Origin of the sequence: Pseudomonas sp. Yb2C2, from assembly GCF_052112325.1 — a bacterium.
Classification (GTDB): Bacteria; Pseudomonadota; Gammaproteobacteria; order Pseudomonadales; family Pseudomonadaceae; genus Aquipseudomonas; species Aquipseudomonas marginalis.
The window spans coordinates 226,583-273,950 of the sequence record NZ_JAVAJK010000008.1 but is presented as its reverse complement, the minus strand read 5'-3'; the positions used below and the strand labels follow the sequence as shown (position 1 = coordinate 273,950).

Genomic DNA, 47,368 nt, shown 5'->3' with positions numbered 1-47,368 from the left:
CATGTGAGAGTAGGTCATCGTCAAGATTAAATTCCGAAACCCCATTTGCGAAAGCAGATGGGGTTTTGTTTTGGGCGGTCGAAAAGTGCGAAGAGGCGCCTCGGGAGGGGCTTCAGTGCTAAAGTCCGGCCTTTCTATGCAATGACCCTGCGCATGGCTATCATGCGTGCCTCATTGTGAGGCGATACTTGCATGCTGACGTTGTTAGAACTTCTAAAAGATGGCCGATTCCATTCCGGAGAAGCACTTGGCGCAGCCCTGGGCGTTAGTCGCAGTGCAGTCTGGAAGCAGCTCCAGCATCTTGAGGCCGAATTGAATCTGCCGGTCCACAAGGTTCGTGGGAGGGGATATCAATTAGCTTCGCCGCTGGTTTTCTTGAGTTCCGAGCAGATTGCACTGCATACGTCTTCCCTCGCGTGGCCTATCCATATCTACGACTCCATCGACTCGACAAATGCCGAGGCTCTGCGCCTTGTTGAGGTTGAGCGTGCGACGCCGTACCTGGTGCTTGCGGAGCAGCAAACGGCGGGAAGAGGGCGACGTGGTCGAAAGTGGGTCAGCCCATTCGCTCAGAATGTGTATTACAGCCTCTTATTGCGTATCGAGAATGGTCCGCGACAGCTGGAAGGCCTGAGCCTTGTGGTTGGCTTGGCGGTAATGCAGGCGCTGCGTGAGTCTGGAGTGCGGGGGGCGGCTCTGAAGTGGCCAAACGACGTCCTGGTGGGGCAGAAGAAGATTGCCGGGATTTTACTGGAGCTCGTAGGGGATCCTGCGGATATTTGCCACGTTGTCCTCGGCATCGGTATTAACGTGAATATGCAGAAGGCTGAAGAGGTTGATCAGCAATGGACGTCAGTGCAGTTGGAGACGGGGTCTCCAGTTGATCGTAACTCTCTGGTGGCACGCCTGTGCTTGCAGCTGCAAAGCTACTTGGATCGACACAGGGCGCAAGGTTTTTCATCGCTTCGGGATGAGTGGGAAAAAGGTCATGCCTGGCAGGGAAAGGCAGTGTCACTCATAGCGGGTGCCAACCGTGTCGATGGGGTGGTGCTGGGTATCGACGGTCAGGGGGCATTACGTTTAAGTGTCGGTGGTGTTGAGAAAACATACAGTGGTGGTGAGTTAAGCCTGAGGTTGCGTGATGATTCTTGAGCTCGACTGTGGGAATAGCTTCATCAAGTGGCGCGTACTTGATTCGGATCGGGCGACGGCATCTGCAGAAGGTGTCGCTAGTTCGGATGTTGCATTGATTGAAAGCCTGTCAGTGCTGCCTGGTGTGTTATTGACACATTGCCGGTTGGTGAGTGTTCGTGCTCTGGACGAAACAAAAAATCTGGTTGAGGCGCTGGTGGAGGCCTTTGGCGTTGCGGTTTCCTGCGCTGTTTCTGCGCGAGAAATGGCTGGGGTGCGCAACGGTTACGAAGATTTCGAGCGTCTTGGCCTTGATCGCTGGTTAGCAATGCTGGGCGGCTTCAAATTGGCGTCGGGCGCATGCCTGGTGCTTGATTTCGGTACGGCTGCTACTGCAGATTTTGTTGCTGGCGATGGTGAGCATTTAGGTGGCTTCATCTGTCCTGGTATGCCCCTCATGCGTAATCAGCTGCGCACGCATACGCGCAAGATACGTTACGACGATGCAGCTGCTGAAAGAGCCTTGGAGCGTCTATCGCCAGGGCATACGACCGTAGAGGCTGTAGAGCGTGGCTGTACGTTGATGCTCAGAGGGTTTGTGCTGACCCAGCTTGAGCTGGCCCGAAGTTATTGGGGTGATAACTTCACTGTATTCCTGACGGGTGGCGATGCTGATTTGGTGAGGGATGCCGTGCCTCAGGCTCGACTCGTTCCTGATTTGATTTTCGTAGGTCTGGCAATGGCGTGCCCTTTATCTTGAGGTGTTTATGCGTTGGCTGTTTTTGCTTTTATTGATCCTGAACGCCTTCTACTACATATGGCATCAGCAAGAGGCGCCGTTGCGTGCTAAAGACGTGACCCCTCTGAGCCTCTATCGGAATACGCAGCAGGATATTCGCCTGCTGAGCGAGTCTTCCGACGCTGTGGTGCGCAAGGATCGGGCTAAGGCATCTGATGCGCAAAATACTTGCTTATACATTGGTGGCTTTGCCGACCAGCGACAGGCGCAATTCCTTGAGCAGCGCCTCACTAGCCTGGATATAAAGGTTAAGGTACAGCTGCTGAGTGCTCCTGATGCGCAAGGTTACTGGCTTCGAGTTGCCCCGGAAAGCCGACGCCTGGCTGACGACCTACCCTTTGAAAACCTTGCTAAGGAATTCAATGAGTTAAAACATAAAATAATGCTGTGCGAAGGCATTGCAACTCTCGAATAGTTTGCATAGAATGGCGCCCGCTTCGCAGTGAAGACCTTTAAGGTCTAAGGTGCGAAGCGAAGGTCAATGCAGCTAACCTCATATTTTTAATGAGAAAATGCTTGACAGAAGGCCGGCGTGATGTAGAATGCCGGCTCGCTTAGGAGGGGTTCCCGAGCGGCCAAAGGGATCAGACTGTAAATCTGACGTCTACGACTTCGAAGGTTCGAATCCTTCCCCCTCCACCATTTTAGCGTGAGCTGCAAGCTCCGCGGGTATAGTTTAGTGGTAGAACCTCAGCCTTCCAAGCTGATGATGCGGGTTCGATTCCCGCTACCCGCTCCAAGTTTGCAGGTTGTGCATTGTGTTTCGCTCTTGTAGCTCAGTTGGTAGAGCACACCCTTGGTAAGGGTGAGGTCAGCGGTTCAAATCCGCTCAAGAGCTCCATATAACAAGGCAGATATGAAAATATCTGCCTTTGTTTTAACGGCTGGCTCGGCTTGATGGTGTTTAGATTGCTTGTTGTTGAGTGATTTCAAGTCTTTGGGGGTTGGTTGTTGTAAAGTCTTTTTCGGGTCTGCATAATGGTCGGCCTGATTTTGTTTTAGGTCAGTAGCTCAATTGGCAGAGCGACGGTCTCCAAAACCGTAGGTTGGGGGTTCGATTCCCTCCTGACCTGCCAGATTCGCATGGTGTGTCTGGCTTTCTTTTCACAGGATCTTCATAGATGACTCCTAAGGCTGAAGCTCAAAGCTCTCGTTTCGATCTCGTCAAGTGGCTCGCTGTGGTCGCTTTGGTGGTCGTGGGCGTTGTTGGCAACCAGTACTATTCTGCTTCGCCGATCCTGTACCGCGTTCTCGTTTTGCTCGCCCTTGCTGCTGTAGCTGCCTTTGTAGGCCTGCAGACTGCCAAAGGCAAGTCTTTCGCGGTCCTGGTGAAGGAAGCTCGCACCGAAATTCGTAAAGTCGTTTGGCCAACTCGCCAAGAAACCACGCAGACCACGTTGATTGTTGTGGCTGTTGTTCTGGTTATGGCGTTGCTGTTGTGGGGTCTTGATTCCCTGCTCGGCTGGCTTGTTTCCTTGATTGTTGGCTAAGGGTGTCCCGTGGCTAAGCGTTGGTACGTTGTGCATGCTTACTCGGGTTACGAGAAGCATGTTATGCGCTCTTTGCTGGAGCGCGTAAAGCTGGCAGGCATGGAAGATGGCTTCGGCGAAATTCTGGTTCCCACTGAAGAAGTGGTTGAAATGCGGAATGGTCAGAAGCGCAAGAGTGAGCGCAAGTTCTTTCCTGGCTACGTGCTGGTGCAGATGGACATGAATGAGGGTACTTGGCACTTGGTCAAGGACACTCCTCGTGTTATGGGCTTCATCGGCGGTACTGCTGATAAGCCTGCTCCGATCACTGACAAAGAGGCAGAAGCAATTCTGCGTCGTGTCGCCGACGGTAGCGACAAGCCCAAGCCGAAGACGTTGTTCGAGCCGGGTGAGGTTGTTCGTGTCACGGATGGTCCGTTTGCTGATTTCAACGGGACTGTCGAAGAGGTTAACTACGAAAAGAGCCGGATCCAGGTCGCGGTGCTCATTTTCGGTCGCTCTACTCCGGTAGAGTTGGAATTCAGCCAGGTCGAGAAGGTCTAGCTGAGTAAGCATCCCAACCCCGCAGCCTTAGGCTGTGGGGTTTTGTCGTCACTGGGATAAACGCGCAAGTAACCGGGGAGCCTTTCGAGGCGCTTGAACCCGTAATTGGAGTGCCTCATGGCCAAGAAGATTACCGCTTACATCAAGCTGCAAGTGAAGGCCGCTCAGGCCAACCCAAGCCCACCTGTTGGTCCAGCCCTGGGTCAGCATGGCGTGAACATCATGGAATTCTGCAAGGCTTTCAACGCCCGTACTCAGGGTCTTGAGCCAGGTCTGCCGACTCCAGTGATCATCACTGTATACAGCGACCGTAGCTTCACTTTCGAAACCAAGTCGACCCCGGCTTCGGTTTTGCTGAAGAAGGCTGCTGGTCTGACTAGCGGTTCCGCTCGTCCTAATACCGTTAAGGTTGGCACCGTAACTCGTGCTCAGCTGGAAGAAATCGCGAAAACCAAAAACGCGGATCTGACTGCAGCTGATATGGATGCAGCCGTGCGTACCATCGCCGGTTCTGCTCGTAGCATGGGCCTTAACGTGGAGGGTGTGTAATGGCTAAGCTGACCAAGCGCCAAAAGGCTATCGCCGGCAAAATCGAAGCGGGCAAGTCCTACAATTTTGTAGACGCTGCTGCTCTGCTGACCGAGCTGTCGACTGTCAAGTTCAGCGAGTCCGTTGACGTTGCTGTAAACCTGGGTGTAGACCCACGTAAATCTGACCAGGTCGTTCGTAGCGCTACTGTGCTGCCACACGGTACTGGTAAGACTGTTCGTGTAGCTGTCTTTACTCAAGGCCCTGCAGCTGAAGCTGCTCTGGCCGCCGGCGCTGACCGCGTTGGTATGGACGACCTGGCTGCCGAAATGAAAGGCGGCGACCTGAACTACGACGTAGTTATTGCTTCCCCGGACGCAATGCGTGTTGTGGGTCAATTGGGTCAGATCCTGGGTCCACGTGGCCTGATGCCTAACCCTAAGGTCGGCACCGTAACGCCAGACGTAGCTACCGCGGTTAAAAACGCCAAGGCTGGTCAGGTTCGTTATCGTACCGACAAAAACGGCATCATTCACACCTCCGTTGGCAAGGTCGGCTTCGACGCCGTCAAGCTGAAGGAAAACGTTGAAGCCCTGATCGCCGATCTGAAGCGTATCAAGCCAGCTTCCTCGAAAGGTATCTACGTCAAGCGCGTTACCCTGAGCACCACCATGGGCCCAGGTCTGGTCATCGACCAAGGCTCGCTGGACGTATAAGACACAAATTGGCGTAAGCGATTGCGCCAATTGAAAGATTGGGGTCCCTGCCTGGCGGGGGCTATCCAAGACCGTAGGCGACGCAAGTCTTAAACCAACAAGCCTACGCAGATGGTGCTCCCGGTTCCTTACCGAATCAGACACCAAAACGACATCCGGCTCCGGCCAGATGAAACGGTAACAAGCAGGAGTTAAACCCGTGGCAATTAATCTCGAAGACAAGAAGGCCATCGTCGCTGAAGTCAACGAGGCTGCCAAAGCTGCTCTGTCCGCTGTCGTGGCTGATGCCCGTGGTGTGACAGTAGGCGCTATGACCGGACTCCGTAAAGAGGCTCGTGAAGCTGGCGTGTACGTACGTGTTGTACGTAACACCCTGCTCAAGCGCGCTGTTGCTGACACTGAATACAGTGTCCTCAATGACGTGTTCACCGGCCCGACTCTGATTGCGTTCTCCAAGGATCATCCAGGCGCTGCTGCCCGTTTGTTCAAAGAGTTCGCTAAGAGTCAGGATAAGTTCGAGATCAAGGCAGCTGCGTTCGAGGGCAAGTTCCTCGCAGCTAACCAAATCGACGTACTGGCAACACTGCCGACCCGTAACGAAGCCATTTCGCAGCTGATGAGCGTGATTCAAGGCGCTACCAGCAAGCTGGCTCGTACTCTGGCTGCAGTTCGCGAGCAAAAAGAAGCTGCCGCAGCCTAAGGCTGAGCAACTTCTCTCGCGTATTTTTGTTTATTTCGATGGCCGCGTAGGCCGTCCCCCAATTCAGGAAATACAGCAATGTCTATCTCCCAAGACGATATCCTCAACGCCGTAGCTGAAATGTCGGTTCTGCAGGTTGTTGAGCTGATCAAAGCTTTCGAAGAAAAATTCGGCGTTTCCGCTGCCGCTGCTTCCGCTGGCCCAGCTGCTGCTGCTGCCGTTGTTGAAGAGCAAACCGAATTCAACGTCATGCTGCTGGAAGCTGGCGAGAAGAAAGTTAACGTCATCAAGGCAGTACGTGAACTGACCGGCCTGGGCCTGAAAGAAGCCAAGGCTGTAGTTGACGGCGCTCCTGCTATGGTTCTGGAAGCAGTGACCAAAGACGCAGGCGACAAAGCTAAAGCAACTCTGGAAGAAGCAGGCGCTAAAGTCGAGCTGAAGTAAGCATCGACCTTGCGTCTCCAGCCCAAGCGTTAAGCTGAAGGCTGATGGCTGGTGGCTCTTGCCACCGGCCTTTTTCCGTTCTTGGCTGTCGACTCGGTCGCCGCCATTAACGTGCTGTAGCCACCCGATGCGGTGGTGCAAACCATGGGGTTTGCAAGATTTTCTGGCTGCTCCCGTCGGGAGGGCCAAACAAGCAGGTGACCAAGCTGGGGAACGCTGATGGCTTACTCATATACTGAGAAAAAACGTATCCGCAAGGACTTTAGCAAGTTGCCGGACGTCATGGATGTCCCGTACCTTCTGGCTATCCAGCTGGATTCGTATCGTGAATTCTTGCAGGCGGGAGCGACCAAAGATCAGTTCCGCGACGTGGGCCTGCATGCGGCCTTCAAATCCGTTTTCCCGATCATCAGCTACTCCGGCAATGCTGCGCTGGAGTACGTCGGTTATCGCCTGGGCGAACCGGCATTTGATGTCAAAGAATGCGTGTTGCGCGGTGTTACGTACGCCGTACCTTTGCGGGTAAAAGTCCGTCTGATCATTTTCGACAAAGAGTCGTCGAACAAAGCGATCAAGGACATCAAAGAGCAAGAAGTCTACATGGGCGAAATCCCATTGATGACTGAGAACGGTACCTTCGTTATCAATGGTACCGAGCGTGTTATCGTTTCCCAGCTGCACCGTTCCCCGGGCGTGTTCTTCGATCACGACCGCGGCAAGACGCACAGCTCCGGCAAGCTCCTGTACTCCGCGCGGATCATTCCGTACCGCGGTTCGTGGTTGGACTTCGAGTTCGATCCGAAAGACTGCGTGTTCGTGCGTATCGACCGTCGTCGCAAGCTGCCGGCCTCGGTACTGCTGCGCGCGCTCGGTTACACCACTGAGCAAGTCCTGGATGCGTTCTACACCACCAACGTATTCAGCCTGAAGGATGAAACCCTCAAGCTGGAGCTGATCGCTTCGCGTCTGCGTGGTGAAATTGCTGTCCTGGACATTCAGGATGAAAAGGGCAAAGTCATCGTTGAGGCTGGTCGTCGTATCACTGCGCGCCACATCAACCAGATCGAAAAAGCGGGTATCAAAGAGCTGGAAGTTCCCCTGGACTATGTCCTGGGCCGTACTACCGCGAAGGTCATCGTTCACCCGGCTACAGGCGAAATCCTGGCTGAGTGCAACACCGAGCTGAACACCGAGATCCTGGCCAAAATTGCCAAGGCGCAGGTTGTTCGCATCGAGACCCTGTACACCAACGATATCGACTGTGGTCCGTTCGTCTCCGACACCCTGAAGATCGACTCCACCAGCAACCAATTGGAAGCGCTGGTAGAAATCTATCGCATGATGCGTCCTGGCGAGCCACCAACCAAAGACGCCGCAGAAACCCTGTTCAACAACCTGTTCTTCAGCCCTGAGCGCTACGACCTGTCTGCGGTCGGCCGGATGAAGTTCAACCGTCGTATCGGTCGCACCGAGATCGAAGGTTCGGGTGTGCTGTGCAAGGAAGACATCGTTGCGGTCTTGAAGACTCTGGTCGACATCCGTAACGGCAAAGGCATCGTCGATGACATCGACCACCTGGGTAACCGTCGTGTTCGCTGCGTAGGCGAAATGGCCGAGAACCAGTTCCGCGTTGGCCTGGTGCGTGTTGAGCGTGCGGTCAAAGAGCGTCTGTCGATGGCTGAAAGCGAAGGCCTGATGCCGCAAGACCTGATCAACGCCAAGCCAGTGGCTGCGGCGGTGAAAGAGTTCTTCGGTTCCAGCCAGCTCTCGCAGTTCATGGACCAGAACAACCCGCTTTCCGAGATCACCCACAAGCGCCGTGTTTCCGCACTGGGCCCGGGCGGTCTGACCCGTGAGCGTGCTGGCTTTGAAGTGCGTGACGTACACCCGACTCACTACGGTCGTGTATGCCCAATCGAAACGCCGGAAGGCCCGAACATCGGTTTGATCAACTCCCTGGCCGCCTATGCGCGCACCAACCAGTACGGCTTCCTTGAGAGCCCGTACCGTGTGGTGAAAGACGCCCTGGTCACCGATGAGATCGTGTTCCTGTCCGCCATCGAAGAAGCTGATCACGTGATCGCTCAGGCTTCGGCCACGATGAACGACAAGAAGGTCCTGATCGACGAGCTGGTGGCTGTTCGTCACCTGAACGAGTTCACCGTCAAGGCGCCGGAAGACGTCACCTTGATGGACGTATCGCCGAAGCAGGTAGTTTCGGTCGCAGCGTCGCTGATCCCGTTCCTGGAACACGATGACGCCAACCGTGCGTTGATGGGTTCCAACATGCAGCGTCAAGCTGTACCGACCCTGCGTGCCGACAAGCCGCTGGTAGGTACCGGCATGGAGCGTAACGTAGCCCGTGACTCCGGCGTTTGTGTCGTGGCTCGTCGTGGCGGCGTGATCGATTCCGTTGATGCCAGCCGTATCGTGGTTCGTGTTGCTGATGACGAAGTTGAAACGGGTGAAGCCGGTGTCGACATCTACAACCTGACCAAATACACCCGCTCGAACCAGAACACTTGCATCAACCAGCGTCCGCTGGTGCGCAAGGGTGATCGCGTTCAGCGTAGCGACATCATGGCTGACGGTCCGTCCACCGATATGGGTGAATTGGCTCTGGGTCAGAACATGCGCATCGCGTTCATGGCATGGAACGGCTTCAACTTCGAAGACTCCATCTGCCTGTCCGAGCGTGTGGTTCAAGAAGATCGCTTCACCACGATCCACATTCAGGAACTGACCTGTGTGGCGCGTGACACCAAGCTTGGGCCAGAGGAAATCACTGCAGACATCCCGAACGTGGGTGAAGCTGCACTGAACAAGCTGGACGAAGCCGGTATCGTTTACGTAGGTGCTGAAGTGGGTGCGGGCGACATCCTGGTTGGTAAGGTCACTCCGAAAGGCGAGACCCAACTGACTCCGGAAGAGAAGCTGCTGCGTGCCATTTTCGGTGAAAAAGCCAGCGACGTTAAAGACACCTCCCTGCGTGTACCTACCGGTACCAAGGGTACTGTCATCGACGTGCAGGTCTTCACCCGTGACGGCGTCGAGCGTGATGCTCGTGCACTGTCCATCGAGAAGACCCAGCTCGACGAGATCCGCAAGGACCTCAACGAAGAGTTCCGTATCGTTGAAGGCGCGACCTTCGAACGTCTGCGTTCCGCCCTGGTAGGCCACAAGGCTGAAGGCGGCGCAGGTCTGAAGAAAGGTCAGGACATCACCGACGAAATCCTCGACGGTCTTGAGCACGGCCAGTGGTTCAAACTGCGCATGGCTGAAGATGCTCTTAACGAGCAGCTCGAGAAGGCCCAGGCCTATATCGTTGATCGTCGCCGTCTGCTGGACGACAAGTTCGAAGACAAGAAGCGCAAACTGCAGCAGGGCGATGACCTGGCTCCAGGCGTGCTGAAAATCGTCAAGGTTTACCTGGCAATCCGTCGCCGCATCCAGCCGGGCGACAAGATGGCCGGTCGTCACGGTAACAAAGGTGTGGTCTCCGTGATCATGCCGGTTGAAGACATGCCGCACGATGCCAATGGCACCCCGGTCGACGTCGTCCTCAACCCGTTGGGCGTACCTTCGCGTATGAACGTTGGTCAGATCCTTGAAACCCACCTTGGCCTAGCGGCTAAAGGTCTGGGCGAGAAGATCAATCGTATGATCGAAGAGCAGCGCAAGGTTGCTGACCTGCGTAAGTTCCTGCACGAGATCTACAACGAGATCGGCGGTCGCAAGGAAGAGCTGGATACCTTCTCCGACCAGGAAATCCTGGATCTGGCGAAGAACCTGCGCGGTGGCGTTCCAATGGCTACCCCGGTGTTCGACGGTGCCAAGGAAAGCGAAATCAAGGCCATGCTGAAACTGGCAGACCTGCCAGAAAGCGGCCAGATGCAGCTGTTCGACGGCCGTACCGGCAACAAGTTCGAGCGCCCGGTTACTGTTGGCTACATGTACATGCTGAAGCTGAACCACTTGGTAGACGACAAGATGCACGCTCGTTCTACCGGTTCGTACAGCCTGGTTACCCAGCAGCCGCTGGGTGGTAAGGCTCAGTTCGGTGGTCAGCGTTTCGGGGAGATGGAGGTCTGGGCACTGGAAGCATACGGTGCCGCTTACACTCTGCAAGAAATGCTCACAGTGAAGTCGGACGATGTGAACGGTCGTACCAAGATGTACAAAAACATCGTGGATGGCGATCACCGTATGGAGCCGGGCATGCCCGAGTCCTTCAACGTGTTGATCAAAGAAATTCGTTCCCTCGGCATCGATATCGATCTGGAAACCGAATAACACGTGACGCGAATCGAGAGCGGGGCTGTTTAGCCCGCTCTCTGCTCCGCCAGGAGGAAAGGCCTTGAAAGACCTACTGAATTTGCTGAAAAACCAGGGTCAAGTCGAAGAGTTCGACGCCATCCGTATTGGATTGGCATCGCCTGAGATGATCCGTTCGTGGTCGTTCGGTGAAGTTAAAAAGCCGGAAACCATCAACTACCGTACGTTCAAACCTGAGCGTGACGGCCTGTTCTGCGCCAAGATCTTTGGCCCGGTAAAGGATTACGAGTGCCTGTGCGGTAAGTACAAGCGCTTGAAGCACCGTGGTGTGATCTGCGAGAAGTGTGGCGTTGAAGTTGCACTGGCCAAGGTTCGTCGTGAGCGCATGGCGCACATCGAGCTGGCTTCGCCGGTTGCCCACATCTGGTTCCTGAAATCGCTGCCGTCCCGTATCGGCTTGCTGATGGACATGACCCTGCGTGATATCGAACGCGTTCTCTACTTCGAGAGCTATGTCGTTATCGATCCAGGCATGACTACCCTTGAAAAAGGTCAGCTGCTGAACGACGAGCAGTACTTCGAGGCGTTGGAAGAGTTCGGTGATGATTTCGATGCCCGCATGGGTGCCGAAGCTGTCCGCGAACTGCTGCACGCTATCGACCTGGAGCACGAGATTGGTCGTCTGCGCGAAGAGATTCCGCAAACCAACTCCGAAACCAAGATCAAGAAGCTGTCCAAGCGTCTGAAGTTGATGGAAGCCTTCCAGGGTTCCGGCAACCTGCCAGAGTGGATGGTGCTGACCGTTCTGCCGGTTCTGCCGCCGGATCTGCGTCCGCTGGTGCCGTTGGATGGTGGTCGTTTCGCGACTTCCGACCTCAACGACCTGTACCGCCGTGTGATCAACCGTAACAACCGCTTGAAGCGCCTGCTCGATCTGTCCGCTCCGGACATCATCGTGCGCAACGAAAAGCGTATGTTGCAGGAAGCTGTCGATGCCCTGCTCGACAACGGTCGTCGTGGCCGCGCTATCACCGGTTCCAACAAGCGTCCTCTGAAATCCTTGGCTGACATGATCAAGGGTAAGCAAGGTCGTTTCCGTCAGAACTTGCTCGGTAAGCGTGTTGACTACTCTGGTCGTTCGGTAATTACCGTAGGCCCGACCCTGCGTCTGCACCAGTGCGGTCTGCCTAAGAAGATGGCACTTGAGCTGTTCAAGCCATTCATCTTCGGCAAGCTGGAAATGCGCGGTCTCGCGACCACCATCAAAGCGGCCAAGAAAATGGTCGAGCGCGAGCTGCCAGAGGTTTGGGACGTTCTCGCTGAAGTGATTCGCGAACACCCGGTTCTCCTCAACCGTGCACCGACCCTTCACCGTCTGGGTATCCAGGCGTTTGAACCGGTACTGATCGAAGGTAAGGCTATCCAGCTGCACCCTCTGGTCTGTGCTGCGTACAACGCCGACTTCGACGGCGACCAAATGGCCGTGCACGTACCGCTGACACTGGAAGCCCAGTTGGAAGCGCGTGCGTTGATGATGTCGACCAACAACATTCTGTCGCCAGCCAACGGTGAGCCAATCATCGTTCCGTCGCAGGACGTTGTATTGGGTCTGTACTACATGACCCGTGAGGCGATCAACGCCAAAGGCGAAGGTCGTGTGTTCGCTGACCTGCAGGAAGTTGACCGGGTGTTCCGTGCCGGCGAAGCCGCACTGCACGCCAAGGTCAAAGTGCGCATCAACGAAACTGTCAACGACCGTGATGGCGGCAGCGTGAGCGGCACCCGTATTGTCGACACCACCGTTGGCCGTGCGCTGTTGTACCAGGTTGTGCCAAAAGGCCTGTCGTACGACGTCGTCAACCTGCCGATGAAGAAAAAGGCGATCTCCAAGCTGATCAACCAATGCTATCGCGTGGTTGGTCTGAAAGAGACCGTGATCTTCGCTGACCAGTTGATGTACACCGGTTTTGCCTATTCGACCATTTCCGGCGTTTCCATCGGTGTTAACGACTTCGTTATTCCTGATGAAAAAGCCCGCATCATCAGTGCTGCTACTGATGAAGTGAAAGAGATCGAAAGCCAGTACGCCTCGGGCCTGGTAACACAGGGCGAGAAGTACAACAAAGTGATCGACCTTTGGTCCAAGGCCAACGACGAAGTGTCCAAGGCGATGATGGCCAACCTCTCGAAAGAGAAGGTCATCGACCGTCACGGCGACGAAGTTGACCAAGAGTCCTTCAACTCGATGTACATGATGGCCGACTCGGGCGCACGGGGTTCTGCTGCGCAGATCCGTCAGCTCGCCGGTATGCGTGGCCTGATGGCCAAGCCGGACGGCTCCATCATCGAAACGCCGATTACTGCGAACTTCCGTGAAGGTTTGAGCGTACTCCAGTACTTCATCTCTACTCACGGTGCTCGGAAAGGTCTGGCGGATACCGCGTTGAAAACCGCTAACTCCGGTTACCTGACGCGTCGTCTGGTAGACGTTGCGCAAGATCTGGTTGTCACCGAGATCGACTGCGGCACCGAGCACGGCCTGCTGATGACTCCGCACATTGAAGGCGGTGACGTTGTAGAGCCGCTGGGTGAGCGCGTACTGGGTCGTGTTATTGCCCGTGACGTATTCAAGCCAGGTACCGAGGAAGTTATCGTTCCTGCCGGCACTCTGGTTGACGAGAAGTGGGTCGAGTTCATCGAACTCAACAGCATCGACGAAGTAATCGTTCGCTCGCCGATCAGCTGCGAAACCCGCTACGGCATTTGCGCCAAGTGCTACGGCCGTGACTTGGCTCGTGGTCACCAGGTGAACATCGGTGAAGCGGTCGGCGTTATTGCTGCCCAGTCCATCGGTGAGCCGGGTACCCAGCTGACCATGCGTACGTTCCACATTGGTGGTGCGGCAAGCCGGACCTCCGCAGCCGACAGCGTTCAGGTGAAGAATGGCGGTACTGTCCGCCTGCACAACCTGAAGCACGTTGAGCGAGTGGATGGTCACCTGGTTGCTGTGTCGCGTTCCGGTGAGCTGGCAATCGCTGATGACTACGGTCGTGAGCGTGAGCGCTACAAGCTGCCGTACGGTGCTGTGATTTCGGTTAAAGAAGGTGACAAGGTCGACGCTGGCGCAATCGTGGCCAAGTGGGATCCGCACACTCACCCAATCGTTACCGAAATGAAAGGTACCGTGACCTACGTGGGCATGGAAGAAGGCATCACGATCAAGCGTCAGACTGACGAATTGACCGGTATGACCAACATTGAAGTACTCGACGCGAAAGATCGTCCAGCTGCCGGTAAAGACATCCGTCCTGCCGTGAAGATGGTCGATGACAACGGCAAGGATCTGTTGCTGCCAGGCACTGACGTAATCGCTCAGTACTTCCTGCCAGCCAACGCCCTGGTCGGTGTAGCGGATGGTGCGAAGATCGCGATCGGTGATGTTATCGCGCGTATCCCGCAAGAAACTTCGAAGACCCGTGACATCACCGGTGGTTTGCCGCGTGTTGCCGACTTGTTCGAAGCTCGTCGTCCGAAAGAAGCGTCGATTCTGGCTGAAGTCAGCGGCACTATCGCGTTCGGTAAAGAAACCAAGGGCAAGCGCCGTCTGGTTATTACCCCGAACGACGGTACCGATCCGTACGAAGAGCTGATTCCAAAGTGGCGTCACCTGAACGTGTTCGAAGGCGAACAGGTAAACCGCGGCGAAGTGATCTCCGACGGCCCGAGCGATCCACACGACATCCTGCGTCTGCTGGGTGTGAGTGCGCTGGCCAAGTACATCGTTAACGAGATCCAGGACGTTTACCGCCTGCAAGGCGTGAAGATCAACGATAAGCACATCGAGACCATCCTGCGTCAGATGCTGCGTAAAGTTGAGATCGCTGAATCCGGCGATTCCAGTTTCATCAAGGGCGACCAGATGGAACTGACTCACGTGCTGGTGGAAAACGAGCGTCTGGCTGGCGACGAGAAATTCGTTTCCAAGTTCACTCGCGTACTGCTGGGTATCACCAAGGCGTCGTTGTCCACTGAGTCGTTCATCTCGGCGGCCTCCTTCCAGGAGACCACTCGCGTACTGACCGAAGCAGCGGTAACCGGCAAGCGCGATTACCTGCGCGGCCTGAAAGAGAACGTGGTCGTGGGTCGTCTGATCCCGGCTGGTACCGGTTTGGCCTATCACAGCGAGCGTAAGCGTCGCCGTGATGCTGACAAGCCGTTGCGCGTAAGCGCCAGTGAAGTGGAAGCCGCACTGACCGAAGCGCTGAACTCAAGCGGTAACTGAGTTCTGCGGTAAATAAGTCTGGGCCCTGGCAGCCCCCATTCGTCGGATCAAGGCAAATTTGCCCGGCTTCGACGGGAGGGGAGGTCGGGGCCTTGCCTTGACTGGGGGCAAGATCCTCTTTAGACTCTTGTACCCCTAAATTTGGCGGGAATTCGTTCCTGCCATTTTGCTTTTCTTGCAAGACAATAGCGTCGCAAGACAACAGTGGAGCTAGTAGATGGCAACTATCAACCAGCTGGTACGTCAGCCGCGTAAGCGTATCGTCGAGAAATCCGACGTGCCTGCGCTGCAGAACTGCCCGCAACGTCGTGGCGTATGCACCCGTGTGTATACCACCACGCCGAAAAAACCTAACTCGGCACTGCGTAAAGTATGCCGTGTGCGCCTGACCAACGGTTTCGAGGTTTCCTCGTACATCGGCGGTGAAGGCCACAACCTGCAAGAGCACAGCGTGGTACTGATCCGTGGCGGTCGTGTAAAAGACTTGCCAGGTGTTCGTTATCACACCGTACGCGGCTCCTTGGATACTTCCGGCGTTAAAGGTCGTAACCAGGGTCGTTCGAAGTACGGTACCAAGAAGCCTAAGTAGTAGCGGCTTTTTGTAAAACTGAATCATCTTATTTTCTGAGTCGATAAGAGTAAGGTCGGAGGCGTCCCGAAAGGGCACCGATTCCGAGCGAACCTGAAGACCGTTTGAGGGCTTATCCATGCCAAGAAGACGCGTAGCAGCCAAGCGCGAAGTGCTTGACGATCCAAAATACGGAAGCCAAATTCTGGCCAAGTTCATGAACCACGTGATGGAAAGCGGCAAGAAAGCCGTTGCCGAGCGTATCGTTTATGGCGCGCTGGAAAAGGTTAAAGAACGCAAGAACAGCGACCCCCTGGAAATCTTCGAGAAAGCTCTCGACGCCATCGCTCCGCTGGTCGAAGTGAAGTCGCGCCGTGTAGGCGGTGCTACTTACCAGGTTCCGGTCGAAGTTCGTCCGTCCCGTCGTAACGCTCTGGCAATGCGCTGGTTGGTAGACTTCGCCCGTAAGCGCGGCGAGAAGTCTATGGCTCTGCGTTTGGCCGGCGAACTGTTGGACGCTGCTGAAGGTAAAGGTGCTGCTGTTAAGAAGCGTGAAGACGTGCACCGTATGGCTGAAGCTAACAAAGCTTTCTCGCACTACCGCTTCTAATCTTAGCTTCACTAATTTTGCGAGGGCTTTATGGCTCGTACTACTCCGATTAGCCGCTACCGTAACATCGGTATCGTTGCTCACGTGGATGCTGGTAAAACCACTACGACCGAGCGCGTACTGTTTTACACCGGCAAAAGTCACAAAATGGGCGAGGTGCATGATGGCGCCGCGACCACAGACTGGATGGTTCAGGAGCAGGAGCGTGGTATTACCATTACTTCTGCTGCTATTACCGCCTTCTGGAAAGGTTCCGAGAAGCAGTACAAAGATGAGCACCGCTTCAACGTTATCGATACCCCAGGCCACGTAGACTTCACTATTGAAGTTGAACGTTCCCTGCGCGTACTCGACGGCGCTGTCGTTGTGTTCTGCGGTACCTCGGGTGTCGAGCCTCAGTCGGAAACCGTATGGCGTCAAGCCAACAAATACGGCGTTCCACGTCTTGTTTATGTAAACAAGATGGACCGTGCTGGTGCCAACTTCCTGCGCGTGATCGGTCAGATCAAGCAGCGTCTGGGTCATACTCCGGTGCCAATCCAATTGGCTATCGGTTCCGAAGACAACTTCCAGGGTCAGATCGATCTGATCAACATGGAAGCGGTCTACTGGAATGACGCTGACAAAGGTATGGTTCCTGTTCGCAAGCCTATCCCTGCAGAATTGCAGGAACTGGCTGACGAGTGGCGCAACAACATGGTTGAGGCTGCCGCCGAAGCCAGCGAAGAGCTGATGAACAAGTACCTCGAAGGTGAAGAACTCACCAACGTGGAAATCAAGGCCGCTCTGCGTCAGCGTACTATCGCTGGTGAGATCGTCTTGGCTGTTTGCGGTTCTTCCTTCAAGAACAAGGGTGTTCCCCTGGTTCTCGACGCCGTGATCGACTATCTGCCTGCTCCAACCGACATTCCTGCTATCAAGGGTACCAACCCTGATAACGAGGAAGAAGAGATGGAGCGTCATGCTGACGACAGCGAGCCGTTCTCGGCTCTGGCGTTCAAGATCGCTACCGACCCATTCGTGGGTACTCTGACCTTCGTCCGCGTTTACTCGGGCGTGTTGGCCTCCGGCGACGGCGTGATCAACTCGGTCAAAGGCAAGAAAGAGCGTGTGGGTCGTATGGTGCAAATGCACGCAAACGCCCGTGAAGAGATCAAGGAAGTGCGCGCTGGTGACATCGCGGCCTTGATCGGCATGAAGGACGTCACCACTGGTGAGACTTTGTGCGACGCTGCCAAGCCAATCATCCTGGTTCGCATGGACTTCCCGGAGCCGGTTATTTCGGTTGCCGTTGAGCCTAAGACCAAGGATGACCAGGAAAAAATGGGTATCGCTCTGGGCAAGCTTGCTCAGGAAGATCCATCTTTCCGCGTCAAAACTGATGAAGAGACTGGTCAAACGATCATCTCTGGCATGGGCGAGTTGCACCTGGACATCCTGGTTGACCGGATGCGCCGTGAGTTCAACGTCGAAGCCAACATCGGTAAGCCTCAGGTTTCCTATCGTGAGCGCATCACGAAGAACTGCGAAATCGAAGGCAAGTTCGTTCGTCAGTCCGGCGGTCGTGGTCAGTTCGGTCACTGCTGGATCCGTTTTGCTCCTGCTGACGAAGGTCAGGAAGGTCTGCAATTCGTGAACGAAGTAGTGGGTGGTGTTGTTCCTAAGGAATACATCCCTGCTATCCAGAAGGGTATCGAAGAGCAGATGAAGAACGGTGTTGTTGCCGGCTATCCGCTGATCGGCCTGAAAGCAACCGTTTTTGACGGTTCTTACCACGACGTCGACTCCAACGAGATGGCGTTTAAGGTGGCTGCTTCCATGGCAACCAAGCAACTGGCCCAGAAGGGCGGTGGTGAGTTGCTTGAGCCAATCATGGCGGTAGAAGTTGTTACACCTGAAGACTATATGGGTGATGTCATGGGCGACCTTAACCGTCGTCGCGGCATGATCTTGGGTATGGAAGACACGGTTTCCGGCAAGGTGATTCGCGCCGAGGTTCCGTTGGGTGAGATGTTCGGTTATGCGACCGACGTTCGCTCCATGTCCCAGGGTCGCGCAAGCTACTCTATGGAATTCAAAAAATACAACACAGCTCCGGCGCACATCGCTGAAACTGTATCCAAAAAACAAGGCTGATTCAGTCCTTTAGGCAAGGAGTTAATTGTCGTGGCTAAAGAAAAATTTGATCGTTCCCTACCGCACGTCAACGTTGGCACTATCGGTCACGTTGACCACGGTAAAACCACTCTGACCGCAGCTCTGACTCGCGTCTGCTCCGAGGTTTTCGGTTCTGCAGTCGTTGATTTCGATAAAATCGACAGCGCTCCAGAAGAAAAAGCTCGTGGTATCACCATCAACACCGCGCACGTCGAGTACAACTCGAAGATCCGTCACTACGCTCACGTTGACTGCCCAGGTCACGCTGACTATGTGAAGAACATGATCACTGGTGCTGCCCAGATGGACGGCGCGATCCTGGTTTGCTCGGCCGCTGATGGTCCGATGCCACAAACCCGTGAGCACATCCTGCTGTCCCGTCAGGTAGGCGTTCCGTACATCGTGGTTTTCCTGAACAAGGCTGACCTGGTAGACGACGCTGAGCTGCTGGAACTGGTTGAGATGGAAGTGCGCGATCTGCTGAGCACTTACGACTTCCCAGGCGACGACACTCCGATCATCATCGGTTCCGCTCGTATGGCGCTGGAAGGCAAAGACGATAACGAAATGGGCACCACTGCCGTTCGTAAACTGGTTGAAACCCTGGACAGCTACATCCCAGAACCAGTTCGTCTGACCGACAAGCCGTTCCTGATGCCAATCGAAGACGTATTCTCGATCTCCGGTCGTGGTACTGTTGTGACTGGTCGTATCGAGCGCGGTATCGTTCGCGTTCAAGATGCGCTGGAAATCGTTGGTCTGCGTGACACTACCAACACTGTCTGCACTGGTGTTGAAATGTTCCGCAAGCTGCTCGACGAAGGTCGTGCTGGCGAGAACTGCGGCGTTCTGCTGCGTGGTACCAAGCGTGACGACGTTGAGCGTGGCCAGGTTCTGGTTAAGCCAGGTTCGGTTAAGCCGCACACCAAGTTCACCGCAGAAGTTTACGTTCTGAGCAAGGAAGAAGGCGGTCGTCACACTCCGTTCTTCAAAGGCTACCGTCCACAGTTCTACTTCCGTACTACTGACGTGACTGGTAACTGCCAGCTGCCAGAAGGCGTTGAAATGGTAATGCCAGGCGATAACATCCAAATGGAAGTTACCCTGATCAAGACCATCGCAATGGAAGACGGTCTGCGCTTCGCTATCCGTGAAGGCGGCCGTACCGTTGGTGCTGGTGTTGTAGCTAAAATCATCGAGTAAGCGTCTCTTCTGAGATAGCTTCGATGCTTTGAAAAGCCCCCGCTCAGCGGGGGCTTTTTTATTGGGTTGACACCTATCTAGGGCGTCTATAGAATTGCGCCTCCTTTTAACGGGCGTATTGCGCTCGCTGGGAATAGCAGCCGGAGTCTGAAATCCAATGCAAAATCAGCAAATCCGTATCAGGTTGAAGGCTTTTGACCATCGCCTGATCGACCAATCCACCCAGGAAATCGTGGAAACCGCGAAACGTACTGGTGCTCAAGTGCGTGGTCCAATTCCACTGCCTACCCGTAAAGAGCGGTTCACCGTTCTGGTCTCCCCGCACGTCAACAAAGACGCGCGTGACCAGTACGAGATCCGTACTCATAAGCGCGTACTGGACATCGTCCAGCCAACGGATAAAACCGTTGATGCTCTTATGAAGCTTGATCTGGCGGCCGGTGTGGAAGTACAGATCAGCCTCGGCTAAGACTTGGGTCTTAGTCGTGTAACGCTCTGAAATGGGCGGCCATAGCGGGTGAAAGCCCCGTACACTCATGAGGTTTACAACATGACTATTGGTGTAGTCGGTCGTAAATGCGGTATGACCCGTATTTTCACCGAAGAAGGTGTCTCCATTCCGGTTACGGTCATTGAGATCGAGCCGAATCGCGTCACCCAGTTCAAAACTGAAGAAACCGATGGCTATCGTGCAGTGCAAGTCACTGTCGGCGAGCGTCGCGCTTCGCGTGTGACTGCTGCTCAAGCAGGTCACTTCGCTAAAGCAAACGTTGCAGCTGGTCGTACTGTCATGGAGTTCCGTCTTGAAGAAGGCGACTACCAGGCTGGCGATCTGATCAACGCTGAAATCTTCGCCGCTGGTCAACTGGTTGATGTAACCGGTCAGTCCAAGGGTAAAGGCTTCCAGGGTACGATCAAGCGTTGGAATTTCCGTGGTCAAGACAACACTCACGGTAACTCCGTTTCCCACCGCGTCCCGGGCTCTATTGGCCAGTGCCAGACTCCTGGTCGTGTATTCAAGGGCAAAAAAATGTCCGGTCATATGGGCGCTGAGCGCGTGACCGTGCAGTCCCTCGAAGTAGTGCGCGTCGACGCTGAACGCAATCTGTTGTTGGTCAAGGGTGCTGTTCCTGGCGCTACTGGCGGCAACCTGGTTGTACGTCCAGCGGCCAAGGCTCGCGGTTAAGGGGAAGCTGACATGCAATTAAATGTAAATGACGCTCAAGCGATCGAAGTTTCCGAACTGACATTTGGCGGCGAATTCAACGAGACGCTGGTTCACCAAGCAGTCGTGGCCTACATGGCCGGCGGCCGTCAAGGTAGCAAGCAGCAAAAGACCCGTTCCGACGTTCGTGGTGGCGGTAAGCGCCCTTGGCGTCAGAAAGGTACTGGCCGTGCTCGTGCCGGTACTATCCGTAGCCCAATCTGGCGCGGCGGCGGTACCACTTTCGCAGCTCGTCCGCAGGATCACTCTCAGAAGCTCAACAAGAAGATGTATCGCGCAGCACTGCGCTCCATCCTTGCTGAACTCGTGCGTACTGATCGCCTGGTCGTGGTTCAGGACTTCGCTGTTGAAAGTCCAAAAACCAAAGATCTGCTGGGCAAACTGAACAACATGAGCCTGACCGACGTTTTGATCGTGTCTGAAGCTGTTGATCAGAACCTGTACCTGGCTGCTCGTAACCTGCCACACGTTGATGTACGTGACGTGCAAGGTTCCGATCCAGTTAGTCTGATCGCATACGACAAGGTGTTGATCACCGTGTCGGCCGTGAAGAAATTCGAGGAGCTGCTGGGATGAACCAGGAACGCGTATTTAAAGTTCTGCTTGGCCCGCACGTTTCCGAAAAGGCTACGGTTCTGGCTGACAAGAAAGGCCAGTTCGTTTTCAAGGTTGCAACTGACGCAACCAAGCTGGAAATCAAGAAGGCCGTCGAAAGCCTGTTCAGCGTGAAAGTTGAGCGTGTTACTACCCTGAATGTTCTGGGTAAGAGCAAGCGCACTGCTCGCGGTCTGGGCAAGCGTAATGACTGGAAGAAGGCAGTTATCTCCCTTCAGCCAGGCCAAGATCTCGATTTCAGCAGCAGTGCTGAGTAAGGAAGGGGTGCATCATGGCAATCGTTAAATGCAAACCGACTTCCCCTGGCCGCCGTTTTGTGGTCAAGGTGGTCAACCAGGAGCTGCATAAAGGCGCTCCTCACGCACCGCTGCTCGAGAAGAAATCGAAGACTGGTGGTCGTAACAACAATGGTCGTATTACCACTCGTCACATTGGTGGTGGCCATAAGCAGCATTATCGTCTGGTCGACTTCCGTCGCAACGACAAAGATGGCATCGCTGCCACTGTCGAGCGTATCGAATACGATCCAAACCGTACTGCTCACATCGCTCTGCTGCTGTACGCAGATGGCGAGCGCCGCTACATCATCGCGCCTAAAGGCGTGAGTGCTGGCGACCAGCTGATCGCAGGTGCCCTGGCACCGATCAAGCCGGGCAACGCTCTGCAACTGCGTAACATTCCAGTTGGTAGCACCGTACACGGCATCGAATTGAAGCCAGGTAAAGGCGCGCAAATCGCTCGTTCCGCTGGTGCTTCGGCTCAGCTGATCGCTCGTGAAGGTGTCTACGTGACCCTGCGTCTGCGTTCTGGTGAGATGCGTAAAGTGCTGGCTGAATGCCGTGCGACCCTGGGTGAAGTCTCGAACTCCGAGCACAGCCTGCGTTCGCTGGGTAAAGCTGGTGCCAAACGCTGGCGTGGCGTTCGCCCAACCGTTCGTGGTGTTGCCATGAACCCGGTTGACCACCCACACGGTGGTGGTGAAGGTCGTACCTCTGGTGGTCGTCATCCGGTATCGCCATGGGGCTTCCCGACTAAGGGCGCGAAGACTCGTGGTAATAAGCGTACCGACAAAATGATCGTCCGTCGTCGCAAGTAAATAGAGGGATACGACAGTGCCACGTTCTCTGAAAAAAGGTCCTTTTATTGATCTTCACCTACTGAAGAAGATCGAAGTGGCGGCGGAAAAGAACGATCGCAAACCAGTTAAGACCTGGTCGCGTCGTTCGATGATCCTGCCACAAATGGTCGGTCTGACCATCGCTGTACACAACGGTCGTCTGCACGTCCCAGTTCTCGTTAACGAAGACATGGTCGGCCACAAACTAGGCGAGTTTGCCGGTACCCGCACTTATCGTGGGCACGTGGCAGACAAGAAAGCCAAGCGTTAAGGGGTAAGGAAATGGAAGTAGCCGCTAAGTTGTCGGGCGCTCGAATCTCCGCCCAGAAAGCCCGCTTGGTCGCCGACCAGATCCGCGGGAAGAAGGTGGGCGAAGCGCTCAACCTGTTGGCTTTCAGCAGTAAGAAAGCCGCCGAGATCATGAAGAAAGTGCTGGAGTCGGCCGTAGCCAACGCCGAGCATAACGAAGGCGCAGACGTTGATGACCTGAAGGTCAGCACCGTTTTCGTCAACGAAGGGCGTTCGCTGAAGCGCATCATGCCACGTGCCAAAGGCCGTGCTGATCGCATCGTCAAGCGGTCTTGCCATATCACTGTCAAGGTTGCTGACAAGTAACGGAGTCGAAGAGATGGGTCAGAAAGTACATCCCATTGGCATTCGCCTGGGAATCGTCAAGGAGCACACCTCCGTCTGGTACGCAGACGGTCGGACTTATGCGGACTATTTGTTCGCTGATCTGAAGGTGCGTGAGTATCTCCAAGACAAACTAAAAAGCGCGTCCGTAAGCCGTATCGATATCCATCGTCCGGCGCAAACTGCACGTATCACCATCCACACCGCTCGTCCAGGTATCGTTATCGGGAAGAAAGGTGAAGATGTTGAGAAACTGCGTCAGGACCTGACCAAGCAAATGGGTGTGCCTGTGCACATCAATATCGAAGAGATCCGCAAGCCGGAGCTCGACGGTATGCTGGTTGCGCAGAGCGTAGCTCAGCAGCTGGAGCGTCGCGTAATGTTCCGTCGCGCTATGAAGCGCGCCGTACAGAACGCCATGCGCATTGGTGCCAAAGGCATCAAAATCCAAGTGAGCGGTCGTCTCGGCGGTGCTGAAATCGCACGTACTGAATGGTATCGCGAAGGTCGTGTGCCACTGCACACCCTGCGTGCCGACATCGACTATGCCAACTACGAAGCTCACACCACTTACGGTGTGATCGGTGTAAAGGTTTGGATCTTCAAAGGCGAAGTAATTGGTGGTCGCCAAGAAGAACTGAAACCACAAGCACCAGCGCCTCGTAAAAAAGCTGCTAAGTAAGGGGTACGCCAAATGTTGCAACCAAAGCGTACGAAGTTCCGCAAGCAGATGACAGGCCACAACCGTGGTCTGGCTCAGCGCGGTAGCAAAGTCAGCTTCGGCGAGTTCGCGCTGAAGTCTGTAGCTCGTGGTCGTCTCACCGCTCGTCAGATCGAGTCAGCGCGTCGTGCACTGACCCGTCACGTTAAACGTGGCGGCAAGATCTGGATCCGTGTATTCCCGGACAAGCCGATCTCCAAAAAGCCTCTCGAGGTTCGGATGGGTAAAGGTAAGGGTAACGTGGAATACTGGGTAGCCCAGATTCAGCCAGGCAAAGTCCTGTATGAAATCGAGGGTGTAACTGAAGAGCTGGCGCGTGAGGCTTTTGCCCTGGCTGCTGCAAAGCTGCCGCTCGCCACCGCCTTTGTTAAACGGACGGTGATGTGATGAAAGCGAATGAACTTCGTGAAAAATCCGCACAGCAGCTGAACGAGCAACTGCTCGGCCTGCTGCGCGACCAGTTCAATCTGCGCATGCAGAAAGCAACTGGCCAGTTGGGGCAGTCTCATCTGCTCTCGCAAGTTAAGCGTGACATCGCTCGCGTGAAGACTGTGCTCAACCAGCAGGCAGGTAAGTGATCATGGCTGAAGCCGAAAAGACTGTCCGTACGCTGACTGGCCGTGTTGTCAGCGACAAGATGGACAAAACCATCACCGTTTTGATCGAGCGTCGCGTTAAGCACCCGATCTACGGTAAATATGTTAAGCGTTCGACTAAGCTGCACGCGCACGACGAAACCAACCAGTGCCACATCGGCGACAAAGTCACTATTCGTGAAACTCGTCCGCTGGCCAAGACCAAGTCTTGGGCATTGGTTGATGTTCTCGAACGCGCTGTGGAAGTCTAAGGACTAGGGGTCGGAGAAATTATATGATTCAGACTCAATCCATGCTCGATGTGGCCGATAACAGCGGCGCTCGCCGTGTTATGTGCATCAAGGTGCTGGGTGGCTCCCATCGTCGTTACGCTGGTATCGGTGACATCATCAAAGTTACCGTCAAGGAAGCAATTCCTCGCGGTAAAGTGAAAAAAGGCCAAGTGATGACTGCTGTTGTAGTCCGCACTCGTCACGGCGTACGTCGTGCAGATGGCTCCATTATCCGCTTTGATGGCAACGCTGCTGTTCTTCTGAACAACAAGCAAGAGCCGATCGGCACCCGTATCTTTGGGCCAGTGACCCGTGAACTTCGTACTGAGAAGTTCATGAAGATCGTCTCGCTCGCCCCAGAAGTGCTGTAAGGAGATCCGACATGCAAAAGATTCGTCGTGACGACGAGATCATCGTGATCGCCGGCAAAGACAAAGGTAAGCGCGGTAAGGTGCTTAAGGTTCTCGCTAATAACCGTCTGGTTATCGGTGGTCTGAACCTGGTCAAGCGTCATACCAAGCCTAACCCGATGTCGGGCGTGCAGGGCGGTATCGTCGAGAAAGAAGCTCCGCTGGACGCTTCTAACGTCGCCATCTTCAACGGCGAAACCAACAAGGCTGACCGCGTTGGTTTCAAAGTAGAAGACGGTAAGAAAATTCGTGTCTTCAAGTCGACCCAAAAAGCGGTTGATGCTTGAACACTGCTAGGTAGATTAGACCATGGCACGACTACAAGAGATTTACCGGAAGGAAATCGCCCCTAAGCTTAAGGAAGAACTTAAGCTTGGGAACGTGATGGAAGTTCCGCGCGTTACCAAAATCACCCTGAACATGGGTCTGGGCGAAGCGATCGGTGACAAAAAAGTCATCGAGCACGCTGTTGCTGACCTGGAAAAGATCACCGGCCAGAAAGTCGTTGTGACCTACGCTCGCAAATCCATCGCTGGCTTTAAAGTCCGTGAAGGTTGGCCGATCGGCGTCAAAGTGACTCTGCGCCGTGAGCGTATGTACGAATTCCTGGATCGTCTGCTGTCGATCTCCCTGCCTCGGGTTCGCGACTTCCGCGGCCTGAATGCCAAGTCCTTCGATGGTCGTGGTAACTACAGCATGGGCGTGAAAGAGCAGATCATCTTCCCGGAAATCGACTACGACAAGATCGATGCTCTCCGCGGTCTGGACATCACCCTGACCACCACTGCCAAGAACGATGATGAAGGTCGCGCCCTGTTGCGTGCTTTCAAATTCCCGTTCCGCAACTGATTGGAGTAGGACCATGGCCAAGATGAGCATGAAAAACCGCGAGCTGAAGCGTCAGCTCACGGTTGCCAAGTACGCCAAGAAGCGTGCAGCACTGAAAGCAATCATCGTTGATCTGAACGCAAGTCCAGAAGCGCGTTGGGAAGCTACAGTTGCCCTGCAGAAGCAGCCACGTGACGCAAGCGCTTCGCGCATGCGTAACCGCTGCCGCCTGACCGGTCGTCCACACGGCGTTTACCGCAAGTTCGGCCTCGGCCGTAACAAACTGCGTGAAGCGGCAATGCGTGGTGACGTACCAGGTCTGGTTAAAGCCAGCTGGTAAGTACTTTCAGCGTCCAGGTGGTCCGAATCGAAAGATACTGACCGCCGGTGACCCTGAATCTGGAACAAGCCCCTTTTGGGGCTTGTTTCATTTCCGGAGTGTGTCTAAAATACGCGGCTCGCCTGAGCCCGTGTTTTTTTACCCGGAGATTCTCAGCGACATATGTAGCCGCAAGGCTAATTTTTTTGTATTAGGAGCGTCTAGCCCATGAGTATGCAGGACCCGTTAGCGGACATGCTAACTCGTATCCGTAATGCCCAGATGGCTGAAAAGTCCGTCGTAAGCATGCCATCTTCCAAGTTGAAGGTTGCTGTTGCCAAAGTCCTGAAAGACGAAGGCTACATTGCGGGTTATCAGATCAGCAGCGAAATCAAACCACTGCTGTCCATCGAGCTGAAGTACTTCGAAGGCCGTTCGGTCATCGAGGAAGTGAAGCGCGTTAGCCGTCCAGGCCTGCGTCAGTACAAGTCCGCTGAAGATCTGCCGAAAGTTCGTGGCGGTCTGGGCGTGTCTATCGTCTCCACCAACAAAGGTGTGATGACGGATCGTGCTGCGCGCGCTGCCGGTGTCGGCGGCGAAGTTCTTTGCACTGTGTTCTAAGGGGGGATAAGCATGTCTCGCGTCGCTAAGAACCCCGTTAAGCTGCCAGCCGGTGTCGAAGTCAAATTCGCAGGCCAACAGCTTTCGGTGAAGGGTGCCAAGGGCACTCTTGAACTGAATATCCATTCGTCCGTTGAGATCGTTGAAGAAGCTGGTGAGCTGCGTTTCGCTGCTCGCAATGGCGATCAACAAACTCGCGCAATGGCTGGTACCACGCGTGCGTTGGTAAACAACATGGTCCAAGGCGTAAGCCAAGGCTTCGAGCGTAAGCTCCAGCTGGTCGGTGTTGGTTACAAAGCGCAAGCAAAAGGCACGGTTTTGAACCTGGCCCTTGGCTTCTCGCACCCAGTGGATTACGAACTGCCGGAAGGCATCACCGCTGAGACTCCTAGCCAGACCGATATCCTGATCAAGGGCATCGATAAGCAACTGGTAGGTCAAGTGGCTGCTGAGATCCGCGACTTCCGTCCACCAGAGCCGTACAAAGGCAAAGGTGTGCGCTACGCGGACGAAGTCGTCCGTCGTAAAGAAGCCAAGAAGAAGTAGGGCATAGCAAATGACCGACAAAAAAGTTACTCGACTGCGTCGCGCTCGCAAAGCACGCCTGAAAATGCACGAACTCGAAGTCGTGCGTCTCTGCGTGTTCCGCTCGTCGCAGCACATCTACGCCCAGGTCATCTCGGCCGACGGCAACAAAGTCCTGGCCAGCGCCTCGACTTTGGATAAAGAACTGCGTGATGGTGCCACTGGCAACATCGACGCGGCCACAAAGGTTGGCCAGCTGGTCGCTACGCGTGCTAAGGCCGCTGGCGTCTCGCAAGTGGCTTTCGACCGCTCTGGCTTCAAGTACCACGGCCGCGTTAAAGCGCTGGCTGATGCTGCTCGTGAAGCTGGGCTGGAGTTCTAAGTTATGTCAAATAACGACCAAAAGCGCGACGAAGGCTACATTGAGAAGCTGGTTCAAGTTAACCGCGTAGCCAAAACCGTTAAAGGCGGCCGTATCTTCACTTTCACCGCGTTGACCGTGGTGGGTGATGGTAAAGGGCGTGTTGGCTTCGGCCGTGGCAAGTCACGTGAAGTGCCTGCTGCGATCCAGAAGGCAATGGAAGCTGCTCGTCGCAACATGATCCAAGTTGATCTGAACGGCACCACGCTGCAGTACGCAATGAAGTCCGCTCATGGCGCTTCGAAGGTGTACATGCAGCCTGCTTCTGAAGGTACCGGTATCATCGCTGGCGGCGCTATGCGTGCTGTCCTCGAGGTTGCTGGTGTTCAGAACGTTCTGGCCAAGTGCTATGGCTCGACTAACCCGGTAAACGTGGTTCACGCCACTTTCAAGGGTTTGAAAGCTATGCAATCTCCTGAATCCATTGCCGCCAAGCGTGGCAAAAGCGTCAAGGAGATCTTCTGATCATGGCTACCGTTAAAGTAACGCTGATCAAAAGCATGACCGGCCGCATCCCTAACCACAAATTGTGCGTTAAGGGTTTGGGTCTGCGTCGCATCGGTCACACTGTAGAAGTCCAGGATACTCCCGAGAATCGCGGGATGATCAACAAGGCTTACTACATGCTGCGTGTCGAGGGTTAATCGATGAAACTCAATGATCTGAGTCCAGCGCCGGGTTCCCGTCGCGAAAAGCATCGTCCGGGCCGTGGTATCGGTAGCGGTTTGGGTAAGACTGGTGGCCGCGGCCACAAAGGTCAAACCTCCCGCTCCGGTGGCACCATTGCTCCAGGCTTTGAAGGCGGTCAACAGCCGCTGCATCGTCGCCTGCCTAAGTTCGGCTTCGTTTCCCTGAAGGCCATGGACCGCGCAGAAGTGCGTCTGTCCGAGCTGGCTAAAGTGGAAGGCGACATCGTTACTGTGCAGACCCTGAAAGATGCCAACGTGATCAACGTCAACGTACAGCGTGTGAAAATCATGCTGTCCGGTGAAGTGACTCGCGCTGTCACTATCGGCAAGGGAATCGGCGCCACCAAAGGTGCGCGTTCGGCTATCGAAGCAGCTGGCGGCAAGTTCGAGGAATAAATGGCTAAGCAAGGTGCTCTCTCAGCGCTCGGCAAAGGCGGTATGTCTGAACTTTGGGCTCGTCTGCGTTTTCTGTTCCTGGCGATTATCGTCTACCGAATAGGCGCACACATCCCGGTTCCAGGTATCAACCCGGACCGACTCGCAGACCTGTTTCGACAGAATGAGGGGACCATTCTTAGCTTGTTCAACATGTTTTCTGGCGGTGCGCTGGAACGGATGAGCATTTTTGCACTGGGGATCATGCCGTACATCTCGGCATCGATCATCATGCAGCTGATGACCGCCGTCAGCCCGCAGCTGGAGCAGTTGAAGAAGGAAGGTGAAGCTGGCCGTCGCAAGATTAGCCAGTACACCCGCTACGGCACTGTCATCCTCGCCCTGGTTCAGGCTATCGGCATGTCCGTTGGCCTGGCGGGGCAGGGTGTTGCGTTCACTGGTGACTTTGGCTTCCATTTCGTCGCGGTATCCACGTTTGTGGCTGGTGCGATGTTCATGATGTGGCTGGGTGAGCAGATTACTGAGCGTGGTGTTGGTAACGGTATCTCGATGTTGATTTTCGCAGGTATCGTCGCCGGTCTTCCGAGAGCAATCGGGCAGTCTTTCGAGTCTGCACGTCAGGGTGATATCAATATCTTCGCCCTGGTTGCCATCGGTTTGCTGGCAGTAGCGATTATCGGTTTTGTGGTGTTCATTGAGCGTGGCCAGCGTCGTATTGCTGTTCACTACGCCAAGCGTCAGCAGGGCCGTAAGGTTTTTGCTGCGCAGACCAGCCACTTGCCGCTGAAAGTGAATATGGCCGGTGTTATTCCGGCAATTTTCGCGAGCAGCATTTTGCTGTTTCCGGCTTCGTTGGGTACCTGGTTTGGTCAGTCTGAAAATATGGGCTGGCTGCAGGACCTCTCTCAGTCGATCGCTCCTGGTCAGCCGTTGAATATTCTGCTGTTTAGTGCAGGGATTATTTTCTTCTGCTTCTTCTATACGGCGTTGATGTTCAATCCGAAAGACGTAGCGGAAAACCTGAAGAAGTCCGGTGCCTTTATTCCGGGTATTCGTCCAGGTGAGCAGTCGGCACGCTACATTGATGGCGTTCTGACTCGTTTGACCCTGTTCGGTGCTCTATATATGACGGCCGTGTGCTTGTTGCCCCAGTTCCTGGTGGTTGCAGCAAACGTTCCGTTCTACCTTGGCGGGACCTCGTTGCTGATCGTGGTCGTGGTTGTGATGGACTTCATGTCCCAAGTACAATCGCACCTCGTTTCGCACCAGTACGAATCCCTGATGAAGAAAGCCAACCTGAAGGGTTACGGCAGCGGCATGTTGCGCTGAGTACCCATAAGGTTCGAGGAGTTGGTGATGAAAGTTCGTGCATCGGTGAAAAAGCTGTGCCGTAACTGCAAGATTATTCGCCGCGAAGGTGTTGTTCGAGTAATTTGCAGCGCGGAACCGCGTCACAAACAGCGCCAAGGCTGAGTGTGATCCGCTTGAAGCCCGGCAGCTAGTGCGCTGCCGGGTTGATTATTTGTTATTACAGCGATATTATCTCGCGCCCTATTTCTTGGCTTCCGGGGCGTAGGTAGCTGTCAATTGGAGTCCCACTGAATGGCCCGTATTGCAGGCGTTAACATTCCAGATAACAAGCACACTGTTATCTCGCTGACCTACATCTATGGTGTTGGTCGCACTACTGCGCAGAAAATTTGCGCAGTTGCTGGGGTAAACCCAGCCGCTAAGATCAAGGATCTGAGCGACGAGCAGATTGAATTGCTGCGTGGCGAAGTGGCGAAGTTCACCACTGAAGGTGACCTGCGTCGCGAAATCAACATGAAAATCAAGCGTTTGATGGACCTCGGTTGCTATCGCGGTCTGCGTCATCGTCGTGGTCTTCCAGTACGCGGTCAGCGTACCAAGACTAACGCGCGTACCCGTAAAGGTCCGCGTAAGCCGATCCGCAAGTAATCGCCCCAGCGAATCGACAGGAAAATTATCATGGCAAAACCTGCTGCTCGTCCTCGTAAAAAAGTTAAAAAGACAGTGGTTGATGGCATCGCCCACATCCATGCATCTTTTAACAACACCATCGTGACCATCACCGACCGTCAAGGTAACGCGCTTTCTTGGGCTACCTCCGGTGGTTCGGGTTTCCGCGGTTCCCGCAAGTCCACCCCGTTTGCTGCTCAAGTAGCTGCTGAACGTGCTGGTCAAGCTGCGCTGGAATATGGCCTGAAAAACCTCGACGTTAACGTCAAAGGTCCAGGTCCAGGTCGTGAGTCTGCTGTCCGTGCTTTGAACGGCTGTGGCTATAAGATCGCCAGCATCACCGACGTGACGCCAATCCCGCACAACGGGTGCCGTCCGCCGAAGAAGCGCCGCGTGTAATCCAGGAGATTGTAAAGAATGGCTCGTTACATTGGTCCAAAATGCAAACTCGCTCGTCGCGAAGGCACCGATCTCTTCCTGAAGAGCGGCGTGCGCGCGATCGAATCGAAGTGCAACATTGAAGCAGCACCTGGTATCCACGGCCAACGCCGCGGTCGCCAGTCCGATTACGGCACCCAACTGCGTGAAAAGCAGAAGGTCCGCCGTATCTACGGCGTTCTCGAGCGTCAGTTCAGCGGCTACTACAAAGAAGCTGCTGGCAAGAAAGGTGCAACCGGTGAAAACCTGCTGCAACTGCTCGAATGCCGTCTGGACAACGTTGTATACCGTATGGGCTTTGGTTCGACTCGTGCCGAATCCCGTCAGCTGGTATCGCACAAGTCGATCAGCGTTAACGGTCAGACCGTAAACGTTCCGTCCTACCAGGTTCGTGCTGGTGACGTGGTCGCAGTTCGCGAGAAAGCAAAAAACCAACTTCGCATTGTCCAAGCTCTCGATCTGTGTGCCCAACGTGGCCGCGTAGAATGGGTAGAAGTAGACACTGAGAAGAAGTCGGGCGTTTTCAAGAACGTTCCTGCTCGCAGTGATCTGTCCGCCGACATCAACGAAAGCCTGATTGTCGAGCTCTACTCCAAGTAAGGGCTAGAAAATAGGTGCATCCATGCAGATTTCGGTAAATGAGTTCCTGACACCCCGCCACATTGATGTGCAGGTTGTCAGTCCAACCCGCGCCAAGATCACTCTCGAGCCTCTCGAGCGTGGTTTTGGCCACACCCTGGGCAACGCGCTGCGCCGCATCCTGTTGTCCTCAATGCCCGGCTGTGCAGTAGTCGAGGCCGAGATTGACGGTGTGCTCCACGAGTACAGCGCCATCGAAGGTGTACAGGAAGACGTAATTGAAATCCTGTTGAACCTTAAAGGTCTGGCTATCAAGCTGCACGGCCGTGACGAAGTTACGCTGACCTTGTCGAAGAAGGGTTCGGGGGTGGTTACCGCTGCCGATATTCAGCTGGATCATGATGTCGAGATCGTTAACCCCGATCACGTAATCGCTAACCTGGCGTCTAACGGCGCCCTGAACATGAAGCTCACCGTAGCTCGTGGTCGTGGTTATGAACCGGCCGACTCGCGTCAGAGCGATGAAGACGAAAGCCGCAGCATTGGTCGCTTGCAGCTTGACTCTTCGTTCAGCCCGGTTCGCCGTATCGCATACGTGGTGGAAAACGCCCGTGTCGAGCAGCGTACTAACCTGGACAAGCTGGTTATTGATCTGGAAACCAACGGTACTCTGGATCCTGAAGAGGCTATCCGCCGCGCTGCAACCATTCTGCAACAGCAGTTGGCTGCGTTCGTCGACCTCAAAGGTGACAGTGAACCAGTGGTAATCGAGCAGGAAGACGAGATCGATCCGATCCTGCTTCGCCCGGTTGACGATCTGGAACTGACTGTACGTTCGGCTAACTGCCTTAAGGCGGAAAACATTTACTACATCGGCGACCTGATTCAGCGTACCGAAGTAGAACTGTTGAAGACTCCGAACCTGGGCAAGAAATCCTTGACTGAAATCAAGGACGTTCTGGCCTCCCGCGGTCTGTCCCTCGGCATGCGCCTCGACAACTGGCCGCCTGCAAGTCTTAAGAAGGACGACAAGGCGACTGCCTGATCGTCGTAATCACCGAACGTGAGTTTGGTAAGGAATGAACCATGCGTCATCGTAAAAGTGGTCGTCACCTGAGCCGTACCAGCTCGCACCGCAAGGCCATGTTTCAAAACATGGCGGTGTCGCTGTTCGAGCACGAGCTGATCAAAACTACACTGCCGAAAGCTAAAGAACTGCGTCGCGTTGCTGAGCCGCTGATCACTTTGGCCAAGACAGACAGCCTGGCTAACCGCCGTCTGGCTTTCGACCGTACTCGTTCGAAAGCTATCGTTGGTAAGCTCTTCAACGACCTGGGCAAGCGTTACGCTACCCGTGAGGGTGGCTACCTGCGCATCCTCAAGTGCGGTTTCCGCGCTGGCGACAACGCGCCTATGGCGTACGTCGAGTTGGTTGATCGTGCTACTGCCGGCGAAGCTGTAAGCGCCGAGTAAGACGACAAGCTGTAACGAAGAACCGGGCCTAGTGCCCGGTTTTTTGTGCGCGTAACAAAAGCGCGATTTGTACAAGCTTCCTCAGATAGCGCTCAGCACTATGTGCGCGGGGGTATTGTTAGTTATTTTCTATTGAAGCTTACAATTTAATGAATTTGTAGGTGTCATGTTGATGGTCAATACTCCCTCCAAGCCGATTAGCCGGCAGTTCCAAGTCCGACCTGAGGAAAATTGAGCATGAGCCAGAATAAAATCCTTACCACCGCCAGCGGCGCTCCCGTTGCGGATAACCAGAATTCCCGTTCAGCCGGCCCGCGCGGCCCGCTGCTTCTTGACGATTTTCACCTGATCGAGAAACTTGCCCATTTCAACCGTGAAAACATCCCTGAGCGTCGCGTACACGCCAAGGGGTCGGGTGCCTACGGGACCTTCACGGTCACCCGGGACATCACCCAGTACACCAGCGCCAAATTGTTCGAATCCGTTGGTAAGAAAACTCCAACGTTCCTGCGTTTCTCCACTGTGGGGGGGGAGCGTGGGTCGGCGGACACAGAGCGCGACCCTCGTGGTTTCGCCTTGAAGTTCTACACCGAAGAAGGTAATTGGGACATCGTGGGTAACAACACACCAGTGTTCTTCATACGCGATCCGCTGAAATTCCCAGATTTCATCCACACTCAGAAGCGGTTGCCGCAAAGCAACCTGAAAAGCGCGCAAATGATGTGGGACTTCTGGTCGCACTCCCCAGAGGCGCTGCACCAGGTCACCATTCTGTTTTCGGACCGTGGTATTCCCGATGGCTACCGTCATATGCACGGCTTTGGCAGCCACACCTACAGCTTGATTAACGCCAGCGGCGAGCGGCACTGGGTGAAGTGGCACTACAAAACCAAGCAAGGCATCAAGAACCTGGCACCGGCTGAAGCGGCCCGTTTGGCCGGTACTGATCCTGATTACGCCCAGCGGGATCTGTTTGGTGCGATCGAGCGCGGTGACTTCCCGAAATGGCGGGTCTGTATCCAGATCATGACCGAGGCCCAGGCGAACGCCCATTACGAGAATCCGTTTGATGTGACCAAAACCTGGTCGCAGAAAGAATTCCCGTTGATTGAAGTGGGTGAGCTGGAACTTAACCGCAACCCGCAGAACTACTTCGCTGAAGTAGAGCAGGCTGCATTTGGCCCAAGCAACATGGTTCCAGGCGTTGGCCTGTCGCCAGACCGTATGCTCCAAGGTCGGGTTTTCGCTTACGCAGATGCTCACCGCTACCGTGTGGGTACCAACCACCAGCAATTGCCGGTGAATGCTCCGCGCAGCCCGGTCAACAGCTACCAGCGTGATGGCTCAATGGCATTTGGCAGCAATGGTGGTGCGACTCCGAACTACGAACCGAACAGCTACGCCGAAGCACCCAAGCAAGCGCCTCAGTACGCCGAGCCAGCGTTGGCTTTGAGCGGTGCAGCTGATCGTTACGATCATCGCGAAGACACCGATTACTACAGCCACGCAGGTGCGCTGTTCCGCCTGATGAATGATGAGCAGAAAGCACTGCTCACCAATAACATCGCTGGCGCAATGAGCGGTGTCTCCAGTGATGTGGTCCAGCGTCAACTGCGGCACTTCTATAAGGCAGATCCTGCTTATGGAGAAGCAATCGCAAAGGCACTGGGTGTATCGCTTAACTGACTCTAAACGATAAGCAGAACCGCCCTCATTTGGGCGGTTTTTGCGTTATTTCAGCTACTTTTCTGCGGAAATCTTCACTTTTCTGCCGTTAGTCCCGTGACCTCCGAGTCAGCATGGTTCAAACTACAGACTTTCAAGCAGGGAGATGTAGGGCGATGCAAGGTCACCCCGACGTAATCGATTACCTCAACACGTTGCTGACGGGCGAACTGGCAGCTCGTGATCAATATTTCATCCACTCGCGCATGTACGAAGACTGGGGTTTTACCGAACTCTACGAGCGTATCAACCACGAAATGGAAGAAGAGGCACAGCACGCCGATGCACTGATGCGTCGTATCCTGATGCTCGAAGGTACGCCACGTATGCGTCCCGACGATCTGGATGTGGGTACCAGCGTACCTGACATGCTTGCAGCCGATCTTCGTCTTGAATACAAGGTGCGTGCCGCTCTCTGCAAGGGCATCGAGCTCTGCGAGCAGCACAGCGACTTCGTCACGCGGGAAATCCTGCGCGTGCAGTTGAACGATACCGAAGAAGATCACACCTACTGGCTAGAAAAGCAGTTGGGTTTGATCAAGCTGATTGGCCTGGAAAACTACCTGCAATCGCAGTTCTGATTTCCTACAAAAAAGCCCCTGTCACTTCAGCAGTGACAGGGGCTTTTTATTGAGCTTGATAAATCAGGCCCGGTCGCGCGCCAGCAATGGTTTCAAGTAGTAACCCGTATGCGATTGTGGCATCTCGGAGACCTGCTCCGGCGTACCTACCGCAATGATCTGGCCACCCTTGGATCCGCCTTCCGGTCCTAGATCCACCAGCCAGTCGGCCGTCTTGATCACATCCAGGTTGTGCTCGATCACCACCACGGTGTTGCCGTGATCACGCAAGCGGTGCAACACATCCAGCAATTGCTGAATATCCGCAAAGTGCAGGCCGGTTGTCGGCTCATCCAGGATATACAAGGTCTTGCCCGTATCGCGTTTGGACAGCTCGCGAGACAGCTTAACCCGCTGCGCCTCACCACCGGACAGCGTGGTCGCCGACTGCCCCAGCTTGATATAGGACAGACCCACATCCATCAGCGTCTGCAGCTTGCGCGCAAGCGCCGGAACCGCATCAAAGAACACCCGCGCTTCCTCGATGGTCATCTCCAGGGTCTCGTGGATGCTCTTGCCCTTGTACTTGATTTCCAGGGTTTCGCGGTTATAACGCTTGCTCTTGCACACATCGCACGGCACGTAGATGTCCGGGAGGAAGTGCATCTCCACCTTGATCAGGCCATCCCCCTGGCACGCCTCACAGCGACCGCCCTTGACGTTGAACGAGAAGCGGCCTGGCCCGTAGCCCCGTGAGCGGGATTCCGGCACGCCAGCAAACAGCTCACGAATAGGCGTGAACAACCCGGTGTAGGTCGCGGGGTTGGAGCGCGGTGTGCGGCCAATCGGGCTTTGGTCGATATCGACCACCTTGTCCAGGTGTTCCAGACCCTTGATGCTGTCGTGCGCGGCGGCTTCCAGGGTGGTAGCGCCGTTCAAGGCGGTGGCACTCAAGGGGAACAGCGTGTTGTTGATCAGCGTCGACTTACCTGAGCCGGAAACACCGGTCACGCAGGTCAGCAGGCCCAGTGGTATTTCCAGGTCAACATTGCGCAAGTTGTTGCCGCGCGCGCCCTTGAGGTGCAACGCCATCTTCTTGTTGCGCGGTGTACGCTTGGCTGGCACTGCGATCTTCACACGGCCGGACAGGTACTTGCCGGTCAACGAGTCGGGATGTGCCATTACCTCGGCAGGCGTGCCCTCGGCGACAATATGTCCTCCATGTACGCCGGCGCCTGGGCCAATATCGACCACGTAGTCCGCCAGGCGAATCGCATCTTCATCGTGCTCGACCACGATCACCGTATTGCCGATATCCCGCAGGTGTTTCAGCGTGCCCAGCAGGCGATCGTTGTCCCGCTGGTGCAAACCAATCGAAGGCTCATCGAGGATGTACAACACCCCCACCAGGCCGGCACCAATCTGGCTGGCCAGGCGAATTCGCTGCGCTTCACCGCCGGACAACGTATCTGCGCTGCGATCCAGCGACAGATAGTCCAGGCCAACGTTAACCAGGAACTGCAGGCGCTCGCGGATCTCCTTGAGGATCTTGTCGGCAATTTCCCCACGGCGCCCGGTGAGCTTTAGCACACCAAAGTATTCACAGGCATCGCCGATCGGCAGGTTGGTCACCGCCGGCAGCGTTTTCTCACCCACCCATACATGCCGCGCCTCACGACGCAGGCGAGTGCCCCGGCAATCCGGGCAAGGTTGGGTGCTGAGGAATTTCGCCAGCTCTTCGCGCACACTCGCCGATTCAGTCTCGCGGTAGCGGCGTTCCAGGTTGGGGACAATGCCTTCGAACGGATGTGAGCGCTTGACGATGTCGCCACGGTCGTTCAGGTACTTGAAGTCGACGTTCTGCGAGCCGCTGCCATTGAGGATGACTTTCTGCTGGTCTGCCGGCAGTTGGTTGAAAGGTACTTCAAGGCTGAACTTGTAATGGGACGCCAACGACCCGAGCATCTGGAAGTAGTAGACGTTACGCCTGTCCCAGCCGCGTATCGCGCCCTCCGCCAATGTCAGGTCGCCGTTGACCAGGCGCTTGATGTCGAAGAATTGCTTCACGCCCAGGCCATCGCAGGTCGGGCAGGCCCCGGCCGGGTTGTTGAAGGAGAACAGCTTGGGCTCCAGCTCGCTGATGGCGTGGCCACAGATCGGGCAGGCAAAGCGCGCGGAGAAGATGATCTCTTCACCCGGCTCATCATCCATCGGTGCCACCAGGGCAATGCCATCCGCCAGCTTCAACGCGGTCTCGAACGATTCGGCCAGACGCTGCTGCAGGTCGGCCCGCACCTTGAAGCGATCGACCACGACATCAATCGAGTGCTTCTTCTGCTTGTCGAGTTTCGGCGCTTCGTCCAGCTCATAGAGCTTGCCGTTGATACGCGCACGTACGAAACCTTGAGCACGCAGCTCTTCGAATACAGAGAGGTGTTCGCCCTTGCGCTCGCGAATCACCGGTGCCAGCAGCATCAGCTTGGCACCTTCCGGTTGGGCCAGCACCAGGTCGACCATCTGGCTGACGGTCTGGGCTTCCAGCGGAATGTCGTGGTCCGGGCAACGGGGGATACCCACCCGCGCGTACAGCAGGCGCAGGTAGTCGTAGATTTCGGTGATGGTGCCCACGGTGGAACGCGGATTGTGGGAGGTCGACTTCTGCTCAATGGAAATCGCCGGCGACAGGCCTTCAATGGTGTCGACGTCCGGCTTTTCCATCATCGACAGGAACTGACGGGCATAGGCCGACAGCGATTCCACATAGCGCCGCTGACCTTCGGCATACAGCGTGTCGAACGCCAGGGACGATTTGCCGGAGCCGGACAAGCCGGTGATGACGATCAGTTTGTCCCGGGGCAGGGTCAGGTCGATGTTCTTCAGGTTGTGGGTTCTAGCCCCACGAATCAGGATCTTGTCCAAGATGGCCTCGCACGGCGGGCGTAAATAATGCAGGAGTATACGGCTAAAGACTGGATGAATATACACTGTCAAAGTGCCGGGTGCAGCCTTACATGAAAGCTGCGCGGCAAAGCGCCGCATATACCCTCTCAATCGATGGGACTGGTAGAATCGCCGCCGGTTCACACGAGGTTTTTCCATGCACGATCCCCACAGCGAACGCATGAGTAGCGGCGAGACCCGAGCAGCAAGCGGTCTGGCCCTGGTGTTCGCGTTCCGTATGCTTGGCATGTTCATGGTGTTGCCGGTACTGGCGACCTATGGAATGGATCTGGCAGGCGCGACCCCCGCACTGATCGGCCTGGCGATTGGCGCCTATGGCCTGACCCAGGCGATTTTTCAGATCCCGTTCGGAATCATTTCCGACCGGATTGGCCGGCGCCCGGTGATTTACCTCGGGCTGATTGTCTTCGCCCTCGGCAGCGTGCTCGCGGCACAATCCGATTCGATCTGGGGCGTGATCGCCGGACGCATACTGCAAGGTGCCGGGGCGATTTCCGCTGCCGTCATGGCGCTGCTGTCCGACCTGACCCGTGAGCAACACCGCACCAAGGCCATGGCCATGATCGGCATGACCATCGGTCTGTCGTTCGCCGTGGCCATGGTCGTGGGCCCATTGCTGACGCGTGCCTTTGGCTTGCACGGCCTGTTCCTTGCCACCGGCGGCATGGCGTTGTTCGGGATCGTGATCGTGGCCTTCATGGTGCCGCGCTCCACTGGCACGTTGCAGCACCGTGAGTCGGGCGTCGCACGCAAGGCCCTGTTGCCGACGCTCAAGCACCCGGATCTGTTGCGCCTGGATTTAGGTATCTTCGTCTTACACGCAATGCTGATGTGCAGCTTCGTCGCCTTGCCCCTGGCGCTGGTGGAAAAAGCCGGGCTGCCCAAGGAACAGCACTGGTGGGTCTACCTCACCGCACTGCTGATTTCGTTCTTCGCCATGATCCCGTTCATCATCTATGGCGAGAAGAAACGCAAAATGAAACGAGTTTTGCTCGGTGCCGTCGCGACATTAATGCTCACTGAACTATTCTTCTGGCAGTTCGGCGACAGCCTACGGGCGCTGGTTATTGGCACGGTGGTGTTCTTCACCGCGTTCAACCTGCTGGAGGCTTCATTGCCTTCGCTGATCAGTAAAGTTTCACCGGCCGGCGGCAAAGGCACGGCGATGGGGGTGTATTCCACCAGCCAGTTCCTTGGCTCGGCGCTGGGCGGCATCATGGGCGGCTGGATGTTCCAGCATGGCGGTTTGTCGGTTGTGTTCCTCGGATGCGCCGGGCTGGCTGCACTTTGGTTGGCCTTTGCTGTTACCATGCGCGAACCTCCCTACGTCACAAGCCTGCGTTTGCCGCTATCGCCTGAGGCGATCCGTGAAAGCGGTCTGGTAGAGCGCCTGAAGGCAGTCGTAGGGGTAACAGATGCAGTCGTGGTCGCTGAAGAGGCGGCCATTTACATCAAATTGGACACCGAATTATTGGATCGCGCGACGCTCGAGCAACTGGTCAACCCAGTGCCGACAGCGCGCCCAGCATAGGAGAACGTTATGGCCCGTGGGGTTAACAAAGTCATATTGGTCGGTACATGCGGCCAGGATCCCGAAGTTCGCTACTTGCCTAACGGTAACGCCGTGACCAACCTGAGTCTGGCGACCAGCGAACAATGGACCGACAAGCAGACCGGCCAGAAGGTCGAGAAAACCGAATGGCACCGTGTGTCGATGTTCGGCAAGGTCGCAGAGATCGCCGGTGAATACCTGCGCAAAGGTTCGCAGGTCTACATCGAAGGCAAGCTGCAAACCCGCGAGTGGGAAAAAGACGGCATCAAGCGTTACACCACTGAAATCGTGGTCGACATGCAAGGCACCATGCAACTGCTGGGCGGCCGTCCACAGGGCGACCAACAAGGCCAGGGCGGTATGTCCAACTCGGCACCGCGTCCACAGCAGACGCGTCCGCAGCCAAGCCAGCAGCCACAGCGTGAGTCGCGTCCAGCACCGCAACAGGCCGCTCCGCAACCGGCTCCGGATTTCGACAGCTTTGATGACGATATTCCGTTCTAGGATATCGCTCGGCGCAATCCGTATAGCTTTCCCAAAAAGCCCCGTGAGCCCTGCTCTCGGGGCTTTTTTGTAATTTCGTGATGCATGAAGCTGCACCCGCAACGGATTAAATGACGGGATGGAACGATCGCCGGCCCTGGCATTTGTCTCCGGGGGCCACTCGATTTAGGCTGTAACCCACTTCCACAGAACAAGGAGAGCCGCGATGACCTGGTCTGCCAAGCAATACACGATGTTTGAACAACAACGCACTCGTCCGGTCCGTGACCTGGTCGCGGCCATTCCGAATACCGTGGTGCACACAGCGGTGGACCTGGGTTGTGGCCCCGGCAACTCCACCCAGGTATTGGCCGAGCGTTTCCCGCAGGCGCAGGTGACGGGCCTGGACAGTTCCGACGACATGCTGGTCGACGCCCGCAAGCGCCTGCCCGCGCTGAACTTTGAGCTGGCGGACATCGGTGCCTGGAGTCCGTCGCAGACATTCGACGTGATCCTCGCCAACGCCTCGCTGCAATGGCTGCCAAACCACGCCACGCTCTATCCGCATCTGGTCGACCAGTTGGCGCCTGGCGGCACGCTCGCCGTACAAACCCCAGACAACCTCAATGAACCCGCCCACCGGCTGGCACGCGAAGTGGCGGCAGATGGCCCATGGGCGGCAAAGATCGGAGCGTTCCAACACAATGAGCGCCACTCGGTGAGCTACTACTACGAGTTGCTGAGCCAACACTGCAGTACCGTGGATGTGTGGCACACCACGTACCAGCACCCGCTGGCGGATCATGCCGCTGTGGTGGAGTGGTTCAAGGGCTCGGGCTTGCGACCCTTTCTCGCGCCACTGACCGATAGCGAAAAAGCCGCTTTCCTACAGGAATACCAGGCGCGGATTACACAGGCTTATCCAGCACTAGGCGATGGCACCGTATTACTGCCCTTCCCGCGCCTGTTTATCATCGCGACCCGCTGACGGCACAGAAGCAAGCAGCGCTTACGCCGCTGCTGCCTGCGCCTTCAAATACTCATCCGCTGACACTACGCCCGCGTAGCCAAATGCCAACGACGCCATATACGCGCCATGCACCTGCGCCGCCGGAATCACCTGCCCATTGAACTCCAGATCGCGGGTGGCACATGCGTCATGAATCACCGTGACCTTGTAGCCCAGGTCCGCTGCGGCCCGCACCACCGCATCGATGCACATATGGCTCATGCTGCCGACCACCACCAGTTCGGTGATGCTGCGCTGTTCCAGAAGGGCGCGTAGAGGGGTTTCGCGGAACGCATTCACGAAATGTTTAAGCACCACCGGCTCGCTGCCCTCGTTCAGCACCTTGGGGTGCAAATAGGCACCCTCAGAGTTCGGCGTGAAAAACGGTGCATCCTCGGACGTGAACTCATGGCGCACATGAATCACTGCATCCCCGTTCTGGCGAAACGCCTGGAGCACCTGCGCAGCCTTGTCCGCGGCGGCGTCCACGCCATCGAGCGGCCACTTGCCTTGAGGGAAGTAGTCGTTCTGGATATCGATTAGGATGAGCGCTTGCTTGGCCATGGGTATTGCCTCGTGATGGGTTGATGGGGCCAGTATGTTAGCTGGCGCCGGAGCGGGGGATTGGCTGCACCGACAATAACAGGGGGAAAACTGACAATGGCGGTTGTTGAGCTGGGCGTGTTGATCTACCAGGGGGCGCAGTTGGCAGCGGTGCATGGGCTGACCGATCTGTTCGGTGTCGCCAACCGGATCGCCGCCGAGCATCAATCCGCACAGCTGCCGTTGCTGCGGGTGAGCCACTGGCAGGTAGATGGTCATGGCACACCCACGCGGGTATTCGACAGCTACCCAGGGCCTGAGCAACCGATGATGGCGGTGCTGGTGCCGCCTTCAATCGGCGAGTTCACCGAAGACCAGGCGCCGCCCGCACTGCTCGAGTGGATTCGCCAGCAACACGCTGCAGGCACCGTGCTCGGTGGCGTGTGCATCGGTTCGATCCTGCTGGCGCGCAGCGGTCTGTTGGACGGGCGCAGCGCCACCACCCATTGGTCCTCAGCCAAATCCTTCGCGACCCGTTATCCGGCTGTACGCCTTGAGGCGGATAAACCGATCGTCGATGACGGCGACCTGATCACCACCGCCGGGCTGATGGCCTGGTCCGAGCTGGGCCTGCGCCTGGTCGACCGCCTGATGGGCCCCAGCGTCGCTGCCGATACCGCGCGTTTCCTGGTGATCGAGCACAGCGACAGTGCCAGCCAGTGCGGCAGCAACTTTGCGCCGATCCTCAGCCATGGCGATGCGGCCATCCTCAAGGTCCAGCATTGGTTGCAAGCCAGTGGCGCGGTGGATGTGTCCGTGGCCGCCATGGCGCAAGAGGCGGGGTTGGAAGAACGCACGTTCCTACGGCGTTTTCGCAGTGCCACGGGATTGAAACCCACCGAATACTGCCAGCATTTACGTGTCGGCAAGGCGCGGCAAATGCTGGAGTTCACCACCGCCACCATCGACCACATCGCCTGGACCGTGGGGTATCAGGACCCTGGTGCGTTTCGCGCCACCTTCAAGAAGATCACCGGGTTGGCACCCAGTGATTACCGCAGCCGTTTTGGCGTGTGAATCGTGCAGAACGCCCCACGGTCAAGGGGGTGTCGTGCAGAATAATACAGGCCAACTGCTATCGCTTTTTGCGCAAGCGATTGATTTCAAAGGCATCACTTTTGAACCTGCCTTGGCCTGATCCCTGCAACCTTCCACCCACACACATGGCGGGATGGCCAAGGGGGATGCATGACCCCGACTCAACGCAAGAAATGGGTAGTCGCTCACTCCACGCGAGAGGGCGCTCCCCGGCATGAAGTCGAAACCAACCGAGCCCTTGCGCGCTGGCTGGCGCAAATCCTTGGGCTCAAGTACGGCGGTGATTACGATCCACGCAAACACGCCGGCCGTGAACGCTACCTGCTTCCCACGCAAACGCTGATTGGCCCTGCACAGGCGCGGGCCCTTGATATCAAGGGCCCCGAAGACCTGTGGGGCGGTTATGTGGAGCATGATTTCATCGGCACCAAAGCCATCAGTCACGGCCTGCTGGGCCCGGACGCTGCAGCCCCCGAAGGCTGGTCGCCCTTGTTCTGCGAGCGCGTGCGCGACGTTGTGCTGGACGGCCTGAGCGTATTTGCGCTCAACGATGCACAGGAAGCCGCCAAACGCTTGCTCTACAGCGGGCCGATCCGCCTGAAACCGGTGCATGCCTGCGCCGGGCGCGGCCAGGAAGTTATCCACAGCCTGGATGAGTTCGAGGCCGTGGTGGCGCGCCCCGAAGCGGCCCGGATGTTCAGCGAAGGCGTCGTGCTGGAACAAGACCTGCACGATGTGGTCACCCATAGTGTGGGCCAGAGTTTTATCGGCGATCAGGTCATCAGCTACTGCGGCGAGCAATACCTGACCCAGGACGGACAGGGCGAGGAGGTCTACGGTGGCTCCAACCTGCTGGTGGTGCCTGGCGGTTATGACGATTTGCTCAAGCTCGAGCTGCCCGGCGACGTGCGCCAAGCCATCGAGCAAGCCCAGGTCTTCGACGCGGCCGCCGATGAGGCTTACCCGGGTTTCTACGCGTCCCGGCGCAACTACGATATCGCCCAGGGCCTGGACAGCGACGGCCAGCGGCGCAGTGGTGTGCTTGAACAATCCTGGCGCATGGGGGGCGCCAGCAGCGCGGAAGTCGCGGCGCTGCAGAGCTTTATCAACCACCCGGGCCTCAAGGCCATTCAGGTGTCTTCGGTAGAAACCTACGTGGACCAGGCGCTGCCCGCGGATGCTATCGAGGTGTACCGAGGCCCGGCGGAACACAGCGACTTTCTTCTCAAGTACGTGACGGTTAAATCTTATGACGGCTAGAAGCGAAAGCATTGCGATCGACATCGACGACGAACAGATGAGCGGCACGTTCCTCAGCCCCAAATCGAAGGTGCCGGGGGTGTTATTCGTGCACGGCTGGGGCGGTAGCCAGGAGCGGGACCTGGAGCGCGCCAAAGGTATCGCCGGGCTGGGATGCGTGTGCCTGACGTTCGATCTGCGTGGCCACGCGGGCACAGGTATCCCGTTGTCCCGCGTCACCCGTGAAGACAACCTGCGCGATCTGCTGGCGGCCTACGACCGACTGCTCTCGCACCCGGCCATCGACACCTCGGCGGTGGCGGTGGTGGGCACCAGCTATGGCGGCTACCTGGCGGCGATTCTCACCTCATTGCGCCCGGTGCGCTGGCTGGCGCTGCGCGTGCCTGCGTTGTACCGCGACCAGGAATGGCTCAAGCCCAAGCGTGACCTCGATAAGGCCGACCTGATGGATTACCGCAGCACGCTGGTGCACGCCGAAACCAACCGCGCACTGCAGGCCTGCGCGCAATTTACCGGTGATGTGCTGATTGTCGAATCGGAAACCGATGACCATGTGCCCCACGCCACCATCATGAGCTACCGCGCGGCGTGCCAGCACACGCACTCCCTGACGCACCGCATCATCGATGGTGCCGACCACTCCCTGAGCGATCCAGTGTCACAACAGGCCTACACCTCGATCCTGGTGGACTGGATCACCGAGATGGTAGTGGGGGAACGGTTGAGCATCATCCAGTCCCAGTAACGCGATCATGCTGGTGTTTTCTTCACCCGTAGTGCCTTGGCTTTGGCCTCGACACCGAGGTACATCACCAGGGCGATCAGTAGCGGCAGGATAAAGTAAATGGCCCGATAGGCGATCAGCCCGGCCAGCAAACTGCCGCGCGACGCTTCATGTTGCAGCAGTGCGATAAACACCGCTTCCAGCACCCCGAGCCCGGCGGGGATATGGGTGATGACACCGGCGATCGCGCTGATCAGCAGCACGCCCAACACCAGCGGGTAGTCCAGCTTGGCGGGCAACAAGGTGAAAATCACCGCGGCCATCAGCGACCAGTTCAACGCGCCCAATGCCAACTGCAGGCACGCCATGCGCAGCGACGGCAGGTTGATCTCGATGCCGCGAATCGACCATGCACGCTTTGTCGAGAATTGGCACGCCGCCAGATAGCCCAGGCTCGCCAGCACCAACAGCACACCCACGCCCTGCAGGGCGCCGCTGCTGAGCTTCCAGCCCGGCGGCATGGTCACCAGGCCGCTGCTGAACACCACCCCGGCCAATGCCATATAACCGAACCAATTGGTGGCCAGGCTCAGCCCGAGAATCTTGGCGATATTGCCAGTGCTCACCCCCAGCCGCGAATACAGCCGATAGCGCATGGCGATTCCGCCGACCCAGGCACTCAGGTTCAGATTGAACGCATAGCTGATGATTCCGACCGGCAGGATTTGCTTCCAGCGCAGCGGTTGGCGAATGTAGGTGCGGCCGATCAAGTCGAAGCAGGCGTAGACGATAAAGCTGCATAACGTCAGCGTGCCCGCGATCAGCAGGGTGCGCAGCTTGAAATCGCCCAGGGTGTGGAACACTTCGCTCCAGTCGATACGCCTTGCGAGCAGGGTGAACAGCACGATCAGCAACAGGAAGAACGCCACGGTCAGCGGTTTCTTCCAGCGCTTTAAGCGTGAACCGTTGGCTTCAGATGTCATGGGTTCGAGCCTCGAAGGGTTTCAACCGTGGCTTGTGCGCCGGGAACCAGCCGGTCAGCGCGGGGAAGTGGCGCATCACATGGAACACCAGGAAACCGACGGTCAGTCGCCATAGCCACAGGCGCGGCTTGCGGTTTTCCGGCATGGTCTGGCAATGCTCCTTGGCGAGTACGTCCAGGCGTTTGTACAGGTGCTGATTGAACGCCCGGTCACGAATCAGCACGTTGGCCTCCAGGTTCAGCGACAGGCTTAACGGGTCGAGGTTGCTCGAACCCACGGTGCTCCACTCGTCATCCACCAGCGCGACTTTGCCGTGCAGCGGGCGCTGGCAATATTCATGAATCACCACGCCATCCTTGAGCAGGTAGTCGTAGAGCATGCGCGCGGCCAGCTTGGCCAGCAGCACATCGGGCTGGCCCTGCATGATCAATTGCACCTTCACGCCACGGCGCGCCGCATTGCGGATCTCACGCAGCAGGCGGTAACCGGGGAAGAAATAGGCATTGGCAATCACCGCGCGTTCCCGGGCTTTGCTCAAGGCATGGATGTAGGCCTCTTCAATGTCGTCGCGGTGCTGCAGGTTGTCGCGGTAAATCAAGCGCACCAGGCCCTCGCCTGTATCGGTCGGCCAAGGCGATGGCCGTCGCTGGCGCCGTCGCCAACCGCGCCGCGTACGCACCTGGCGGCCGCTTTGGGCGAGGGCGAAATGATGCAGGTCGGCCACCGCCGGGCCTATCACCTGCACCGCGTAATCCTGCTTGGCCTCGGGGCCGAAATCCCCCAGGTGATCGGCAGAAAAATTGATCCCGCCGATAAACGCCACGGTGGCATCCACCACCACGATCTTGCGGTGCAGGCGGCGAAACCAGTTGGTGCGAATACCCAGGGTCTTGGACGCCGGGTCAAACATCTGCACGGCCACCCCGGCCTGGGCCAATTCGCCGAGAAAAGCGCGGCTCAGTTCGCCGCAGCCAAAGCCATCCAGGCTGACCACCACCTTGACTCCACGCTGCGCTGCGTCGATCAAGATGCGTTGCAGCTCATGGCCGACCTTGTCTTCGAAGAGGATAAAGGTCTCCAGCAGGATCTCCCGCTGCGCCCCGCGCAAGGCGTCGAATACTTTGGGAAAGTACGCCTCGCCGTTCTCCAGCAACTCGAGCCGGTTG

General features: G+C 56.3%; 55 protein-coding genes and 4 tRNA genes (1 of these 59 only partly in view). 55 read left to right on the top strand and 4 right to left on the bottom strand.

The window, feature by feature from the left end:
* Nucleotides 1-192: 192 nt before the first annotated feature.
* The 49 genes from birA (at nucleotide 193) to bfr (ending at nucleotide 35,610) form a co-directional block, all read left to right on the top strand.
* Nucleotides 193-1,152, top strand: coding sequence for a bifunctional biotin--[acetyl-CoA-carboxylase] ligase/biotin operon repressor BirA (birA, locus tag Q8X51_RS14100; RefSeq protein ID WP_065924110.1), 960 nt, complete (start codon nucleotides 193-195; stop codon nucleotides 1,150-1,152).
* Nucleotides 1,142-1,891, top strand: coding sequence for a pantothenate kinase (locus tag Q8X51_RS14095; protein WP_065924111.1), 750 nt, complete (start codon nucleotides 1,142-1,144; stop codon nucleotides 1,889-1,891). Before birA ends, Q8X51_RS14095 begins: the two co-directional genes overlap by 11 nt.
* A 7-nt stretch (nucleotides 1,892-1,898) precedes the next feature.
* Complete coding sequence (locus Q8X51_RS14090) at nucleotides 1,899-2,345, top strand: hypothetical protein (RefSeq protein WP_027605161.1); 447 nt, start codon at nucleotides 1,899-1,901, stop codon at nucleotides 2,343-2,345.
* A 142-nt stretch (nucleotides 2,346-2,487) separates the two neighbouring features.
* Nucleotides 2,488-2,572 (top strand) — tRNA-Tyr (locus tag Q8X51_RS14085).
* Between the two features lie 23 nt (nucleotides 2,573-2,595).
* Nucleotides 2,596-2,669: transfer RNA gene (locus tag Q8X51_RS14080), tRNA-Gly, on the top strand.
* A 26-nt stretch (nucleotides 2,670-2,695) separates the two neighbouring features.
* A tRNA-Thr gene (locus tag Q8X51_RS14075) sits at nucleotides 2,696-2,771 on the top strand.
* Between the two features lie 159 nt (nucleotides 2,772-2,930).
* A tRNA-Trp gene (locus Q8X51_RS14070) sits at nucleotides 2,931-3,006 on the top strand.
* A 45-nt stretch (nucleotides 3,007-3,051) separates the two neighbouring features.
* Nucleotides 3,052-3,420: a preprotein translocase subunit SecE gene (gene secE, locus Q8X51_RS14065; RefSeq protein ID WP_027605162.1), complete on the top strand. Its 369-nt coding sequence runs from the start codon at nucleotides 3,052-3,054 to the stop codon at nucleotides 3,418-3,420.
* A 9-nt stretch (nucleotides 3,421-3,429) separates the two neighbouring features.
* Nucleotides 3,430-3,963 carry a transcription termination/antitermination protein NusG gene (gene nusG, locus Q8X51_RS14060; RefSeq protein ID WP_003176436.1) on the top strand — a complete coding sequence of 178 codons (534 nt, stop codon included), beginning with the start codon at nucleotides 3,430-3,432 and terminating at the stop codon, nucleotides 3,961-3,963.
* Between the two features lie 117 nt (nucleotides 3,964-4,080).
* Nucleotides 4,081-4,512 (top strand): 50S ribosomal protein L11, encoded by a 432-nt coding sequence (gene rplK / locus Q8X51_RS14055; RefSeq protein ID WP_003176435.1) that lies wholly within the window; start codon nucleotides 4,081-4,083, stop codon nucleotides 4,510-4,512.
* A complete protein-coding gene (gene rplA, locus Q8X51_RS14050; RefSeq protein ID WP_003176434.1) occupies nucleotides 4,512-5,207 on the top strand; it encodes a 50S ribosomal protein L1 in 696 nt (231 codons plus the stop codon). The genes rplK and rplA overlap by 1 nt, the downstream gene beginning before the upstream one ends.
* Nucleotides 5,208-5,406: 199 nt before the next feature.
* A complete protein-coding gene (gene rplJ, locus Q8X51_RS14045) occupies nucleotides 5,407-5,907 on the top strand; it encodes a 50S ribosomal protein L10 (protein ID WP_003176433.1) in 501 nt (166 codons plus the stop codon).
* Between the two features lie 78 nt (nucleotides 5,908-5,985).
* Entirely contained in the window at nucleotides 5,986-6,351 is a 366-nt protein-coding gene (gene rplL / locus Q8X51_RS14040) for a 50S ribosomal protein L7/L12 (RefSeq protein WP_053138313.1), read from the top strand.
* 219 nt (nucleotides 6,352-6,570) lie between these two features.
* The gene (gene rpoB / locus Q8X51_RS14035) at nucleotides 6,571-10,644 is read left to right on the top strand and encodes a DNA-directed RNA polymerase subunit beta (RefSeq protein ID WP_027605164.1); all 4,074 of its coding nucleotides are present in this window, start codon (nucleotides 6,571-6,573) and stop codon (nucleotides 10,642-10,644) included.
* A gap of 64 nt (nucleotides 10,645-10,708) precedes the next feature.
* Nucleotides 10,709-14,908: a DNA-directed RNA polymerase subunit beta' gene (gene rpoC / locus Q8X51_RS14030; protein ID WP_065924112.1), complete on the top strand. Its 4,200-nt coding sequence runs from the start codon at nucleotides 10,709-10,711 to the stop codon at nucleotides 14,906-14,908.
* A gap of 217 nt (nucleotides 14,909-15,125) precedes the next feature.
* The gene (gene rpsL / locus Q8X51_RS14025; protein WP_002555494.1) at nucleotides 15,126-15,497 is read left to right on the top strand and encodes a 30S ribosomal protein S12; all 372 of its coding nucleotides are present in this window, start codon (nucleotides 15,126-15,128) and stop codon (nucleotides 15,495-15,497) included.
* A gap of 118 nt (nucleotides 15,498-15,615) precedes the next feature.
* Entirely contained in the window at nucleotides 15,616-16,086 is a 471-nt protein-coding gene (gene rpsG, locus Q8X51_RS14020; protein ID WP_002555493.1) for a 30S ribosomal protein S7, read from the top strand.
* Nucleotides 16,087-16,116: 30 nt separating this feature from the next.
* Nucleotides 16,117-18,222: an elongation factor G gene (gene fusA / locus Q8X51_RS14015; RefSeq protein ID WP_003210087.1), complete on the top strand. Its 2,106-nt coding sequence runs from the start codon at nucleotides 16,117-16,119 to the stop codon at nucleotides 18,220-18,222.
* 30 nt (nucleotides 18,223-18,252) lie between these two features.
* Complete coding sequence (gene tuf, locus Q8X51_RS14010; RefSeq protein WP_027605166.1) at nucleotides 18,253-19,446, top strand: elongation factor Tu; 1,194 nt, start codon at nucleotides 18,253-18,255, stop codon at nucleotides 19,444-19,446.
* Between the two features lie 157 nt (nucleotides 19,447-19,603).
* Nucleotides 19,604-19,915, top strand: coding sequence for a 30S ribosomal protein S10 (gene rpsJ / locus Q8X51_RS14005; protein ID WP_003186070.1), 312 nt, complete (start codon nucleotides 19,604-19,606; stop codon nucleotides 19,913-19,915).
* Nucleotides 19,916-19,996: 81 nt separating this feature from the next.
* Entirely contained in the window at nucleotides 19,997-20,632 is a 636-nt protein-coding gene (rplC, locus tag Q8X51_RS14000; RefSeq protein ID WP_007253310.1) for a 50S ribosomal protein L3, read from the top strand.
* 12 nt (nucleotides 20,633-20,644) lie between these two features.
* The gene (gene rplD / locus Q8X51_RS13995; RefSeq protein ID WP_003176424.1) at nucleotides 20,645-21,247 is read left to right on the top strand and encodes a 50S ribosomal protein L4; all 603 of its coding nucleotides are present in this window, start codon (nucleotides 20,645-20,647) and stop codon (nucleotides 21,245-21,247) included.
* Entirely contained in the window at nucleotides 21,244-21,543 is a 300-nt protein-coding gene (gene rplW, locus Q8X51_RS13990; protein ID WP_002555488.1) for a 50S ribosomal protein L23, read from the top strand. The genes rplD and rplW overlap by 4 nt, the downstream gene beginning before the upstream one ends.
* Before the next feature lie 14 nt (nucleotides 21,544-21,557).
* On the top strand, nucleotides 21,558-22,382 hold the full coding sequence (gene rplB / locus Q8X51_RS13985) for a 50S ribosomal protein L2 (RefSeq protein ID WP_003210080.1): 825 nt from the start codon (nucleotides 21,558-21,560) through the stop codon (nucleotides 22,380-22,382).
* A 16-nt stretch (nucleotides 22,383-22,398) separates the two neighbouring features.
* Complete coding sequence (gene rpsS / locus Q8X51_RS13980; protein WP_003232420.1) at nucleotides 22,399-22,674, top strand: 30S ribosomal protein S19; 276 nt, start codon at nucleotides 22,399-22,401, stop codon at nucleotides 22,672-22,674.
* Between the two features lie 11 nt (nucleotides 22,675-22,685).
* Complete coding sequence (gene rplV / locus Q8X51_RS13975) at nucleotides 22,686-23,018, top strand: 50S ribosomal protein L22 (protein ID WP_003103908.1); 333 nt, start codon at nucleotides 22,686-22,688, stop codon at nucleotides 23,016-23,018.
* A 13-nt stretch (nucleotides 23,019-23,031) separates the two neighbouring features.
* A complete protein-coding gene (rpsC, locus tag Q8X51_RS13970; RefSeq protein ID WP_003176422.1) occupies nucleotides 23,032-23,718 on the top strand; it encodes a 30S ribosomal protein S3 in 687 nt (228 codons plus the stop codon).
* 12 nt (nucleotides 23,719-23,730) lie between these two features.
* Nucleotides 23,731-24,144 (top strand): 50S ribosomal protein L16, encoded by a 414-nt coding sequence (gene rplP / locus Q8X51_RS13965; protein ID WP_003232424.1) that lies wholly within the window; start codon nucleotides 23,731-23,733, stop codon nucleotides 24,142-24,144.
* Nucleotides 24,144-24,335: a 50S ribosomal protein L29 gene (rpmC, locus tag Q8X51_RS13960; protein ID WP_002555481.1), complete on the top strand. Its 192-nt coding sequence runs from the start codon at nucleotides 24,144-24,146 to the stop codon at nucleotides 24,333-24,335. Before rplP ends, rpmC begins: the two co-directional genes overlap by 1 nt.
* A 2-nt stretch (nucleotides 24,336-24,337) precedes the next feature.
* Complete coding sequence (rpsQ, locus tag Q8X51_RS13955; protein WP_003176419.1) at nucleotides 24,338-24,604, top strand: 30S ribosomal protein S17; 267 nt, start codon at nucleotides 24,338-24,340, stop codon at nucleotides 24,602-24,604.
* A gap of 23 nt (nucleotides 24,605-24,627) precedes the next feature.
* Nucleotides 24,628-24,996: a 50S ribosomal protein L14 gene (rplN, locus tag Q8X51_RS13950; RefSeq protein ID WP_002555479.1), complete on the top strand. Its 369-nt coding sequence runs from the start codon at nucleotides 24,628-24,630 to the stop codon at nucleotides 24,994-24,996.
* Between the two features lie 11 nt (nucleotides 24,997-25,007).
* Nucleotides 25,008-25,322, top strand: a complete 315-nt coding sequence (gene rplX, locus Q8X51_RS13945; protein WP_003176416.1) for a 50S ribosomal protein L24 — start codon at nucleotides 25,008-25,010, stop codon at nucleotides 25,320-25,322.
* Between the two features lie 22 nt (nucleotides 25,323-25,344).
* Nucleotides 25,345-25,884, top strand: coding sequence for a 50S ribosomal protein L5 (gene rplE, locus Q8X51_RS13940; protein WP_003194642.1), 540 nt, complete (start codon nucleotides 25,345-25,347; stop codon nucleotides 25,882-25,884).
* A 13-nt stretch (nucleotides 25,885-25,897) separates the two neighbouring features.
* Nucleotides 25,898-26,203 carry a 30S ribosomal protein S14 gene (gene rpsN, locus Q8X51_RS13935; RefSeq protein ID WP_003176414.1) on the top strand — a complete coding sequence of 102 codons (306 nt, stop codon included), beginning with the start codon at nucleotides 25,898-25,900 and terminating at the stop codon, nucleotides 26,201-26,203.
* A 207-nt stretch (nucleotides 26,204-26,410) separates the two neighbouring features.
* Complete coding sequence (gene rpsH, locus Q8X51_RS13930) at nucleotides 26,411-26,803, top strand: 30S ribosomal protein S8 (protein WP_003176413.1); 393 nt, start codon at nucleotides 26,411-26,413, stop codon at nucleotides 26,801-26,803.
* Nucleotides 26,804-26,815: 12 nt separating this feature from the next.
* Nucleotides 26,816-27,349: a 50S ribosomal protein L6 gene (gene rplF, locus Q8X51_RS13925; protein ID WP_003176412.1), complete on the top strand. Its 534-nt coding sequence runs from the start codon at nucleotides 26,816-26,818 to the stop codon at nucleotides 27,347-27,349.
* Between the two features lie 10 nt (nucleotides 27,350-27,359).
* A complete protein-coding gene (rplR, locus tag Q8X51_RS13920) occupies nucleotides 27,360-27,710 on the top strand; it encodes a 50S ribosomal protein L18 (protein ID WP_003186037.1) in 351 nt (116 codons plus the stop codon).
* 3 nt (nucleotides 27,711-27,713) lie between these two features.
* Entirely contained in the window at nucleotides 27,714-28,214 is a 501-nt protein-coding gene (rpsE, locus tag Q8X51_RS13915; protein ID WP_003186035.1) for a 30S ribosomal protein S5, read from the top strand.
* Nucleotides 28,215-28,216: 2 nt separating this feature from the next.
* A complete protein-coding gene (rpmD, locus tag Q8X51_RS13910) occupies nucleotides 28,217-28,393 on the top strand; it encodes a 50S ribosomal protein L30 (protein ID WP_003176408.1) in 177 nt (58 codons plus the stop codon).
* 3 nt (nucleotides 28,394-28,396) lie between these two features.
* A complete protein-coding gene (rplO, locus tag Q8X51_RS13905; protein ID WP_003176407.1) occupies nucleotides 28,397-28,834 on the top strand; it encodes a 50S ribosomal protein L15 in 438 nt (145 codons plus the stop codon).
* Complete coding sequence (gene secY / locus Q8X51_RS13900; protein WP_003176406.1) at nucleotides 28,835-30,163, top strand: preprotein translocase subunit SecY; 1,329 nt, start codon at nucleotides 28,835-28,837, stop codon at nucleotides 30,161-30,163.
* Between the two features lie 27 nt (nucleotides 30,164-30,190).
* Complete coding sequence (gene rpmJ, locus Q8X51_RS13895; protein ID WP_002555468.1) at nucleotides 30,191-30,307, top strand: 50S ribosomal protein L36; 117 nt, start codon at nucleotides 30,191-30,193, stop codon at nucleotides 30,305-30,307.
* Between the two features lie 129 nt (nucleotides 30,308-30,436).
* Nucleotides 30,437-30,793 (top strand): 30S ribosomal protein S13, encoded by a 357-nt coding sequence (gene rpsM / locus Q8X51_RS13890; protein WP_024077676.1) that lies wholly within the window; start codon nucleotides 30,437-30,439, stop codon nucleotides 30,791-30,793.
* A 30-nt stretch (nucleotides 30,794-30,823) separates the two neighbouring features.
* Nucleotides 30,824-31,213, top strand: a complete 390-nt coding sequence (gene rpsK, locus Q8X51_RS13885) for a 30S ribosomal protein S11 (RefSeq protein WP_002555466.1) — start codon at nucleotides 30,824-30,826, stop codon at nucleotides 31,211-31,213.
* Nucleotides 31,214-31,231: 18 nt separating this feature from the next.
* Nucleotides 31,232-31,852 carry a 30S ribosomal protein S4 gene (gene rpsD / locus Q8X51_RS13880; protein ID WP_003176404.1) on the top strand — a complete coding sequence of 207 codons (621 nt, stop codon included), beginning with the start codon at nucleotides 31,232-31,234 and terminating at the stop codon, nucleotides 31,850-31,852.
* 22 nt (nucleotides 31,853-31,874) lie between these two features.
* Complete coding sequence (locus Q8X51_RS13875; protein WP_003176403.1) at nucleotides 31,875-32,876, top strand: DNA-directed RNA polymerase subunit alpha; 1,002 nt, start codon at nucleotides 31,875-31,877, stop codon at nucleotides 32,874-32,876.
* 41 nt (nucleotides 32,877-32,917) lie between these two features.
* Nucleotides 32,918-33,304: a 50S ribosomal protein L17 gene (gene rplQ / locus Q8X51_RS13870; protein ID WP_003176402.1), complete on the top strand. Its 387-nt coding sequence runs from the start codon at nucleotides 32,918-32,920 to the stop codon at nucleotides 33,302-33,304.
* Nucleotides 33,305-33,541: 237 nt separating this feature from the next.
* Nucleotides 33,542-34,990 (top strand): catalase, encoded by a 1,449-nt coding sequence (locus tag Q8X51_RS13865; protein ID WP_407693862.1) that lies wholly within the window; start codon nucleotides 33,542-33,544, stop codon nucleotides 34,988-34,990.
* Between the two features lie 155 nt (nucleotides 34,991-35,145).
* Complete coding sequence (gene bfr, locus Q8X51_RS13860; protein WP_017525959.1) at nucleotides 35,146-35,610, top strand: bacterioferritin; 465 nt, start codon at nucleotides 35,146-35,148, stop codon at nucleotides 35,608-35,610.
* A 63-nt stretch (nucleotides 35,611-35,673) separates the two neighbouring features.
* On the opposite strand, the gene uvrA is transcribed toward bfr, so the two are convergent.
* Nucleotides 35,674-38,508, bottom strand: coding sequence for an excinuclease ABC subunit UvrA (uvrA, locus tag Q8X51_RS13855; protein WP_065925355.1), 2,835 nt, complete (start codon nucleotides 38,506-38,508; stop codon nucleotides 35,674-35,676).
* Nucleotides 38,509-38,686: 178 nt separating this feature from the next.
* Here uvrA and Q8X51_RS13850 point away from each other — a divergent pair, with 178 nt between their 5' ends.
* The 3 genes from Q8X51_RS13850 to tam all read left to right on the top strand — a co-directional run bounded on the left by Q8X51_RS13850 (nucleotide 38,687) and on the right by tam (nucleotide 41,573).
* Nucleotides 38,687-40,081 (top strand): MFS transporter, encoded by a 1,395-nt coding sequence (locus tag Q8X51_RS13850; RefSeq protein WP_015886131.1) that lies wholly within the window; start codon nucleotides 38,687-38,689, stop codon nucleotides 40,079-40,081.
* A gap of 9 nt (nucleotides 40,082-40,090) precedes the next feature.
* Nucleotides 40,091-40,606 (top strand): single-stranded DNA-binding protein, encoded by a 516-nt coding sequence (locus Q8X51_RS13845; protein WP_065925356.1) that lies wholly within the window; start codon nucleotides 40,091-40,093, stop codon nucleotides 40,604-40,606.
* A gap of 205 nt (nucleotides 40,607-40,811) precedes the next feature.
* A complete protein-coding gene (gene tam / locus Q8X51_RS13840) occupies nucleotides 40,812-41,573 on the top strand; it encodes a trans-aconitate 2-methyltransferase (RefSeq protein ID WP_074847757.1) in 762 nt (253 codons plus the stop codon).
* A gap of 21 nt (nucleotides 41,574-41,594) precedes the next feature.
* On the opposite strand, the gene Q8X51_RS13835 is transcribed toward tam, so the two are convergent.
* Complete coding sequence (locus Q8X51_RS13835) at nucleotides 41,595-42,158, bottom strand: cysteine hydrolase family protein (protein WP_065925358.1); 564 nt, start codon at nucleotides 42,156-42,158, stop codon at nucleotides 41,595-41,597.
* A gap of 96 nt (nucleotides 42,159-42,254) precedes the next feature.
* On the opposite strand from Q8X51_RS13835, the gene Q8X51_RS13830 reads away from it, so the two are divergent.
* The 3 genes from Q8X51_RS13830 (at nucleotide 42,255) to Q8X51_RS13820 (ending at nucleotide 45,240) form a co-directional block, all read left to right on the top strand.
* Nucleotides 42,255-43,214, top strand: coding sequence for a GlxA family transcriptional regulator (locus Q8X51_RS13830; protein WP_065925359.1), 960 nt, complete (start codon nucleotides 42,255-42,257; stop codon nucleotides 43,212-43,214).
* Nucleotides 43,215-43,385: 171 nt separating this feature from the next.
* Complete coding sequence (locus Q8X51_RS13825; protein ID WP_407693861.1) at nucleotides 43,386-44,495, top strand: DUF3182 family protein; 1,110 nt, start codon at nucleotides 43,386-43,388, stop codon at nucleotides 44,493-44,495.
* A complete protein-coding gene (locus Q8X51_RS13820) occupies nucleotides 44,485-45,240 on the top strand; it encodes an alpha/beta hydrolase family protein (RefSeq protein ID WP_027605173.1) in 756 nt (251 codons plus the stop codon). The genes Q8X51_RS13825 and Q8X51_RS13820 overlap by 11 nt, the downstream gene beginning before the upstream one ends.
* Nucleotides 45,241-45,245: 5 nt before the next feature.
* Here the strand turns inward: Q8X51_RS13820 and Q8X51_RS13815 are convergent, their stop codons facing one another.
* On the bottom strand, nucleotides 45,246-46,202 hold the full coding sequence (locus Q8X51_RS13815; protein ID WP_065925125.1) for a lysylphosphatidylglycerol synthase domain-containing protein: 957 nt from the start codon (nucleotides 46,200-46,202) through the stop codon (nucleotides 45,246-45,248).
* On the bottom strand, nucleotides 46,192-47,368 hold the 3' portion of the coding sequence (gene clsB, locus Q8X51_RS13810; RefSeq protein ID WP_407693860.1) for a cardiolipin synthase ClsB. The gene runs 86 nt beyond the window's last position; 1,177 of the gene's 1,263 nt are visible here — the last part of the coding sequence; the start codon falls outside the window, past its right edge — the gene reads right to left on this strand; the stop codon is at nucleotides 46,192-46,194. Before clsB ends, Q8X51_RS13815 begins: the two co-directional genes overlap by 11 nt.

Coding starts and splice junctions, on each gene's coding strand:
- birA (WP_065924110.1), top strand. CDS start 193: ATGCTGACGTTGTTAGAACTTCTAAAAGATGGCCGATTCCATTCCGGA.
- Q8X51_RS14095 (WP_065924111.1), top strand. CDS start 1,142: ATGATTCTTGAGCTCGACTGTGGGAATAGCTTCATCAAGTGGCGCGTA.
- Q8X51_RS14090 (WP_027605161.1), top strand. CDS start 1,899: ATGCGTTGGCTGTTTTTGCTTTTATTGATCCTGAACGCCTTCTACTAC.
- secE (WP_027605162.1), top strand. CDS start 3,052: ATGACTCCTAAGGCTGAAGCTCAAAGCTCTCGTTTCGATCTCGTCAAG.
- rplK (WP_003176435.1), top strand. CDS start 4,081: ATGGCCAAGAAGATTACCGCTTACATCAAGCTGCAAGTGAAGGCCGCT.
- rplA (WP_003176434.1), top strand. CDS start 4,512: ATGGCTAAGCTGACCAAGCGCCAAAAGGCTATCGCCGGCAAAATCGAA.
- rplL (WP_053138313.1), top strand. CDS start 5,986: ATGTCTATCTCCCAAGACGATATCCTCAACGCCGTAGCTGAAATGTCG.
- rpoB (WP_027605164.1), top strand. CDS start 6,571: ATGGCTTACTCATATACTGAGAAAAAACGTATCCGCAAGGACTTTAGC.
- rpsL (WP_002555494.1), top strand. CDS start 15,126: ATGGCAACTATCAACCAGCTGGTACGTCAGCCGCGTAAGCGTATCGTC.
- rpsG (WP_002555493.1), top strand. CDS start 15,616: ATGCCAAGAAGACGCGTAGCAGCCAAGCGCGAAGTGCTTGACGATCCA.
- fusA (WP_003210087.1), top strand. CDS start 16,117: ATGGCTCGTACTACTCCGATTAGCCGCTACCGTAACATCGGTATCGTT.
- rpsJ (WP_003186070.1), top strand. CDS start 19,604: ATGCAAAATCAGCAAATCCGTATCAGGTTGAAGGCTTTTGACCATCGC.
- rplC (WP_007253310.1), top strand. CDS start 19,997: ATGACTATTGGTGTAGTCGGTCGTAAATGCGGTATGACCCGTATTTTC.
- rplD (WP_003176424.1), top strand. CDS start 20,645: ATGCAATTAAATGTAAATGACGCTCAAGCGATCGAAGTTTCCGAACTG.
- rplW (WP_002555488.1), top strand. CDS start 21,244: ATGAACCAGGAACGCGTATTTAAAGTTCTGCTTGGCCCGCACGTTTCC.
- rplB (WP_003210080.1), top strand. CDS start 21,558: ATGGCAATCGTTAAATGCAAACCGACTTCCCCTGGCCGCCGTTTTGTG.
- rplV (WP_003103908.1), top strand. CDS start 22,686: ATGGAAGTAGCCGCTAAGTTGTCGGGCGCTCGAATCTCCGCCCAGAAA.
- rpsC (WP_003176422.1), top strand. CDS start 23,032: ATGGGTCAGAAAGTACATCCCATTGGCATTCGCCTGGGAATCGTCAAG.
- rplP (WP_003232424.1), top strand. CDS start 23,731: ATGTTGCAACCAAAGCGTACGAAGTTCCGCAAGCAGATGACAGGCCAC.
- rpmC (WP_002555481.1), top strand. CDS start 24,144: ATGAAAGCGAATGAACTTCGTGAAAAATCCGCACAGCAGCTGAACGAG.
- rpsQ (WP_003176419.1), top strand. CDS start 24,338: ATGGCTGAAGCCGAAAAGACTGTCCGTACGCTGACTGGCCGTGTTGTC.
- rplN (WP_002555479.1), top strand. CDS start 24,628: ATGATTCAGACTCAATCCATGCTCGATGTGGCCGATAACAGCGGCGCT.
- rplX (WP_003176416.1), top strand. CDS start 25,008: ATGCAAAAGATTCGTCGTGACGACGAGATCATCGTGATCGCCGGCAAA.
- rplE (WP_003194642.1), top strand. CDS start 25,345: ATGGCACGACTACAAGAGATTTACCGGAAGGAAATCGCCCCTAAGCTT.
- rpsN (WP_003176414.1), top strand. CDS start 25,898: ATGGCCAAGATGAGCATGAAAAACCGCGAGCTGAAGCGTCAGCTCACG.
- rpsH (WP_003176413.1), top strand. CDS start 26,411: ATGAGTATGCAGGACCCGTTAGCGGACATGCTAACTCGTATCCGTAAT.
- rplF (WP_003176412.1), top strand. CDS start 26,816: ATGTCTCGCGTCGCTAAGAACCCCGTTAAGCTGCCAGCCGGTGTCGAA.
- rplR (WP_003186037.1), top strand. CDS start 27,360: ATGACCGACAAAAAAGTTACTCGACTGCGTCGCGCTCGCAAAGCACGC.
- rpsE (WP_003186035.1), top strand. CDS start 27,714: ATGTCAAATAACGACCAAAAGCGCGACGAAGGCTACATTGAGAAGCTG.
- rpmD (WP_003176408.1), top strand. CDS start 28,217: ATGGCTACCGTTAAAGTAACGCTGATCAAAAGCATGACCGGCCGCATC.
- rplO (WP_003176407.1), top strand. CDS start 28,397: ATGAAACTCAATGATCTGAGTCCAGCGCCGGGTTCCCGTCGCGAAAAG.
- secY (WP_003176406.1), top strand. CDS start 28,835: ATGGCTAAGCAAGGTGCTCTCTCAGCGCTCGGCAAAGGCGGTATGTCT.
- rpmJ (WP_002555468.1), top strand. CDS start 30,191: ATGAAAGTTCGTGCATCGGTGAAAAAGCTGTGCCGTAACTGCAAGATT.
- rpsM (WP_024077676.1), top strand. CDS start 30,437: ATGGCCCGTATTGCAGGCGTTAACATTCCAGATAACAAGCACACTGTT.
- rpsK (WP_002555466.1), top strand. CDS start 30,824: ATGGCAAAACCTGCTGCTCGTCCTCGTAAAAAAGTTAAAAAGACAGTG.
- rpsD (WP_003176404.1), top strand. CDS start 31,232: ATGGCTCGTTACATTGGTCCAAAATGCAAACTCGCTCGTCGCGAAGGC.
- Q8X51_RS13875 (WP_003176403.1), top strand. CDS start 31,875: ATGCAGATTTCGGTAAATGAGTTCCTGACACCCCGCCACATTGATGTG.
- rplQ (WP_003176402.1), top strand. CDS start 32,918: ATGCGTCATCGTAAAAGTGGTCGTCACCTGAGCCGTACCAGCTCGCAC.
- Q8X51_RS13865 (WP_407693862.1), top strand. CDS start 33,542: ATGAGCCAGAATAAAATCCTTACCACCGCCAGCGGCGCTCCCGTTGCG.
- bfr (WP_017525959.1), top strand. CDS start 35,146: ATGCAAGGTCACCCCGACGTAATCGATTACCTCAACACGTTGCTGACG.
- Q8X51_RS13850 (WP_015886131.1), top strand. CDS start 38,687: ATGCACGATCCCCACAGCGAACGCATGAGTAGCGGCGAGACCCGAGCA.
- Q8X51_RS13845 (WP_065925356.1), top strand. CDS start 40,091: ATGGCCCGTGGGGTTAACAAAGTCATATTGGTCGGTACATGCGGCCAG.
- tam (WP_074847757.1), top strand. CDS start 40,812: ATGACCTGGTCTGCCAAGCAATACACGATGTTTGAACAACAACGCACT.
- Q8X51_RS13835 (WP_065925358.1), bottom strand. CDS start 42,158: ATGGCCAAGCAAGCGCTCATCCTAATCGATATCCAGAACGACTACTTC.
- Q8X51_RS13830 (WP_065925359.1), top strand. CDS start 42,255: ATGGCGGTTGTTGAGCTGGGCGTGTTGATCTACCAGGGGGCGCAGTTG.
- Q8X51_RS13825 (WP_407693861.1), top strand. CDS start 43,386: ATGACCCCGACTCAACGCAAGAAATGGGTAGTCGCTCACTCCACGCGA.
- Q8X51_RS13820 (WP_027605173.1), top strand. CDS start 44,485: ATGACGGCTAGAAGCGAAAGCATTGCGATCGACATCGACGACGAACAG.
- Q8X51_RS13815 (WP_065925125.1), bottom strand. CDS start 46,202: ATGACATCTGAAGCCAACGGTTCACGCTTAAAGCGCTGGAAGAAACCG.